This window comes from Streptomyces sp. NPDC058663 (assembly GCF_042716745.1).
Taxonomy (GTDB): domain Bacteria; phylum Actinomycetota; class Actinomycetes; order Streptomycetales; family Streptomycetaceae; genus Streptomyces.
The window spans coordinates 1-54,223 of record NZ_JBHXRV010000055.1 but is presented as its reverse complement, the minus strand read 5'-3'; the positions used below and the strand labels follow the sequence as shown (position 1 = coordinate 54,223).

Annotated in this window: 47 protein-coding genes; 22 read left to right on the top strand and 25 right to left on the bottom strand. The window is 71.4% G+C overall.

Going from position 1 to position 54,223, the window contains the following annotated elements; all coding sequences use genetic code 11:
• Positions 1–71: 71 nt before the first annotated feature.
• A complete protein-coding gene (locus tag ACFWVV_RS31650; RefSeq protein WP_384348465.1) occupies positions 72–1,919 on the bottom strand; it encodes a chitinase in 1,848 nt (615 codons plus the stop codon).
• 125 nt (positions 1,920–2,044) lie between these two features.
• Positions 2,045–2,872: a GntR family transcriptional regulator gene (locus tag ACFWVV_RS31645; RefSeq protein WP_384348462.1), complete on the bottom strand. Its 828-nt coding sequence runs from the start codon at positions 2,870–2,872 to the stop codon at positions 2,045–2,047.
• 192 nt (positions 2,873–3,064) lie between these two features.
• On the opposite strand from ACFWVV_RS31645, the gene ACFWVV_RS31640 reads away from it, so the two are divergent.
• The 6 genes from ACFWVV_RS31640 to ACFWVV_RS31615 all read left to right on the top strand — a co-directional run bounded on the left by ACFWVV_RS31640 (position 3,065) and on the right by ACFWVV_RS31615 (position 9,658).
• Positions 3,065–4,321, top strand: a complete 1,257-nt coding sequence (locus tag ACFWVV_RS31640) for an extracellular solute-binding protein (RefSeq protein WP_384348459.1) — start codon at positions 3,065–3,067, stop codon at positions 4,319–4,321.
• Between the two features lie 103 nt (positions 4,322–4,424).
• Complete coding sequence (locus ACFWVV_RS31635) at positions 4,425–5,420, top strand: carbohydrate ABC transporter permease (protein WP_384348457.1); 996 nt, start codon at positions 4,425–4,427, stop codon at positions 5,418–5,420.
• 56 nt (positions 5,421–5,476) lie between these two features.
• A complete protein-coding gene (locus ACFWVV_RS31630; RefSeq protein ID WP_384348454.1) occupies positions 5,477–6,322 on the top strand; it encodes a carbohydrate ABC transporter permease in 846 nt (281 codons plus the stop codon).
• Between the two features lie 8 nt (positions 6,323–6,330).
• The gene (locus ACFWVV_RS31625) at positions 6,331–7,845 is read left to right on the top strand and encodes a beta-N-acetylhexosaminidase (RefSeq protein ID WP_384348451.1); all 1,515 of its coding nucleotides are present in this window, start codon (positions 6,331–6,333) and stop codon (positions 7,843–7,845) included.
• A complete protein-coding gene (locus ACFWVV_RS31620) occupies positions 7,842–9,275 on the top strand; it encodes a cellulose binding domain-containing protein (protein ID WP_384348448.1) in 1,434 nt (477 codons plus the stop codon). Before ACFWVV_RS31625 ends, ACFWVV_RS31620 begins: the two co-directional genes overlap by 4 nt.
• Before the next feature lie 143 nt (positions 9,276–9,418).
• Positions 9,419–9,658, top strand: coding sequence for a DUF6479 family protein (locus tag ACFWVV_RS31615; RefSeq protein WP_384348446.1), 240 nt, complete (start codon positions 9,419–9,421; stop codon positions 9,656–9,658).
• 45 nt (positions 9,659–9,703) lie between these two features.
• Here the strand turns inward: ACFWVV_RS31615 and ACFWVV_RS31610 are convergent, their stop codons facing one another.
• Complete coding sequence (locus ACFWVV_RS31610) at positions 9,704–10,498, bottom strand: VOC family protein (RefSeq protein ID WP_384348443.1); 795 nt, start codon at positions 10,496–10,498, stop codon at positions 9,704–9,706.
• A 404-nt stretch (positions 10,499–10,902) separates the two neighbouring features.
• Between ACFWVV_RS31610 and ACFWVV_RS31605 the strand changes: the two genes are divergently transcribed.
• From ACFWVV_RS31605 to ACFWVV_RS31590, 4 genes are all read left to right on the top strand, one after another.
• The gene (locus ACFWVV_RS31605; protein ID WP_384348441.1) at positions 10,903–11,727 is read left to right on the top strand and encodes a PP2C family protein-serine/threonine phosphatase; all 825 of its coding nucleotides are present in this window, start codon (positions 10,903–10,905) and stop codon (positions 11,725–11,727) included.
• A gap of 85 nt (positions 11,728–11,812) precedes the next feature.
• Complete coding sequence (locus ACFWVV_RS31600; protein WP_384348438.1) at positions 11,813–12,889, top strand: MASE1 domain-containing protein; 1,077 nt, start codon at positions 11,813–11,815, stop codon at positions 12,887–12,889.
• A gap of 84 nt (positions 12,890–12,973) precedes the next feature.
• Positions 12,974–13,693 (top strand): GAP family protein, encoded by a 720-nt coding sequence (locus tag ACFWVV_RS31595; RefSeq protein WP_384348435.1) that lies wholly within the window; start codon positions 12,974–12,976, stop codon positions 13,691–13,693.
• Between the two features lie 192 nt (positions 13,694–13,885).
• Positions 13,886–15,460: a TIGR03086 family metal-binding protein gene (locus ACFWVV_RS31590; RefSeq protein WP_384348433.1), complete on the top strand. Its 1,575-nt coding sequence runs from the start codon at positions 13,886–13,888 to the stop codon at positions 15,458–15,460.
• On the opposite strand, the gene ACFWVV_RS31585 is transcribed toward ACFWVV_RS31590, so the two are convergent.
• Together ACFWVV_RS31585 and ACFWVV_RS31580 are read right to left on the bottom strand one after the other, a co-directional pair.
• Positions 15,436–17,016, bottom strand: a complete 1,581-nt coding sequence (locus ACFWVV_RS31585) for a PH domain-containing protein (protein ID WP_384348430.1) — start codon at positions 17,014–17,016, stop codon at positions 15,436–15,438. The genes ACFWVV_RS31590 and ACFWVV_RS31585 overlap by 25 nt on opposite strands.
• Complete coding sequence (locus tag ACFWVV_RS31580; RefSeq protein WP_384348427.1) at positions 17,013–17,480, bottom strand: PH domain-containing protein; 468 nt, start codon at positions 17,478–17,480, stop codon at positions 17,013–17,015. The genes ACFWVV_RS31585 and ACFWVV_RS31580 overlap by 4 nt, the downstream gene beginning before the upstream one ends.
• 340 nt (positions 17,481–17,820) lie before the next feature.
• Here ACFWVV_RS31580 and ACFWVV_RS31575 point away from each other — a divergent pair, with 340 nt between their 5' ends.
• From ACFWVV_RS31575 to ACFWVV_RS31565, 3 genes are read left to right on the top strand one after another with little or no spacing between them, the layout of a single operon-like run.
• Entirely contained in the window at positions 17,821–18,624 is an 804-nt protein-coding gene (locus tag ACFWVV_RS31575; protein WP_384348425.1) for an alpha/beta fold hydrolase, read from the top strand.
• A complete protein-coding gene (locus ACFWVV_RS31570; protein WP_384348422.1) occupies positions 18,624–19,928 on the top strand; it encodes a PP2C family protein-serine/threonine phosphatase in 1,305 nt (434 codons plus the stop codon). Before ACFWVV_RS31575 ends, ACFWVV_RS31570 begins: the two co-directional genes overlap by 1 nt.
• Positions 19,925–20,272, top strand: a complete 348-nt coding sequence (locus ACFWVV_RS31565) for an STAS domain-containing protein (RefSeq protein ID WP_384348419.1) — start codon at positions 19,925–19,927, stop codon at positions 20,270–20,272. Before ACFWVV_RS31570 ends, ACFWVV_RS31565 begins: the two co-directional genes overlap by 4 nt.
• Positions 20,273–20,404: 132 nt before the next feature.
• On the opposite strand, the gene ACFWVV_RS31560 is transcribed toward ACFWVV_RS31565, so the two are convergent.
• From ACFWVV_RS31560 to ACFWVV_RS31540, 5 genes are all read right to left on the bottom strand, one after another.
• Positions 20,405–22,753 (bottom strand): glycoside hydrolase family 3 N-terminal domain-containing protein, encoded by a 2,349-nt coding sequence (locus ACFWVV_RS31560; protein WP_384348416.1) that lies wholly within the window; start codon positions 22,751–22,753, stop codon positions 20,405–20,407.
• A gap of 88 nt (positions 22,754–22,841) precedes the next feature.
• Complete coding sequence (locus ACFWVV_RS31555) at positions 22,842–23,687, bottom strand: carbohydrate ABC transporter permease (protein ID WP_384348414.1); 846 nt, start codon at positions 23,685–23,687, stop codon at positions 22,842–22,844.
• On the bottom strand, positions 23,684–24,679 hold the full coding sequence (locus tag ACFWVV_RS31550) for a carbohydrate ABC transporter permease (RefSeq protein WP_384348411.1): 996 nt from the start codon (positions 24,677–24,679) through the stop codon (positions 23,684–23,686). The genes ACFWVV_RS31555 and ACFWVV_RS31550 overlap by 4 nt, the downstream gene beginning before the upstream one ends.
• Complete coding sequence (locus ACFWVV_RS31545) at positions 24,680–26,011, bottom strand: extracellular solute-binding protein (protein WP_384348409.1); 1,332 nt, start codon at positions 26,009–26,011, stop codon at positions 24,680–24,682.
• Positions 26,012–26,145: 134 nt separating this feature from the next.
• A complete protein-coding gene (locus ACFWVV_RS31540; protein ID WP_384348406.1) occupies positions 26,146–27,207 on the bottom strand; it encodes a LacI family DNA-binding transcriptional regulator in 1,062 nt (353 codons plus the stop codon).
• A 324-nt stretch (positions 27,208–27,531) separates the two neighbouring features.
• Between ACFWVV_RS31540 and ACFWVV_RS31535 the strand changes: the two genes are divergently transcribed.
• Positions 27,532–28,929 (top strand): DUF4241 domain-containing protein, encoded by a 1,398-nt coding sequence (locus ACFWVV_RS31535; RefSeq protein ID WP_384348403.1) that lies wholly within the window; start codon positions 27,532–27,534, stop codon positions 28,927–28,929.
• Positions 28,930–29,195: 266 nt separating this feature from the next.
• On the opposite strand, the gene ACFWVV_RS31530 is transcribed toward ACFWVV_RS31535, so the two are convergent.
• Positions 29,196–29,582 (bottom strand): winged helix-turn-helix transcriptional regulator, encoded by a 387-nt coding sequence (locus ACFWVV_RS31530; protein ID WP_384348400.1) that lies wholly within the window; start codon positions 29,580–29,582, stop codon positions 29,196–29,198.
• 35 nt (positions 29,583–29,617) lie between these two features.
• Here ACFWVV_RS31530 and ACFWVV_RS31525 point away from each other — a divergent pair, with 35 nt between their 5' ends.
• On the top strand, positions 29,618–30,334 hold the full coding sequence (locus ACFWVV_RS31525; protein ID WP_384348397.1) for an NADPH-dependent F420 reductase: 717 nt from the start codon (positions 29,618–29,620) through the stop codon (positions 30,332–30,334).
• Positions 30,335–30,499: 165 nt separating this feature from the next.
• On the opposite strand, the gene ACFWVV_RS31520 is transcribed toward ACFWVV_RS31525, so the two are convergent.
• Positions 30,500–31,426 (bottom strand): AraC family transcriptional regulator, encoded by a 927-nt coding sequence (locus tag ACFWVV_RS31520; RefSeq protein WP_384348394.1) that lies wholly within the window; start codon positions 31,424–31,426, stop codon positions 30,500–30,502.
• A gap of 100 nt (positions 31,427–31,526) precedes the next feature.
• Here ACFWVV_RS31520 and ACFWVV_RS31515 point away from each other — a divergent pair, with 100 nt between their 5' ends.
• Positions 31,527–32,501 (top strand): MBL fold metallo-hydrolase, encoded by a 975-nt coding sequence (locus ACFWVV_RS31515; protein WP_384348392.1) that lies wholly within the window; start codon positions 31,527–31,529, stop codon positions 32,499–32,501.
• Positions 32,502–32,533: 32 nt separating this feature from the next.
• Here the strand turns inward: ACFWVV_RS31515 and ACFWVV_RS31510 are convergent, their stop codons facing one another.
• Positions 32,534–33,229 (bottom strand): hypothetical protein, encoded by a 696-nt coding sequence (locus ACFWVV_RS31510; RefSeq protein WP_384348389.1) that lies wholly within the window; start codon positions 33,227–33,229, stop codon positions 32,534–32,536.
• A 118-nt stretch (positions 33,230–33,347) separates the two neighbouring features.
• On the bottom strand, positions 33,348–33,863 hold the full coding sequence (locus tag ACFWVV_RS31505) for a hypothetical protein (protein WP_384348386.1): 516 nt from the start codon (positions 33,861–33,863) through the stop codon (positions 33,348–33,350).
• A 225-nt stretch (positions 33,864–34,088) separates the two neighbouring features.
• Here ACFWVV_RS31505 and ACFWVV_RS31500 point away from each other — a divergent pair, with 225 nt between their 5' ends.
• Complete coding sequence (locus tag ACFWVV_RS31500) at positions 34,089–34,523, top strand: hypothetical protein (RefSeq protein WP_384348383.1); 435 nt, start codon at positions 34,089–34,091, stop codon at positions 34,521–34,523.
• A gap of 134 nt (positions 34,524–34,657) precedes the next feature.
• Here the strand turns inward: ACFWVV_RS31500 and ACFWVV_RS31495 are convergent, their stop codons facing one another.
• The 5 genes from ACFWVV_RS31495 to ACFWVV_RS31475 form a co-directional block, all read right to left on the bottom strand.
• Positions 34,658–36,040, bottom strand: a complete 1,383-nt coding sequence (locus tag ACFWVV_RS31495; protein ID WP_384348380.1) for an erythromycin esterase family protein — start codon at positions 36,038–36,040, stop codon at positions 34,658–34,660.
• Positions 36,041–36,208: 168 nt separating this feature from the next.
• Complete coding sequence (locus ACFWVV_RS31490; protein ID WP_384348377.1) at positions 36,209–37,339, bottom strand: serine hydrolase domain-containing protein; 1,131 nt, start codon at positions 37,337–37,339, stop codon at positions 36,209–36,211.
• Between the two features lie 142 nt (positions 37,340–37,481).
• A complete protein-coding gene (locus ACFWVV_RS31485) occupies positions 37,482–38,669 on the bottom strand; it encodes a DUF4185 domain-containing protein (protein WP_384348374.1) in 1,188 nt (395 codons plus the stop codon).
• A 209-nt stretch (positions 38,670–38,878) separates the two neighbouring features.
• A complete protein-coding gene (locus tag ACFWVV_RS31480) occupies positions 38,879–40,006 on the bottom strand; it encodes an alpha/beta hydrolase (protein WP_384348371.1) in 1,128 nt (375 codons plus the stop codon).
• Positions 40,007–40,203: 197 nt separating this feature from the next.
• Positions 40,204–42,912, bottom strand: coding sequence for a helix-turn-helix domain-containing protein (locus ACFWVV_RS31475; protein WP_384348369.1), 2,709 nt, complete (start codon positions 42,910–42,912; stop codon positions 40,204–40,206).
• A 155-nt stretch (positions 42,913–43,067) separates the two neighbouring features.
• On the opposite strand from ACFWVV_RS31475, the gene ACFWVV_RS31470 reads away from it, so the two are divergent.
• Positions 43,068–43,295, top strand: a complete 228-nt coding sequence (locus tag ACFWVV_RS31470; protein WP_384348366.1) for a hypothetical protein — start codon at positions 43,068–43,070, stop codon at positions 43,293–43,295.
• A gap of 116 nt (positions 43,296–43,411) precedes the next feature.
• A complete protein-coding gene (locus ACFWVV_RS31465; protein WP_384348363.1) occupies positions 43,412–44,125 on the top strand; it encodes a TetR/AcrR family transcriptional regulator in 714 nt (237 codons plus the stop codon).
• A 44-nt stretch (positions 44,126–44,169) separates the two neighbouring features.
• Here the strand turns inward: ACFWVV_RS31465 and ACFWVV_RS31460 are convergent, their stop codons facing one another.
• Positions 44,170–46,236, bottom strand: coding sequence for a discoidin domain-containing protein (locus ACFWVV_RS31460; protein ID WP_384348360.1), 2,067 nt, complete (start codon positions 46,234–46,236; stop codon positions 44,170–44,172).
• A gap of 82 nt (positions 46,237–46,318) precedes the next feature.
• Between ACFWVV_RS31460 and ACFWVV_RS31455 the strand changes: the two genes are divergently transcribed.
• Complete coding sequence (locus tag ACFWVV_RS31455) at positions 46,319–46,726, top strand: hypothetical protein (protein WP_384348357.1); 408 nt, start codon at positions 46,319–46,321, stop codon at positions 46,724–46,726.
• A 113-nt stretch (positions 46,727–46,839) separates the two neighbouring features.
• On the opposite strand, the gene ACFWVV_RS31450 is transcribed toward ACFWVV_RS31455, so the two are convergent.
• The 4 genes from ACFWVV_RS31450 to ACFWVV_RS31435 form a co-directional block, all read right to left on the bottom strand.
• Positions 46,840–47,100, bottom strand: a complete 261-nt coding sequence (locus ACFWVV_RS31450) for a hypothetical protein (protein WP_384348354.1) — start codon at positions 47,098–47,100, stop codon at positions 46,840–46,842.
• 112 nt (positions 47,101–47,212) lie between these two features.
• Entirely contained in the window at positions 47,213–48,676 is a 1,464-nt protein-coding gene (locus tag ACFWVV_RS31445) for a hypothetical protein (RefSeq protein ID WP_384348351.1), read from the bottom strand.
• Positions 48,677–48,780: 104 nt separating this feature from the next.
• Positions 48,781–49,527, bottom strand: a complete 747-nt coding sequence (locus tag ACFWVV_RS31440; RefSeq protein WP_384348348.1) for a DUF4239 domain-containing protein — start codon at positions 49,525–49,527, stop codon at positions 48,781–48,783.
• Positions 49,528–49,579: 52 nt separating this feature from the next.
• A complete protein-coding gene (locus ACFWVV_RS31435; RefSeq protein ID WP_384348346.1) occupies positions 49,580–51,100 on the bottom strand; it encodes a hypothetical protein in 1,521 nt (506 codons plus the stop codon).
• A 391-nt stretch (positions 51,101–51,491) separates the two neighbouring features.
• On the opposite strand from ACFWVV_RS31435, the gene ACFWVV_RS31430 reads away from it, so the two are divergent.
• Positions 51,492–52,460 (top strand): hypothetical protein, encoded by a 969-nt coding sequence (locus ACFWVV_RS31430; RefSeq protein WP_384348343.1) that lies wholly within the window; start codon positions 51,492–51,494, stop codon positions 52,458–52,460.
• A 61-nt stretch (positions 52,461–52,521) separates the two neighbouring features.
• Positions 52,522–53,103: a class F sortase gene (locus ACFWVV_RS31425; RefSeq protein WP_384348341.1), complete on the top strand. Its 582-nt coding sequence runs from the start codon at positions 52,522–52,524 to the stop codon at positions 53,101–53,103.
• Here the strand turns inward: ACFWVV_RS31425 and ACFWVV_RS31420 are convergent.
• Positions 53,096–54,103 carry a TauD/TfdA family dioxygenase gene (locus ACFWVV_RS31420; protein ID WP_384348338.1) on the bottom strand — a complete coding sequence of 336 codons (1,008 nt, stop codon included), beginning with the start codon at positions 54,101–54,103 and terminating at the stop codon, positions 53,096–53,098. The genes ACFWVV_RS31425 and ACFWVV_RS31420 overlap by 8 nt on opposite strands.
• Between the last annotated feature and the right edge of the window lie 120 nt (positions 54,104–54,223).

Here is a 54,223-nt window from a genome sequence, read left to right as displayed (position 1 = left end):
CCGCGGTGGGCGGTGGGCCGGCGCAGAATGTGCCGAGGGCCGGCCCGCCGCGGCAGCCGCCCCGGCGGGCCTCAGCTGCCGCCGAAGTAGGCGTCGAAGTTCTTGCTGAAGTCCTGGTTGTTGAAGCGGTCCCAGTTGATCGACCAGGTCATCAGACCGCGCAGGGACGGCCAGGTGCCGTGGGTCGGGTAGCTGCCGCAGTTCGTCTTCTTCGTCAGGCAGTCCAGTGCCTTGTTGACCTCGGCGGAGGACACCCAGCCGTTTCCCGCGTGGGTGGAGGCGGGCATCCCGATGGCGACCTGTCCGGGACGCAGCGGCGGGAAGACGTTGTTCGCGTCCCCCGCCACCGGGAAGCCGGTGAGCAGCATGTCGGTCATCGCGATGTGGAAGTCGGCGCCGCCCATCGAGTGGTACTGGTTGTCCAGGCCCATGATCGGACCCGAGTTGTAGTCCTGGACGTGCAGCAGGGTCAGGTCGTCCCGCAGTGCGTGGATGACCGGGAGGTAGGCGCCCGCGCGCGGGTCCTGGCCGCCCCACTTGCCCACGCCGTAGAACTGGTAGCCCAGCTGGACGAAGAAGGTCTCGGGCGCCATGGTCAGGACGAAGCCGCTGCCGTACTTGGCCTTGAGGGTCTTGAGCGCCGAGATCAGGTGGACGACGACCGGGGTGGTCGGGTTCTTGAAGTCGGTGTCGGCGGTGTCCAGGGAGAGCGAGTGGCCCTCGAAGTCGATGTCGAGGCCGTTCAGCCCGTACTCGTCGATGATCTTCGAGACGGAGGCGACGAACGCGTCACGGGCGGCGGGCGTGGTGAGCCGGACCTGCCCGTTCTGTCCGCCGATGGAGATCAGTACTTTCTTGCCCTGGGCCTGCTTGGCCTTGACGGCGGCTTTGAACTCGGCCTCCGACTCGACGTTCGGGCACTCGGCGACGGGGCAGAGCTCGAACCGGATGTCCCCACTGGTCACCGAGGTGGGCTCGCCGAAGGCGAGGTTGATGACGTCCCAGGAGGCGGGGACGTCGGCCATCCTGGTGTAGCCGGAGCCGTTGGCGAAGCTGGTGTGCAGATAGCCGATCAGGGCGTGGGCGGGCAGGTCACCACCGGGGCCGGGGTCGCCGCCGCCCGGCGGAGTGGTCACGGTGACGGCCGCGGACCTGGCCGACTCGCCGTCCGCGTTCAGGGCGGCCACCTGGACGCTGTAGGCGGTGGCGGGGGTGAGCCCGGTGAGCGTGGCGGAGGTGCCGGTCACGGTGGTGGCCCTGGTGCCGTCGCGGTAGACGGCGTACGAGGAGGCGCCGGTGGACGCGGTCCAGGTGAGAGCCGCGCTGGTCGGGGTGACGGTGCCCGCCTTCAGCCCGGCCGGCGGGGCGGGCGGCTGGGGCTGGTCGCTGTCGCCGGGACCGAACAGGCTCAGGTCGTCGGCGTAGTAGGCCGGGGTGCCGTACCAGCCGTGGGTGTATATCGAGACCTGGGTGGTGTTCGCCCCGGTCTTGAAGGTGGTGCTCAGCTGCTTGAAGGCGTCGGCCGACTGGGTCCAGGTCGACACGTCGGTGGTGCCTGTGCCGCTCGCGCCGAGGTAGACGTACGCGCCGCGCACCCAACCGCTCAGCGTGTAAGTCGAGTTGGGCTTGACCTTGACGGTCTGGGTGCACTTGGCGTGGTCGCTGCCCGTGGGGGTGGCCTTGAGGGCGGAGGTGCCGCTGCGGACGGGAGAGGTGACGGTGGCGCCCGCGGTGCAGTTCCAGCCGGTGAGCCCGGCTTCGAAGCCGCCGTTGCGGGCGAGTTCCGCATCGGCCGCGACCGCTGCCGGGGCGGCGGCGGTCAGGCCGGACGCGGCGAGCGCGAGAGCGGTGGCGAGGAGGCCGAAGGACGAGGCGGCACGACGGCCTCTGGGCGCGCGGGATCGGTGGGGACGGTCCACAACTGCCTCCGGAGCGGGGGGAGATGGGGGTTCGATGGCCGCCCAATGTGGTCCAGACCAATAACCTTGTCAAGGCTCCCGGCAGCGTTCGCCGATCCACTGCGGTTCTGCCGGTGCCCCGCCGGTCAGCGGGCGTCTCCCGTCGTCGACGACCTGATGATGTCCCCGTGCGCGAAGTCGCCGGGCGGGATGCCGGGGTGGTGGCTCCCGGGGCGGGCGTGCGGGGCGGTGACGCCCAGGGCGAGCCGGGAGACGATGCGGTAGCGGTCGCCCCGGTAGACCGAGTGGACGTACTCGACCGGCTGGCCTGCGGTGTCGGTGGTCAGGCGCTCGATCAGCAGGGCGGGGGAGAGGACCGGAACGTCGAGCACCCCGGCCTCGGCCTCGTTGACCACGGTCGGCTCGATGGACTGCACCGCCTGGTCGACGTGAACCTGGTGGTGCTCGCGCAGGTGGTCGTACAGGTCCCCCGCCTCCAGCTCCTGCGGAGTGAGGGAGGGTACCAGGTCGGCGGGGATGTGCAGGTGCTCGATGGCGATCGGCGTTCCGTCGACCAGTCGCAGGCGGGCGATGGAGATGACCCCGGCGGCCGGTGAGATGTGCAGCTTGCGGCCGATGCGGGCTCCCGCGCGGAGGGTGTCCAGCCGCAGCAGCCTGCTGGACCAGGCGCCCCCGGCCCGCGGCACGGCGAACGCCGCGTCGTCGGAGACGAGTTCCTGGGTGATCTTGGCGGGGGCGACGAACATGCCGCGGCCGTGTTCGCGTACCAGCTGCCCGGTGGCGACGAGTTCGTCGACGGCGGCGCGCAGGGTCGGGCGGGAGACGCCCAGTTCGGTGCTGAGCGTGCGTTCCGAGGGGATGGCGTCGCCGGGACTGCGTACCTCGATCAGACCGAGGAGGAACTCCCGGACCCGCTCCCGCTTGAGTACGGCACCTGAGGAGTTGCTCTCCATGACTCCGGCCTCTCTGCCTCGCTTCACCACAACTGGTCTGGTGGTAAAGGCCAGCTTAGGTGCTCCCCGTGAACCGTGCCAGCAAAAAGCCTTGTTTACCAAGGGGTTGACGCCCTCATTGGTCTATGCCACCTTCGAGCCACATCGTTGGCCAGTTGCCCAACTGGTCAACTCTTCCGCGAGGTGAATCCAGTGAAGATCCGCTTCATTCCCCCTGCCGCGGCACTCGCGGCCGCCTGTGTGCTCACCGCCTGCAGCAGCACCTCGTCCGGCTCAGGCCAGGCGGGCGGTCCCGAGACGCTGACCGTGTGGATCATGAAGGACAGCGTTTCCGACGCCTACCTCCAGCGGTTCGAGAAGGACTTCGAGCAGCAGCACAAGGACACCGTCCTTGACATCCAGATACAGGAGTGGGACGGCATCGGTGAGAAGATCACCGCCGCGCTCGCCAGCAAGGACGCCCCCGACGTCATCGAGGTGGGCAACACCCAGGTCGCGCAGTACGCGCAGAGCGGCGGCGTCCTCGACCTGAGCGACAAGGCCGGGGAACTGCGGGGGGCCGACTGGCTCCCCGGCCTCGCCGAGCCGGGCAAGGTCGACGGCAAGCAGTACGGCATCCCCTGGTACGCGGCCAACCGCGTCGTGATCTACCACAAGGACCTCTTCGCCAAGGCAGGCATCACCTCCCCGCCCAGGACCCGTGACGAGTGGCTGCGGATCACCGAGAAGCTGAACCGGGGCAAGACGCAGGGCATTTACCTCCCCGGGCAGAACTGGTACACCCTCGCCGGCTTCATCTGGGAGGAGGGCGGAGAACTCGCCGAGAAGCAGGGCGAGAAGTGGAAGGGGGCGCTCGACAGCCCGGAGGCTCTGCGGGGCATGGACTTCTACCAGCGGCTCCAGGCGCTGGGCAAGGGGCCCAAGGACGCCGACGAGGCCAAGCCCCCGCAGGCGGACGTCTTCGCCAAGGGGGACGTCGCCCAGATCATCGCCGTTCCCGGCGGCGCCAGAATCGTGGAACAGGCCAACCCCGCCCTCGCGGGCAAGCTCGGCTTCTTCCCGATCCCCGGCCGTACCGCGGGCACCCCGGGAGCCACCTTCACCGGCGGGTCCGACCTGATCGTTCCGGCCGCGTCCGCCCACCCCGACGCCGCCTACCAAGTGGTCAAGTCACTCGCCGGGGAGAAGTGGCAGCGGGACCTCGCGAAGACCATGAGCTACGTACCCAACAGGACCTCGCTCGCCGACGCCCTCCAGGACGACGAGGGCACCGCCGCCATGGCCGCGGCGGCGGCACAAGGGCGCGCCACGCCCAACTCCCCGCAGTGGGCCGCCGTGGAGGCGACCAACCCGATCAAGGAGTACATGACCGCGGTACTGACCGGAAGCGACCGGCAGAAGGCCGCGAAGGACGCCTCCGACGCCCTCAGCAAGACGCTCAACTCATGAGGCGACTCGTGAGCGGGGCCCGGCCGGTCACGGCTCGGCTCGTGAGCGGGGCCCGGCCGGTCACGACTCCGCTCATGAGTGGGGCCCGGCCGGGGACGCGGGCATGACGCGCCCGGCCACCCGCCCCGGCGCGGCGGCCGGACCGGTCGCCGTGGAGACGGGCCCCGTCCCCCCATCCGCCCCGGCACCACCGCCCGCACGCGGGCGCCGCGTTCCCGGCTCTCTGTGGCCGTACCTGCTCATCGCCCCCACGGTCCTCGGTATCGCCGTCCTGCTCGCCTACCCCCTCGCCCGCAACCTGCTCATATCCCTCCAGCACTACGGCATGGCCGAACTCATTCGAGGCGGCGCGGAGTTCGCCGGCCTGGAGAACTACCGGGAGATCCTGGGTGACGCCGAGTTCTGGCAGGTCACCCGGCGCACCCTGGTGTGGACCGCGATCAACGTCGTCCTCATCATGGTGATCGGCACAGCCGTCGCGCTGATGCTCCAGCGGCTGGGCAGGAGGATGCGGACGCTGGTCCTGAGCGGCCTCGTGCTCGCCTGGGCCAGTCCCGTCATCGCCACGACCACGGTCTTCCAGTGGCTCTTCTCCTCCCGGCTGGGAGTGGTCAACTGGCTGCTGGTGCGGCTGGGGTTCGACTCCTTCCAGGACTACTCGTGGCTGGCGCACGGGCCGGCGGCCTTCACCGTCCTGGTGCTGCTCGTCGTCTGGCAGTCGGTGCCGTTCGTCGCCATCACCCTGCACTCCGCGCTGACCACCGTCCCCACCGAGCTCTTCGAGTCGGCGCGGATCGACGGCGCGGGCGGCTGGCGGATCTTCCGCTCGATCACGCTGCCCCTGCTCCGACCGATCTTCGGGCTCGTACTGAGCCTGGAAGTCATCTGGGTCTTCCGCTGCTTCGCCCAGATCTGGGCCGTCACCGGGGGCGGGCCCGGCGGAGCCACCACCACCCTGCCGGTCTACGCCTACCAGGTGGCCCGCTCCCTGCACCGCTACGACCTCGGGGCCGCCGCGGCGACGCTCACCGTACTCATCCTGATCGGTGCGCTGATCCTCTACTTCCGTCAGATGTTCCGGCAGGAGGCCGAACTGTGAGCCCCGCTCCCGTGAGCCCCGTCCCCGTGAGCCCCGCCCCCGCAAGCCCCGTCCCCGTGAGCCCCGCCTCCGCGTCCCGCGTGCTGCGGCGGCTGCCCCTGCACGCGGGCGCCCTGCTCACCTTCGTGGCATGCGTCTTCCCGGTGTACTGGATGGTCCTCACCGCCTTCAAACCCACCCCCGACATCCAGGCCGAGACGCCCCTCTTCCTGCCCACCTCGCTGACCCTGGAGCACTTCTCCGCAGCGGTGAACGCCGACGGATTCTGGTCGTTCTGGCGCAACAGCCTCCTCGTCACGGCCGGTTCCGTCCTGCTGGCCCTCGCCATCGCCCTCGGCTCTGCCTTCGCGGTGGCGCGGCTGCGCTGGAAGGGCCGCCGCGGCTTCGTCCTGATGGTCTTCCTCGCACAGGTCGCCCCCTGGGAAGCGCTCCTCATCCCCATGTACGTCATCGCCCGCGACACCGACATGCTCGACCGGCTCCCCACCCTCACCCTCGTCTACTTCATGATCACCCTGCCGTTCACGATCATCACCCTGCGGAGCTTCCTCACCGGAATACCCAAGGAACTGGAGGAAGCCGCCCAGGTCGACGGCTGCACCCGCGCGGCCGCGTTCCGCAGGGTCACCCTCCCGCTGCTCGCCCCCGGCCTGCTCGCCACCTCGCTCTTCGGATTCATCACCGCCTGGAACGAGTTCGCCTTCGCCAACATGCTGATCATCAAGAACCAGGACGACCGCACCCTCCCGGTCTGGCTCTCCTCGTTCTCCAACGTCTTCGGCACCGACTGGGGCGCCACCATGGCTGCCTCCACCCTCTTCGCGCTGCCCGTCCTCATCCTCTTCCTGGTGCTCCAGCGCCGGGTCGCCACCGGCCTGGCCGGCGGCGCGGTCAAGGGCTAGGAGGCCCCGTGTTACGACCGTCCACAGACCCCGGACTCGTCCCGGTCCCCTCAAGGATCAGCCGGTCCTCAGGGACCTTCACCCTCGACGAAACCACCGCCGTCCGCGCCACTGCGGGGGCCGAGCCGGCCGCCGCCCTGCTGCGCACCCTGCTCGCCCCCGCGACCGGCCTGCCCCTGCCCCTCGCCCCCGACGGGCGGATCGTCCTCGTCCTCGAACCGGGCCTCACCGGCCTCGGTGCGGAGGGCTACGGCCTGACCGTCAGCGCCGAGACGGTACTGCTCCGCGCCGCGGGCGCCGCCGGCCTGCGGCACGGCGTACAGACCCTCCGGCAGCTCCTGCCCGCCGCCGCACTCCGGCCGGAACCGGTCCGGGGGGTGCGGTGGGCCCTCCCCGGCATCGAGATCACGGACGTGCCCCGGTACGCCTGGCGCGGCGCGATGCTCGACGTGGCCCGCCACTTCCAGCCCGTCTCCTTCCTCCGGCGCTTCACCGATCTGCTCGCCCTGCACAAACTCAACGTGCTGCACCTGCACCTGACGGACGACCAGGGCTGGCGGATGCCGGTCGAGGCGTACCCCCGGCTCACCGAGGCCGCGGGCGTGCCGCACGGCGGCGCGTACGGCCGCGAGGAGTTGCGCGAGCTGGTGGCGTACGCCGCCGAGCGGGGCGTCACCGTCGTACCGGAGATCGAGATGCCGGGCCACGCGCGAGCCGCGCTGGCCGCCTACCCGAACCTCGGCAACTTCCCCGGCCGGCGCCTGGAGGTCTGGCAGAGCTGGGGAGTGTGCGACACCGTCCTCGGCGTCACCGACGACGTCCTCGACTTCTGCCGCACCGTGCTGGACGAGGTCATGGACGTCTTCCCCTCGCCCTACGTCCACGTCGGCGGCGACGAGTGCCCGACCACCGAATGGCACCGCTCCCCCGACGCCCTGCGGCGCGTGGCCGAGGAAGGGCTGGAGGGCCCCGACGCGCTCCACGGCTGGTTCATGGAGCAGATCGGGAGCTTTCTGACCGGGCGCGGGCGACGGCCGCTCGGATGGACCGAGACCGGGCGCGACCTGCCCGACTCCTTCACCGCCCTGGCCTGGCGCGACGCGGATCACGGGCTGACGGCGGCCTGCCGCGGCCAGCCCGTCATCATGGCGCCGCACCGCTCCACGTACCTCGACTACCCGCAGTCCGCGCACCCCGCCGAACCCCCCGGCCAGTCGGGCGACCCGGTCGACCTGCACGCCGTGTACGGCACCGATCCCGCCCCCGCCCACTGGGAGAGTGCGGCCGCCGCACAGGTGCTCGGCACCCAGGCCCAGCTGTGGACCGAGTACGTCGCCACCCCGGCGCACGCCGAGTACCTCGCCTTCCCCCGGCTGTGCGCACTGGCCGACACCGCCTGGTCCGGCGGCCGCGACTGGCCCGGCTTCCAGGCCCGGCTGCACCACCACAGAACCCGGCTCGACGCCCTCGGAGTGCCGAGCCGTCCCTCCGCGATCCTTCGTCCCGAGAGGACCACCACGTGAGCGCCATCAGCACGAACAAGAGCACGCGCACCACCAGGATCCGCGCGGCCCTGGCCGCCGCCCTCGTGGCCGGACTCGGCTGCGCCGCCCTGTCCGCGACCCCCGCGGCCGCCGCGGGCGAGGCACTGACGGTCCAGTACCGGCAGAGCGCCGCGGGCAGCGACCAGGCCGAACCCTGGTTCAAGGCCGTCAACACCGGCACCGCCCCTCTCGCCCTCAGCCAGGTCAAGATCCGCTACTACTTCAAGGCCGACGCGGGCGCCTCGTACACCTTTGCCTGCTCCTGGGCCGTCAAGGGCTGCGGGAACATCACCGGCACTTTCGGCACCCTCGCCAGGCCGACCGCCACCGCCGACCGCTACCTGGAGATCGGCTTCACCGCCGGCGCAGGCACCCTCGCGCCCGGCGCGGACACCGGCGACATGCAACTGCGCTTCCACCGCTCCAACTGGCAGCCGCTGAACCAGAACGACGACTACTCCTTCGGACCCGCCCAGACCTCGTACGCCAACTGGTCGAAGGTCACCGCGAGCGTCGGCGGTACGCAGGTGTGGGGCACGGCCCCCGAGGGCAGCGGCCCGGGCCCCGACCCGGACCCGACCGATCCGCCGCCCACCGGCGCCACGCTCTTCGACGACTTCAACTACACCTCGCACACCGACCCGGCGATCGGCGCCCACGGCTGGAGCGTACGGTCCAACGCGGGCGGCCCCGGAGTGCCGGGCGCCACCTGGGCCGCCCAGAACGTCACCTTTGCCAAGGAGGGGACCAACTCGATCATGAACCTGGAGACCTCGACGGCCGGCACGCCCGAGTCCACGAAACACACGGAAGTCCTCACCCAGGCGACGAAGTTCAAGAACGGGACCTACGCGGCCCGGGTCCGGTTCTCCGACGCGCCGAAGGCAGGGGGACCCGACGGTGACCGCGTCGTGCAGACGTTCTTCACCATCAACGACCTCAAGGCCCCGATGGCGGACGACTACGCCGAGTACGACTTCGAGTACCTGCCCAACGGCGGCTGGGGCGAGCCCGCCAACATCCTCTACGCCACGTCGTGGGAGACCTACCGGCCCGACCCCTGGGAGGCCGTCAACCAGCACACCGAGGCGCGCACCAGCTACGCAGGCTGGCACGACCTGGTCGTCACCATCAACGACAGCAACATCGTCTACTACGTCGACGGCCAGGAGTTCGGCCGCCACGACGCCCGGTACCTGCCGGAACGCCCGATGTCCATCAACTTCAACCAGTGGCTCATCGATCTCGCGGGCCAGACCGGCACCACTCCGCGCGCCTACGACCAGAAGGTCGACTACGTGCTGCACGTCAAGGACCAGGTGCTGACTCCGGCCCAGGTCGCCTCCAAGATCGCCGCCTACCGGGCGGCCGGCAAGACCTTCGAGGACACGGTGCCCGCCGGCCAGTGACGCGAGGGGCCGGTGGGCGGACAGGCGTCCGCCCACCGGCCGCGAGGCGCGTGGGCGGGCCGCCGCGCCCGCCGTTCCCCCCTGGTACGCGTGTGGCCGCCGATAACACTGCTATGTGGGGAGATCGGGGGTATGCAGGGAGTATGAATACTTTCACGTACCTGGCGGCCGAAGGCGGCCCCCCGCTCCTGCTCATCGTGGTCGGAGTCGTGCTGGTCCTGCTCCTCCTCGGGGCTTTCGTCTACGGCAGCCGCCGCGCGAGGCGCAAGCCGCAGACCAACCGCATCGACCCCGACGTCGAATTCGGGGACGGCGGGAGGCAGCGGGGGAAGACCTGGCAGACGATCGACGACGACCCCGACCAGGGCAGCCCGCACCGGTAGAGCGAGGGGCCCGGGCCGGCCCACCGAGGCTCGTGGGGCGACACCTCAGGGGCGCGCACTCACGGTGAAGCGCGCCCCGTCGGGGTCGCTCAGGAGCGCCCGCGCCGCGTCCGGGTCCCTTCGCAGGACTCGCCCGCCGTGGGTGCGTGCCGCGTCGACGCAGGCGTTCACGTCCGCGACGTGGAAGTGGATCTGCCAGTGGGGCCGGACCGCGGGATCGGGTGCGGCCTCCGCCGCTCCGGAACGGATACGGGCCACGATGCCGCCTCCGCTGCGAAGCACCACGCTCTCGTCCTCGTAGCTGACGTCGCAGCTCCCGGGGGCGGCGGAGTCCCAGCCGAGGACTCCCGAGTAGAAGATCGCGGCATCGAAGGCGTTACGGGTGTGGAGTTCCACGAAGGCCGGGGCCGTGCGGCGCCATTGTTCCCAGCCGGACACCAGCTCTCCCTCCCACACCCCGAAGACCGCGCCGTCGCGGTCCGCCATCAATGCGGCCCGCCCCGGGGGGAGGGAGAGGGGCCCCACCGCCGTGGTTCCGCCGCGCTCCCGGCCCAGCGCCACGGACTCGTCCGCGTCGGCGGTGGCGAAGAACGGAGTCCAGGCGACAGCCGTCTGCCCCATGCTGCCCACGGGCGACACCCCCGCCACCGGTACCCCGTCCACATCGGCGAACTTGTACCGGCCGCCCAGTTTCCCGGTGCGCCATTCCCAGCCCAGTACGGCGCGGTAGAACTCCTCGGTGGCTTCGAGGCTGCGGGTGGCGAGGCTCACCCAGCAGGGGGTGCCGAACACCGAGCTGCTGGTCGTGTTCCCGGGCGTGGCTGCCTGGCGGCCGTTCATCTCTTCACCGTTCTGACGTCGGGCAACGGTGTCGCGGTCAGCCGCCTCCGGTGGCGGCCGCCGGCCGGCGGACACCGCGACGGCGACGGAACTGGGGATCGTCCCGTGCGCGTCCACCGTCGCGGTAACCGGACCGCCCCCATCATCGCGCCGTCTGCCCTGCCGGGCCATCCGGTCCGCGGCTCTCGACCGAGCAGGCAAGCGCACGCACACCAGGGCAGGTCCTCGTGCGGGCGCCCCGCGTCACGCGGCAGCACGTGGCCGTCGGCATGGTGAATACCCACGGCCCCAGAGCGACGGGGTGCGCGTGCGGTCTTCCCCGGGCACAGTGGGTGGCGAGGTCGTGCCACCTGGCGAAAGGCCGCAGACCGACCTGAGGTGCTCTCGCGGAACCGGGGCGATCAATGTTTCGTACACAGGCCGCCGACGACGGGGACGAGCTGCTGGCCAGGCTCGCAGCGCTCACCGCCCAGGCCAGGGAACTGGCGAAGATGCAGCGTTCCCGGGTCGAGCTGGCAGTGGCCCTGCAGCGCGGCATGCTGCCGCAGGACCTGCCGAGCCCGCCCGGCGTGCGGCTCGCCGCCGGCTACATGCCCGCCCATCACGGGCTCAATGTCGGAGGGGACTGGTACGACGCCTTCACCATGCCGGACGGGCGTATCGGCCTGTCCATCGGCGACGTACAGGGCCACAACATCGAGGCCGCCGCCTTCATGGGGCAGGTCCGGGTGGGCCTGCGTGCACTGGCCCACGTGACGAACGACCCCGGCGAACTGCTTGCGCGCACCAACGACCTCCTGGTGTCGCTGGGCGCGGACCTCTTTGCCACATGCACCTTTCTCCGGCTCGATCCGGCCACCGGCGTCCTGGAATGCGCCAGGGCCGGCCACATCCCGCACATCTGGGCCACGGCCGACGGCCGGTCGGGTGTCGACGAGGGAGAGTGCGGTCCCCCGCTCGGCGTACTCGAAGGCGCCGAGTATCCCGTGGTCTGCCACCGGCTCACCATGGGCGGTGTGGTCGTGCTGCTGACCGACGGAGTGGTGGAAGGGCCGTCGCTGAGTCTCGACGAAGGCCTGAGCCGGGTGATGCGGCTCGCCGAGATCACCGCGGCCGCCGGCCTGGGCATCAACGCTCTCGCGAACGGGGTCATGCGGCTGGCGGACACCGTGGGGCATGAGGACGACGCCGCTGTTCTCATCGTCGGACACGAGGGCGGGGCACTGTAGCGGTGCCCGCACGCGGACGCGCGCCACGCGGAAGATCGCACGCCGGCCGTGGCTCGCGTGGCCGAAACGGCCGCGGCGGTGTCTGATGGCTGCTGTGTTGGTGACCCGGCGATTCCGCCTGTCCTGGGAGCGATTCCGCCTGTCCTGGGAGGCAGTCCTCAAAACGCTGGCCGTTGCCCTCCTCTACTACGCGGCCGGGCGCCTGGGCCTGCTCGGCGGGCTCACCGTCGAAAGTGCGACCGTCACCCCCATCTGGCCGCCCACCGGCGTCGCCGTCGCCGCGCTGCTCGTCTACGGCATGTCGGTCTGGCCCGGCATCGCCCTCGGGTCCTTCCTCGTCATCGCCTCCCTCACCACGCCCCAGCCCACCACGCTCATCACCGTGGCCGGCAACACCATCGCCCCGGTCTGCGCCTGTCTGATGCTGCGCGCCGTCGGATTCCGGCTCGGCATCTCACGCGTGCGCGACGGTCTCGCACTGGTGTTCCTGGGCGGGCTCGGCGCGATGCTGATCAGTGCGACGACAGGGGTGGGCCTGCAGGTGGTGACCGGTGGGCTGGGGACAGGGGAGTTCTGGTCCGTGTGGCTGGCCTGGTGGGTGGGCGATGCGATGGGCGTCCTGCTCGTCACTCCACTTCTGCTCGTGCTGGCGGGGGCGGCCGGACCACTGAAGCTGAGCCGCTGGAAGGAGATGCTGTGCCTGGGCCTCGCGGCCGTGATCATCGTGCCCGTGGCGGCGCGCGGGGAAATGAGTCTGCTCTTTCTCGTCTTTCCGCTGCTCATGTGGGCGGCACTGCGTTTCCAGCTGGCCGGGAGCATGGTGTGCGCGCTGTTCGCGTCCGTACTCACCACCTTCGAAGCGAAGACGCAACAGGGCGCCTTCCTCGGCCTGTCCGCCGTCGAGGTGATGGTCAAACTCCAGGCGTTCAACGGTGCTGCCGCCCTGACCGCACTCATGCTGTCCGCGATGGTCGCCGAACAGCGCGCCACCCGGCGCTCGGTGCGAAGCGCCTGCCGGGAACTCGCCGAGGTGCTGGAGCATCTGGCGGCGGGGGAGTCCCCGCCCGATCAGTCCGCCAGGCACGCTCTCGCCTCGCGCGCCGACGACACCGCGCCGGGGACAGGGCCTGGGGCGGGGACGGACAGACCTCCCGGCGGATGACCGGTCACGCGTAGGGTGTTGCGCCCCCGTGCACCCGGCACGGATCGAGCCCCTGACCGGGCCCTGTCCGCAAGGAAAAAATACGTGAATTCCGGATTACTGCTGTCCCTGACAGGTCTCGCCCTGCTGGACAGCGTCAGCATCGGGACCTTGTTCGTCCCGGTATGGCTGATGCTCTCCCCGGCGCGGGTGGGTACGAGCAGAATTGTCGTCTACCTCGGAAGCATCGCAGCCTTCTACCTAGGTGTGGGCCTGCTTGTCGTGCTCGGCGCGGACGCGGTGTTCTCCGCCGCCAGTGAGGTTTTGGAGAGCCGCACCGCGCTGTGGATCCAACTGGTCGCCGGTGTCGCGCTGTTCTTGCTGAGTTTTCGCTTCGCCCCCAGGAAGGGTGAGGCGAAAAGTGCGCAGAAGGACGCGGCAGGCCGCTGGCACGCGCGTACCGAGGCCAGGTCGTCGTCGGTGCTGTGGATCGTCGGCCTCGCGCTGCTGGCCGCGCTCATGGAGGTGGCGACGATGCTTCCGTATCTGGGAGCCATCGGGCTGCTGACCACGTCCGGGCTCGCCGGGGCTTCCGTCGTCGCGCTGTTGGCGGGCTACTGCCTGATCATGGTGCTGCCGGCCACGCTCCTGCTCCTCGCGTGGACCGTGGCCAGGGACAGGACGCGGCCGCTCCTGGACCGTCTGGGCGCCTGGCTTTCCCAGCGGGCCGACGGTGCCCTGGGATGGGTGCTGGGCATCGTGGGATTCCTGGTCGCCCGGGATGCCGCAGCCCGCCTGTGGTACCCGGAGATGTTCGGACACTGAGGCCCGCGGGGCAGCCGCGAGGAGGGCGCGCTCACGGCCCCGAGTACGGCCGGAGCGGTGCGCACTCGCGGACCCGAGTACGGCCGGAGCGGTGCGCACCGACGGCCCTCCGCCGCCACGGCGGGAATCTGTGCCCAGGGCCCGTTCGGGCGCCTTGACTCTCCCCCCGTGGGAGACCCGAGAGTGGCACGCATGAACGTCGAGAACGCCGAGTCCTGGAGCATCGGAGAGGTCGCGCGGAAAACCGGGCTGACCGTGAAGCTCATCCGGCACTGGTCCGACACCGGAGTGGTGCACCCTGCCTCGCGGACGCCGGCCGGCTACCGGGTCTACGACTCCGAGGCTGTGGCCCGTCTGGAGCTGGCACGGACCCTGCGGGACCTGGGGCTGGGTCTGGCGGCGGTTCGTGACGTGCTGGAGCGCGAGCACACCTTGGCCGAGGTGGCCGCGGCCCACGTCGACGCACTGGAAGTGCGGATTCGCACGCTGCGTTCGCAGCAGGCGGTCCTGCGCTCCGTCACCCGCCGCAACACCACCACCGAGGGGCTTCCCGCCATGACCGCACTCGCACGCATGTCCGCCGTCGAACGCCGCGCGCTCATCCAGGACTTCGTCACGGAAACACTCGGGGAGCTGGATGTTCCCACGTACCGCCGCGGGCTGCTGGCGGCCACCCCCGATCTGCCCGCCGACCCCACGGATGAGCAGGTCGACGCGTGGATCGAGCTGAGCGAACTGGTGGCGGACCCCGCGCTCCGCGACGGGATGCGCCGGATGGCGCGGTACGCCGCTGAACACGCCCCTGGCGAACACGACGAGGGCACCCTCCGGGACGTGCGGCGGGTGACGGACGACTGGCTGCGGCGTGTCAACGCGGCGATGGCCGAGGGCGTCGCCCCGGACTCACCGGCGGCCGAGCCCGTCGTCGCGGAAACCGTCGCGGCCTGGATCCCCACGCAAGCGTCCCTGCCCGGTGCGCCGCACACGGACGACGCGCAAGCCAGGAGCCTCTTGCTGGAGCAGCTCGAGGTCGCCTCCGACGTACGTGTCGAGCGGTACTGGCAGTTGCTGTGCGTCCTCAACGACCGACCGGTCCCACCGGGCATGGCGGCGGCCGGGGAATGGCTGGTGACGGCGTTGCGGACCAACCCCAAGCCCGGTGCACGTGCCGCGGAACTCGGCGAGCTGTACGACACCGGGGCCGACGTATGGGCACCCGCGGGCGTGCTGAACGCCTGCCGCGCCGTCCTGGACGCGGTGGGCGAGGTCGTGGCTGCCGTGGAGCCGGGCCAGCTCGACGGGGCGACGCCCTGCGCCGACTGGGATGTGCGTGCCCTGCTCAACCACCTGGTCCACGAGAACCTGCTGTGGGCGGGCCTGGCCGACGGGGCCCCTCGCTCCGGCCTGCCCTCCGACCACCTCGAAGGGAATCACGTCGAGGCGTTCCGCGGCGCATCGAGCGCCGCGCTGACCGCCTTCGGCCGGCCCGGCATGCTCGACAGGCGCTACGGTCCTGCGCCGGGGTGGCGGCTGGTCGAGCAGCTGGTGATCGAGATGCTGGTCCATGGATGGGACCTCGCCAAGGCCACCGGGCAGCCACGCGACCTCGTCCCCGACATCGCCGAGTCGGCTTTGCCCGTCGTACGGGAGATCGTCGGCGGGCTGCCCCGCACCGCTTCCGGCTCCTTCGCCCCGGCGCAGCCGGCACCCGCCGGCGCGAGTGCTCTCGACCGCCTGGCCGCCTATCTGGGCCGCGCCGTGGCCTGAGGGGCGCCTGGCACTCGCCGTCGGCCCGGGGAGCGCACAGGCGGCACCGCGGCCGGGTGGTCGGCCGGCCCGTTCGTGGTCGCCTCGATGAACCGGTCCAGCAGGGCCGGGCCGCTCACCGGCACCCACAGCCGGACGGCGCGCGAGTCGTACATCCCCAGGCAGACCGCCCCGACCGACCGCCGGCCGGGCAGGGGCAGCTGGTAGGAGTGAGCGAAGTAGACGGAGTCCCACGGTACGACGTAGTGGGTGACCCAGAGGAAACCGCGGCGGAAGTGGAGTACGGCGTTCTCCGGGTCGACCGCCGCCGTCGCCCAGCAGTAGTTGCTCGCGGCCAGCAGCACGACGGCCACAGCGGCCGTCACGGCGACCGCCCTCGCCGGGGGCATGGCATGCGCCGCCCACGCCGTCAGGGTGAGCGCTGCCGCGGCCGTCCCGCCCAGGCCCCATCGCAGAGTGCGGCTGGTGCCGGGGGTGTGCTCCGCCGCAGCGGCACAGTCCGGAAAGTGGTTCCGGACGCAGTCCCGCACGTGTGCGAGGCGCGCCACCGGCAGGACGATGTTCGCGCCGAGCCTCTCACCGGACTGCCGGGACACGAGGGCCAGCCGCGCGTACCCGGTGACCCGCATCAGAGGATTCCGCTGGATCCTGACCCCGCCGGCCTGCTCGGCGGGCAGCTGCCGCGTTTCCGCGGAGACGAGGCCGCCGGACATGGCGAACACCCCTTCCCTGAGCCGGACTTCGAACGACCGGTAGCGCAACCAGGCGACGAGCATCCCGAATGCCATCGCCGCCACCCCGAGCACCACCCCGGCGGCCACCACTTGTGCCCACCACGGCCCTGGGAGGTCCGAGACCGCCGGTAGGACCGGGGGAAGCGGGAAGAGGGCGGTGGCGTTGTTGTAGAGCTCCATGAGGAAGGGAAGCAGCAGCACGAACTGCCCGTAGGTGAGGGAGATCAGGAGATGGTCGCGGAGGCGGATCCGGTGAATCAGGTCACCCGTGTCCGTGGTGCGGGCGTGGTGGGCCGGGTCGTCGGTGTCCGTCGCAGGGTTGACCGTACGACTGTCAGTACTGGGTACCTGCGTGTCGCGGGCTGTACGGACCCGGCCGGCTGCGAAGTAGCCCTCGATCTCGGCAGCGACGGCTTGCGGGACCGCCTCGATCACCAAGGTGGCCCTGGCCTCCGTGCCGATGCCGATCAGTACGCGCGAGGAGCCCAGGAACCGTGCCACCACCGACCGGGAGACCTGGACGGATACCACCTCCGACCAGCCGAGCGAGGTGGAACGCCGCACCAGCAGACCTTTGTCGTAGCGGATGCCGCCGCTGTCCACGCAGAACCGGGTCGTCCACCAGTCCACGATCATGCCGAGCACGACGACACCGCCCACCAGCCCGAAGACCGCGGCCACCGGGATGCCGAACAGGACCGGCCACTTGGCACAGATCGACAGCCCCGCCATGACGGTGGGGACGACCGTCGTCGCGTGTTCCGCCGCACGGATCGCGAAGACGGCCGGGCTGTTGCGGCGCTTCCGGGGCGTCCGGGTCATGACGCGTGCTCGCGGACGAACTGCTCGAACCGAGTGGCCTCGGCCTGCGACAGGGGCCCGATCGACCGTGATTCGACGATCGTCGCCGTCCTGACGGTGAAGAGACGGAACCACCGCAGAATCGGACCCTGACGGGTCTCGCAGTACAGGACGCGGGACAGCGGGTACACCTCGCGTCGCCTCCACAGGCGCCCCCGCTCCACGATCACGCAGTCCGCCGTCAGCGTGTACCGGGAGTGCCGGTAACGGAGCGGAATCAGTACGAGGGCGTCGAACAACGCGAAGGCCAGCGCAGCCGCCGCCAGCGAGAAGATCCATCCGTGCCATTCCGGCGGGAGCGGCGAAAACTGGGTCAGGACGGCGGCGAGGACGAGCACCAGGGCGATTCCGGCCGCGTTTTCCACCTGCCAGAAGAACACGGACCGCTTGTCCAGTTGCCGCGCGGCGGCATCCGGTTCCTCCATGGCCAAGGCTTCCTTCTCGGGCTCGGGCTCAGCCGGCGTCCTGGGCGCACTGCGTCGGACGAGGCTCAACTTCGCTTGCGCAGAACCGGGTTACGGTCCTGCTCAGGGGTGTGTCTGAACCCAGATGATGCCCTACGCCACCCGCGCCCCGTCGAGAGCCGGTGCGGCCCGCCACCCAGGACGGACAGGAACGGAAATAGTCGGACAGCAGGGGCCGGGCGGGTCCCGGAACCGGTGGCGGCGGCGGGAGCACGCGGCCGGATCCGGCTGCGGGACCACACGTCGAGCCGGGGGCGGGTCCCTGAGTCCCCTGGTGGGAGGGTGGTGGGACACTGATGGAATGGATGTTCGCCGCAGGAACAACGTCACTGTCACCGGCCGTACGGACGGGCCGGTGCTGCTGCTGGCGCACGGCTTCGGATGTGACCAGAACATGTGGCGCCTGGTGGTCCCCGCGCTCGCCCGGGAGTACCGGGTGGTGCTCTTCGACTACGTGGGATCCGGCCGGGCGGATCCGTCGGCGTGGGACGAGCAGCGCTACAGCTCCCTGGAGGGGTACGCCCAGGACGTGCTGGAGGTGTGCGAGGAGCTGGACCTGCGGGACGTGGTCTTCGTGGGGCACTCGGTCAGTGCCATGGTCGGGGTGCTCGCCGCACAGCGCGCGCCGGAGCGCATCTCCCGGCTGGTGATGGTGGCCCCTTCGCCCTGCTACATCGACGAGGACGACTACCGGGGCGGCTTCAGCCGGGACGACATCGACGAACTGCTGGAGTCGCTGGAGTCGAACTACCTGGGCTGGTCGGCGGCGATGGCCCCGGTGATCATGGGGAACGAGGACCGGCCCGAGCTCGGCGAGGAACTCACGAACTCGTTCTGCGCGACCGACCCGGACCACGCCCGGGTCTTCGCCCGTACGACGTTCCTGACCGACAGCCGCAAGGACCTCCAAGCCGTCGTCGTACCGACGCTGGTACTGGAGTGCAGGCAGGACGCGATCGCCCCGCGCGAGGTCGGCGCCTACGTCCACACCTCGATCTCCGGCAGCCGGCTCGTCACCCTTGAGGCGACGGGGCACTGCCCGCAGCTGAGTGCCCCGCAGGCCACCGCTCGGGCGATCACCGACTTCGTCGGAGCGGCCCTGTGATGTGCCGCACCGACCAGGGGCCCGATCCTGGTGAGGGGCAGGACGTCGAGGCGACCGACGCGGCGTTCATCTCGCTGCTGGAGGACAGTGCCGAGGACCTCTACGAGCAGGCCCCGTGCGGCTATCTGTCGACCCTGATGGACGGCACGATCGCGAAGATCAACACGACGTTGCTGGACTGGCTGGGCCTGCCCCGGTCCCTGGTCGTGGGCCGGATGCGATTCTCCGACCTCCTCACGGTCGGCGGCAGGCTCTACCACGAGACGCACTTCGCCCCGACGCTCCAGATGGAGGGCGAGGTCAGCGGGGTCGCTCTGGAGATCAGGGCCGCGGGCAAGGTTCGGATGCCGGTGCTGGTGACTTCGAAGGTGAAGACGAGCAGCGAGGGCGAACCGCTGCTGATCCGCACCACGGTCTTCGACGCCCGCGACCGGCGCACGTACGAAACGGAACTGCTGCGCCGCCGCCAGGAGGCGGAGGAGGCACGCAGGCAGGCGGAGGAAGCACGCCGGCAGGCGGAGGCCCACCGCGCCCGGCTCCAGGAAGCCCTCGCGGTCCTGCAGCAGAGCCTGCTCCCCGCCGAGCTGCCCACGGTTCCCGGTCTTGAGGCCGGTTCGTACTACCACACGGCCTCGCCGGACCTTCTCGGCGGCGACTTCTACGACCTCCTCCCGCTCGACACCGGCCGGTGGGCGTTCTTTCTCGGCGACGTGTGCGGCAAGGGGCCCAAGGCCGCGGCGGTCACGTCGCTGGCCCGCTACACCCTGCGGGCCGCAGCCATGCACGACCCGGACCCCATCACCGTGCTGAGCACGCTGAACACCGTGCTGCACCAGCGGTTCTCCAGCGGAGACACCCGCTTCTGCACCGCCGTCTTCGGGGTCCTGGAACCCGGAGAGGGACACGTCGATGTGCACCTGGCGTCCGGTGGCCACCCCTACGCCCTCATCCAGCGCGCCGGCGGCGGCGCCGACTACCTGCCCACCCCGGGCGGGGTACTGCTCGGTGTCCTGCCCGGGGCCGAGTTCGTCGCGGCCCGCACCCGGCTGCTGCCGGGCGACACCATGCTGCTCTACACGGACGGTCTGACCGAGGCCCGCACCGGGCCCCAGCGCGACCTCTACGGCGAGGACGCTCTGCGCGCCTTCGCCGCGTCCCGGCCCGCGGCGGGCCCGCAGGCGCTGATCACCGCCCTGAGCGAGCTCCTCGACGGTTTCGGCGACGGCCTCGACGACGACACCGCACTCCTTGCCCTCGGCGTACCCCTCCCGCCCTCCACCCCTGCGAGCGAAGAACTGACATGAGCCCGCTGTCGATCACCACCCGGGAGGCCGCCACCGGCCTCGTACTGGAGGTATCAGGTGACCTCGATCACGAAACCGTGCCCGACTTCCGCAGGGCCCTGGACGGCCTCACCCTGAGGCCCGGGCAACTTCTCGTCCTGGATCTGGGCGGGATGGAGTTCTGTGACTCCAGCGGCATCAACGTCATGCTGGTCGCACGCAACCTGGCCACCGAGCAGGGCGCCCGAATCGCCCTGGCGTCGGTGCCGGCCAACACGGCTCGGATCCTGCGCCTGGTCGGACTGGACCGCGTCTTCCCCCTCCACCCCGACGCTTCCACGGTCACGGCTACCGGGGCAGGCTGAGCGGCGGGGCGCGCGGAGGGGTGCGGAGGGGCGCGGTACACGGTGACGACCGTGGGCGGGGCCGCCTTCCGTGACACGCACCCGTGGGCGCGCCCGCCTTCCGTGACGTGCACCGTGTGTGCCCCCCCGGTCCTACGTGACGCGCATCCCGCACCGCATCCGGCGGCGGTGTCCGACCTCCCGCACCGGACCCGTCAGGGTGAGCGGGACGGTGTGGTGGACGTGTGCGCTGGAGGCGGCGATCCGCAGTTCGAGCGCGCCCGGCTCGACCGTGCGGCGGCCGTCGGCGCCGGTGTACGCGGCGAGGTCCGCCGGGAACGTGGCGTGGACCTCGGCCGAGCCGCCCGGATTCAGCGGGACGCGGGCATAGCCGACGAGACGGACCTCGGGGCGGGCGACGCTGCCGACCGGGTCGTGCAGATAGAGCTGCACGACCTCGGTGCCGGGCCGGTCGCCGGTGTTGCGGAGGGTCAGGCGCACGGTGGTCTCCCCATCGGTGGGCAGCTCGGGGGCGTCGCACTGCGGGACACCCCAGGCGAACGTGGTGGTGGCCAGACCGTGCCCGAACGGGTACAGCGGTGTCGGGTCCACGGTGCTGGGGAAGCCGTGCCGGCCGAGCGGCGGGGCGAGGTACGGGGCGGGCTGGCCGCCTGGGTGGCGGGGCACAGCGACGGGCAGGCGGCCGGACGGGGCGACCCGGCCGGACAGCACCCCCGCGACGGCGCCGCCGCCCTCCTGCCCGGGGAAGAACGCCTGGACGACGGCCGCGGCCCGGTCGGACCAGCGGCCGAGCGCATAGGGCCGTCCGCTGAGTACGACGATGACGGTGGGCGTCCCGGAGTCCAGGGCGGAATCCAGCAACTCGCCCTGATTGTAAGGTAGTTCGAGGTCCATGGCGTCGCATCCCTCTCCCGAGGAGCCGCGCCCGAACAGGCCGGACCTGTCCCCGACCACGGCCAGACACACATCGCCGTCGGCCGGGTCGTCGACGAACACGGCATCCGGCAGTTCGGCGTGCAGCGCCTCGGCGAGCGTCGGCACCTCGATTCCGGTCGGCAGACCGGGGTGGTGGACGCCGACGTGCCGGGGGAACGTGTAGCAGCCGAGCATGGCGGCCTCCTCGTGGGCGAGCGGGCCGAGGACCGCGACGCGCAGCCTGCCGCCCGGGCGCACCGGTGACACCAGCGGCACCGCGCCGGCGTCGTTGGCGAGCAGGACCACGGACTCCTCGGCCACCTGCCGCGCCAGCTCCCGCATGTGCGGGGGGTTCAGATCCACGGGAGTGGCCGGCCGCGGGGACGTGCCCGGCGCCGCCACCGTGTCCGGCCCCGGTGACATGTCCGACCCCACGGGCCCCCCCGGCCCCGCCACCGTGTCCGGGGCGCCCGGAACACCCTCCCGCGCGGGCTCCCGCTCGGAGTCCAGCAGCCCCAGTTCGCACTTCTGCAGCAGAACCCGCAGTGCGGCCCGGTCGAGCAGGTGCTCGGGGAGCGGGTCGGCGGGGCTGAAGCAGCGCGCCGCCGGCAGCTCCACGTCGACCCCGGCCGCGAGGGCCAGCCGGGCGGCACCGCCCTCCCCGTCGGCGACCCGGTGCGCTTCCTCCAGCAGGGAGATGCCGTAGTAGTCCGAGACCACGGTCCCGGTGAACTCCCACCTCTCGCGCAGGTGTTGGGTGAGCAGCTCGGTGTGGGAGTGGGCGGGCAGGCCGTCGATGTCGTTGTAGGCCGGCATCACGGAGCGGGCGCCACCGTCGCGCAGTGCCATCTCGAACGGCGGCAGGATCACGTCGGCAAGTTCGCGCGGACCGAGCGGGGCGGGTGCGTGGTTGCGGGCGGCGCGGGAGGCGGAGTACCCGGCGAAGTGCTTGAGGGTGGCGACGATGCCGGCGGCCTCCAGACCGCACACGTATGCGGTGCCGATGGTTCCCACCAGGTAGGGGTCCTCGCCGATGGCCTCCTCGGTGCGGCCCCAGCGGGCGTCCCGTACGACGTCCAGCACCGGGGCGAGACCCTGGTGGATGCCGACCGCGCGCATCGACCCGCCGATGGCCCGGGCCATCTCCTCCACCAGGTCGGGGTCGAAGGTGGCACCCCAGGCCAGCGGTGTCGGGAAGACGGTGGCCTGCCAGGCGGTGAACCCCGTCAGGCATTCCTCGTGGGCGATCGCCGGCACCCCGAAACGGTTGCCCGCGCGGATGGTGCGCTGCAGTGCGGCGAGCCGGGCGGCGCCCTCGGCGGGATCGACCGGGACGGTGCCGAAGGGGCGGGTGAGGTGGCCGAGACCGTACGGGAGGAGCGCGTCGAGCGCGGCGCTGCGGGCCGCGTACGTGTGCTGGCCCGGGGCGACGTCTGCGCCCTCGGTGTCCGCGCCGATCCACACGCTGGAGAGCTGGGCGGTCTTTTCCTCCCTGGTCATCCGGGCGAGCAGGTCCGCCGCCCGGACGGCGGCGGGCAGGGCGGTGTCCTGCCAGGGCTTGACCATGGAACTCCTCAAGTGCGGTGATGAAAAGGGGTGTTCGCTTGCAATGGGCGCAGTCGGGCGCAGGTGGTCGCAGTCGGGCGTCGCGGGCTCAGCCCTTGGTAGCGCCCGCCGAGAGGCCGCCGATCAGCTGGCGTTCGGCCACCGCGTAGAAGGCGAGGGCCGGAACCATGGCGAGGACGAGGTACGCGAAGACGCGGGCGATGTCGGCGGCGTACTGCCCCTGGAACTGCTGGACGCCGACGGGGATCGTCCACCAGTCGGGTTCGCTGAACACGAGCAGCGGGAGCAGGAAGTTGTTCCAGCTGCCGACGACGGCGAGGACGGAGACGGTGCCGAGCGCGGGCCTGGCCATCGGCAGCAGGATCCGCCAGAAGAAGCCGAACCGGGAGCAGCCGTCGAGGGTGGCCGCCTCCTCCAGTTCGCCGGGGATCTCCCGGAAGAACCCGCGCAGGATGACGAGGGTCATGGGCAGGCCGAACGCGGCCTGCGGCAGGATGACGCCCCACGGGTTGTCGAGCAGCCCGAAGGTGCGCAGCAGGATGAACAGCGGCAGGATCGCCACAGCGAACGGGAACATCAGCCCCATCGTGAACAGAGTGAAGAGCAACTCCCTTCCACGGAAAGCGAATCGCGCGAGGGCGAATGCGGCGAGCGCTGCCGTGCCGACGGTGAGGACGGTGGTGCCCACGGCGATCAGGGTGGAGGAGCCGAGCATGCGCCAGAACGAACCCGAGGCCAGGATGTCCGTGTAGTGGGACACCACCCAGGGCGAGGGCAGGCCGAAGGCGTTCCGCGACAACTGGTCCGTGGTCTTGAAGCCGGACACCACCGCGTACAGCAGCGGGGTGACCATGACGACGCCGATCAGCCACACGACGACGTACAGCGGTGTCGAGCGCAGATGGCGGCGTGCGCGGTATGCCGGACCGTTCATCGGGCGCCTCGCATGTTCGTGATGGCTCCTTCGGTGTCGCGGCGCAGCACGTAGCGCTGGTAGAGCAGGGCGAAGACGAGGCTGATGAGGAACATCGCGATGCTGATCGCGCCGGCGTATCCGATCTGGTAGCGCTTGAAGCCGAACTGGAACAGCGTGACGGCCATGGTCTCGGAGTGGTGGTCGGGACCGCCCTGGGTCACCACCCACACCAGGTCGAAGAGCTGGATGGCGCCGATCACGGACAGGAACACACTGATGCGGATCGTCGGCCCGAGCAACGGCAGGGTGACGTGGCGGAATCGCTGCCAGGGCCCCGCGCCGTCGATGCGGGCCGCCTCGTGCAGCTCCGCGGGGACGCTCTGCAGGCCGGCCAGGTAGAGCATCATGTGGAAGCCGAAGTACTTCCACATCATGACGAGGAACAGCGTGGGCAGGACCCAGTCCTGGTCGGCGAACCAGAGACCGCCCAGGCCGTCGAGGCCGATCGCGCCGAGTGCTTTGTCGGCGAGCCCGTCGTCCGGCGAGAAGATCATGGAGAACAGCACGCCGGTGATCACCTCGGACAGCACGTACGGGGCGAAGAACAGCATCCGGTAGAAGGCGCGGCCGCGCAGTTTCTGGTTGAGCAGGACGGCCATGGCGAGCGCGAACGGCAGCTGGAGCCCGACGGACATCAGGACGAGCAGCAGGCCGCGCCACAGGTCGCCGAGAAAGACCGGGTCGCCGAGGAGGCGGGCGTAGTTGTCCGTGCCGACGAAGTCCGAAGGCGCTCCGAATCCGCCCCAGTTGAAGAAACTGACGTACAGCGCGTAGAGGATCGGCAGGAGCACGAGCGAACCGAACAGGACCAGGGCGGGCACCGTGAAGGCGAACGCGCCGCACCAGTCGCGGACCCGCCGCGCCCGGGGCCGGCGATTCTCGGCGGACAGCGACGGTTCTTTGGCGGGGGAGGGGACCCGCTCGCTCATCGGGGTCGAAGTCGTCTTCATCTACTGGCTCTTGGCGACCAGGGTGACAGAACGTACGACCTGCTCGGGCGACTTGGCCCCGGCGATGAGACCGGCGACGGAGTCGTTGACCTCCTGCCCGACGGCCGGCGGGTAGGCCTGGTCGAGATAGAGCTGGAAGCCGGTTGCCTTGCCGAGGGCGTCGGCGACGAGCCGGAGATTGGGGTCCGTCAGGGAGCCGGCGGCTTCCTTGACGACAGGCATCATCGCGGCCTTCGACACGAGGATCCGGTCGGACTCGGGGGTCATGAGGAACTTCAGGAAGTCGGCGGCCGCCTTCGGCGCCCCTTTGCGCACGGCGTATCCGCCGCCGCCTCCGAACAGGTCGGTTCGGGCGCCCCTGCCGCCCTCGACGGTGGGGAAGGGGAAGAAACCGAGGTCCTTGCCGATGCCCTTGCCCGAGTCGGCCTGCACCACGGGTGCCCACTGGCCCATCAGCTCCATCGCGGCCCTGCCGTTGCCCATGAGGGCGGCCTCGCCGCCCGGGGTGGAGTACGCGGCGCCGAGGAACCCCTTCTGGAAGGGCTGGAGGGCGACGAGTTCCTCGAGGTGTTCACCGGCCTTGACGAAATCCGCGCCGGTGAAGTCCTTGGCGTCGGCGGCCTTCTGCATGCCGTCGACACCGGCGATCCGCATCGCCAGGTACGCCCAGTAGTACATGCCGGGCCACTTCTCCTTGCCGGCGAGGGCGATGGGCGTGATGCCGGCGGCCTTGAGTTTCCCGACGGCGTCGAGGTAGGCGGCCCAGGTGGCGGGCGGGGTCGTGATGCCGGCCTTCGCGAAGAGCGCCTTGTTGTACCAGAAGCCGACGGCGCCGAGGTCAAAGGGCATCGCGTACGACTTGCCGTCGAACTCGTAGGGCTTCATGGAAACCCCCACGAGGGTCTCGGCGAGAGGTTTCACGGTGCCGGAGAGATCCTCGACGAGGCCCGCGTCGATCTGCTGCCGGAGGACGCCGCCACCCCAGGTGTGGTAGATGTCCGGAAGCTTTCCGGAACTGGTCAGGGCGGTCATCTTCGCCTTGTACGCGTCGTTCTCCAGCGTCACGAGTTTGACGCGCACCTCCGGATGGGTCGCCTCGAACGCCTTGGCCCGCTCGGGCCAGACCGACTTCGACGGCTCCGTGGTCTGGATGTTCCACCATTCCAGGACGGTGCGGCCCTCGCTGTCGGTGGTGCCCGAGCCGGAGTCCGAGCAGGCGGACAGGCCGGCCGCCCCCAGCCCGGCCGCCGAGGCGGCCCCCAGGAAGCGGCGGCGGGAGAGGGCCGAGGCGACGGCGGACGTGGACACGGCTGCTCGGTCGAACACTGGCATGGCACACCTTCCGGAAGGAATCCGAAAACTATCGGTAGATGGCCACGGAAGTTACGGACATGCGAAGGGGGTGTCAACAGCCCTGTCGGAAAAGGCCGTTGACACCCCCGGGAGCGGTGCCTTCCGTACCGCCCCTACTCCTCGCGCGGCGCCCCGGTGCTCGACCTGACGACGAGTTCCGTCGCCAGCTCGATCCGCAGGGAGGCGGGCTCCACGGACCGGGCCAGTTCGAGGACCGTGCGGGCTGCCAACTTGCCCATGTCGGACAGCGGTTGGCGTACCGTGGTGAGCGGCGGCGCGGACCAGCGCACCTCGGGCAGGTCGTCGAAGCCGACGATGCTCATGTCCTCGGGCACCCGCAGGCCGCGGCGACGCAGCGCCTCGATCGCGCCGAGCGCCATCTGGTCGCTGGACGCGAAGACCGCGGTGGGCGGCCGCCCGAGGTCCAGCAGCCGGTTGCAGCCGGTGAATCCGGACTCGTGGTAGAAATCGCCGCGCACGATCAGCTCCTTCTCGACCGGTACGCCCGCGGCGTCGAGCGCCGCCCGGTACCCGTCGAGGCGGGCCCGCGAGCACAGCAGCCGGGGCGGGCCCTCGATGAAACCGATCCGCCGGTGACCGAGGGCCAGCAGGTGCTCGGTCGCGGCCATCCCGCCCGCCCAGTTGGTGGCGCCCACGGTCGGCGCCTCGGTGGCGGGCGACCCGTCCGGGTCGATCACCACCAACGGCACTCCCAGGAGCCGCAGTTCGTCGTGGAGACCCGGCTCCAGGGCCGAGGTCACCAGGATCACACCGTCCGAGGCGCGGGCGCGCAGATTGGTCATCCACTGCCGTGCGGCACCCGCCCGGCCGTGGATCGCGGAGACCACGGTGCCCACGTCGGACTCGTGCGCGACCTCCTCGACGCCCCGGATGATCTCCACGGCCCAGGGGCTGTCCAGGTCGTTGAACACCAGGTCCAGCAGGGCCGCCGGAGCCCTGAGCGCGGCGGGCTTGCGCTGGTAGCCGTGCCGGTGCAGGAGGTCCTTGACCCGGGCCCGGGTGGCGGGCGAGACGTCGGAGCGCCCGTTGACGACCCGTGAGACGGTCGGCACGGACACCCCGGCCTCCCGCGCGATCTCGGTGATCGTCACCTTGGCCGGCCCGTCCGGGCTCCGCATGGCTCTGTTGCGCTGAACGCCTTCCCCGGCCACCATCCCCACCTCCGTAGCAGTACGCCCGGAGAGTATCCGGGTGCCTTCCGGAAACCGTAGGACATGCCACCGGCCCTCCGGCGGTCGGCCCGCGATCCCGTCCGGTGCCCCGAACATACAGCGCGGCACGTCACACACTGTCAGCCCGCACACCCTCCGCCCGCCGGGCCGTTCCGCTCGCCCGCCCGTCCCGCCCGTCCCGCCCGTCCCGCCCGTCCCGCCTGGCCCGCCTGGCCCGCCAGGTCCGCCAGGTCCGCCTGGCCCGCCAGGTCCGCACCGACGGTTGCCGTGACGCCTGCTGAGTGTGCGTTGTCGGAGGTGACGGATATGTTGCTGCTCGTTGCGCACACGAGCGGGGGAGCGGCGATGGTGGTCGAGGTGGGGTACGCGCTGGCGTGGGACCTGGAGTCCCGTGTCCCCTGGCGGCCGATATCCGTGGAGGAGGCCCGCGAGCGGGATGCCGCCGGGCTTCCGTACGTGGTGGTGTACCGGGTGGCGGGCCGGGAGGCTCCGCTGGAGGTTCGACTCGTTTCCTGGCGGGATCACTATGCCGGGCTGTGGGTCTACGACGCTCAGGGCCGTCGTACCTACGACCTGGACATGCGGCTGCTGGACGACCCGACGCGGCTGCTGCGCCGGTACGCCGTCCGCTGGGACTACACCGGCCCGGAGATGGCGGAGTTCGACGACGCGTGCCCCCGCACCACCATGGACCTCTTCCCGGACGGGAGGGGACAGCGGACGGAACAGTCCCGGGGCGCACGAGGGAGCAGGCTCGTCACCGTGCCCGACCTCCGCGACGAGGAGCGCTGGGCGGACCGTCCTGCGTTCGGGGAGTGGCCGCTCCTGTCGGCCGGGTCTATCGGGATCACGGAGCCGCCGGTCTTCGCGGTCACCTCACCGACCGCAGCAGCGGACACCGGCGCCGGCCCTGCGCGCGCTGCGGCAGCGGACAACGGCGCCGTGCCCGCTGCCGCAGCGGATGACGGTACGGGGTCCGCGCCCGCCACCTGCTGGCGCCCGCCGCGCCCCGCGCAGCCCGGAGCGATCGGTGAACTCTTTCGGCCCGGGGTGCGCGTGACGGACGGCTACCACCCCGAGATGACCGTCCTGGAGCCACGCCGCACGGGCACGCTGCGGGTACCCAGCGGGCTGCTCGCGGTCTCCGGCCCGGACATCGACAGCGGAGACGGCCCGCACCTCACCGTCCCCGTTCCACCGGGGGAGTACGTACTGCAGGAGGCGCAGGCCAGGCACACCTACCACTGCGAGTGGTCCAACGGCCCGGTCACCCGCACGGACACCACGGCCGTCCGCCTGCTCGTCGGCGAGGCCCCGGCCACGACCTGGGAGATGGCGCTCGGCCCCGACGACGACCCCCGGCTGTTCATTGAGAACGGGATCTCCGGGTTCGACACCGACGGTGCCACCGGCTGCTTCGCCGATGCCGCAGCCTGGGAACCCCTCCTCGCACACTTCAGGAAAGGGCTGATCCAGGGCGACCCGAATCCTGACGCCTACGAGGACATCAGCGACTCCATGTACATGGTGCGCACCCGCGACCGGACCTCCGGCGGAGAACTGGCGGCCTTCGCGACGACAGGGGACGGCACCTATCCCGTCTGGGTCGGCCGCTGCGACGAGGGTGCGGTGGTCGGGATAGTGGTGCTGGTGGACGGGATGCCCGAACTGCTCCCGGACGGCGCAACCACGGCAGCCGCCTGACGCGGCACACCCGGTCCGGGGCCTGCCGCCGCTCTCGCTCTGCACTCCGAACACCGCCCGGCCCCTCGCGCGACGGACAGGTGCAGATACACCGTCACCTGTCCCTCACGGATGCCGCACCTCGGTCACGAATTGCTCCCGCTCGACCGTCAGCCCGGCAAAGGGGGTCGGTCAAGCGTCCCGGCGCCTCCTCCGCGTGCCGCGCCCGCACCGGCTCGGCCCCGCACCGAAACCCGCCGCCACGGGCACCCCGTACCGGCGCGGGTTCAGCGGTTCTCGTACCGGTCCTGCGCGTCGAGTACGTCGTCCGCGTAACGCGCGGCCCACGCGCCCATCGCACGCATCGGCGTGAGCAGCGCCGTACCTGCCTCGGTCAGGGCGTAGTCGACGCGCGGCGGTGCCTCGGCGTACGCGTGGCGTTCCACGAGGCCGTTGTACTCCAGCCGTCGCAGCGCCTCGTTCAGGACCTTCGGGCTGATTCCGCCGATCCGCGCGACCAGCGCGCGGGGCCGCATCGGGCCGGTCACGCCGAGCGTGAAGACCACGACGCTGTCCCAGCGGTTCGCCAGCACCTCGAAGGCGACGCGCGCCCGGCAGTCCGCCGTGTACGTGAGGTCCGGCAGGCCCGCGGCCGGATCGGTCAAGTTCTCCATGCCGCCATCCTGCCTGCGCCGATGGACACCGGACGGTGTGCGTCGGCGTTCGTAGCGTCAGCCCATCGAACGGAAGACGCCGGACGAGACACGACGAGAGGAACACGACGATGCGCATAGGCGTACTGGGTACGGGGGACATGGCGGCGGCGCTGGGCGGCGCGTGGGTACGGGCCGGGCACGAGGTGTTCGTCGGGGGACGGGACGGCGACGCAGCCCGAGCGCTCGCCGGTCGGATCGGCGCGGCCGGTTACGGGACGCCCGCGCAGGCGGCGGAGTACGGAGAGGTGGTGCTGCTGGCCGTACCGGCCGGGGCGGCGCCGGCACTGGCCAGTGAGCATGCCGACGCACTGGCCGGACGGACGGTCGTGGACTGCACGAACCCGTTGGATCCCGGGCCCAGCGGGGTCATGCTGACGACCGGCGCGGGGGAGAGCGTGGCCGGACTGATCGGCGCGGCGGCGCCCGGCGCACACGTGGTGAAGGCCTTCAACCTGGCCCACGCGAGCATGTGGGACCACCCGGCGGGCGCCCTCGGCACGATCCCGCCCGCGGTGCCGTTCTGCGCGGACGACCCGGGGGCCGCCGGGCACGTCACGGAGCTGATCACAGGGATGGGGTGGGCCCCGATGCCGGCGGGCGGGCTGGACCGGGCCGCGTACGTGGAGGCCACGGCCGCGTTCGTGATCGGCGTGTGGTGGGCGGGCGGTTCGCCGGCCCTGGCATTCCCGGAGGCCCCGCGGGCCGCCTGAGGCCCCGCGGGCCGCCTGAGGCCGCGCGAGCTGCCTGAGGCCTCGCGGAGCTGCCTGAGGCCGCGCGGGCCCGGGGAGGGACGAGCCCGGTCAGGGCGATCCCGGGTTCGCGGGTCCGGGCAGCGCGGATCCGCCGGCCCGCGCGACCCGGACCGTGAGGAACTCTCACGCGGCCCCGGATCGTCCCGCCGCGGCCCGGTACTGCCCCGGGGTGGTACCGAATTCCCGGCTGAAGGCGTGGGAGAAGGCGTACGGGGTGCCGTAGCCGACACGGCGGGCGATGGTGGCCAGCGGATCCAGGGTGTCGCGGAGCAGGGTGGCGGCGAACGTCAGGCGCCACCAGGTGAGGTACGCCATCGGCGGGCGGCCGACCAGAGCGGTGAAGCGGCGGGCCAGGGTGGCGCGGGACACGCCCGCCTCGGCGGCCAGGCGGTCGTTGCTCCATGGGGCGGCCGGGTCCGAGTGCAGCGCCCGTAGAGCAGCGGCCGCCACCGGGTCGCCCAGTACGGCCGGCCAGGTGCCGCTCGTGTCCTGGGCGGCCCAGGAGCGGATCATGTAGACGAGGAGCAGGTCGAGCAGGCTGGGCACCGCGAGGCATGAACCGGGCCCCTGCGTACTCAGCTCGTGTCCCAACAGGTCGACGGCGGCGCGCAGTTCGGGATGGGCGCCCACTCTGTTCGGCAGGTGGACCACCTCCGGCAGTTCTGCCATGAGCGGGTGGACGCGACGGCGGTCGAGCCGGTACTTGCCGCACAGCATCTGCACCCCGCCGGAGGAGCCTGGGCGGAGCAGCGGTTCCTCGCCGTCGGGCCACCGCTCGAACGGCACCGCCTGCTCCACGGCCGCCGCATCGGCGGGGGCGTCGGCGATCACATGTCCCGTGCCGTGCGGCAGCAGCACCACGTCACCCACGCCGAGCGGGAGCGGTGAGCCGCCGTCGGCCAGCAGCCAGCAGCTGCCCTCCAGCACCACGTGGAAACCCGCGCCGTCGTACGGGGCGAGCCGCGTGCACCAGCTTCCGCTCACCCGCACCCGGTTCGAGGACGGACGCCCGATGCGTACTGCCGAGACCGCGTCACTCACTACATCCATCGGGTGAGAGTACCTTTCGTGTCAACGATGAGACGGATGCGTATTCGACTGAGCAGCACAGGCATTGAGAAGCTCACCTGCCCTTCCTAGCGTCGGAGGCATGGAGAGCCAGAGCAGTCAGAGCAGCCGGAGCAATCAGACCAGTCGGAGCGGCGAGAGCGGCGAGAGCGGCGACCGCATCGTGCTCGGTGACGTCGAGGTCATTCGAGTCGTCGAGTGGCAAGGGGCGTTCGCGCCCGCGCGCGGCCTCGTTCCCGGGTCCGGGGGCGAGATGTGGAAGGGCAACGAGGACTGGCTGGCGCCGGATCACTGGGAACCGGAAGGTGACAGCGCGGTGGCGGCGTTGCAGACCTGGGTGCTGCGCAGCGGCGGACGGACCGTCCTGGTCGACACCGGAGTGGGGAACGGGCGCGAACGGCCGGGGTCACCGCAGTTCCACCACTGGCAGGGCGACTTCCTGGGTGGGCTGGCGCGCGCCGGAGTGCGGCCCGAGGATGTCGACGTCGTCGTCAACACCCACATCCACGGTGACCACGTCGGCTGGAACACCACCGCTGTCGACGGAGGGTGGGAGCCGACGTTCCCCCGTGCCCAGTACCTCGTCCCGGCCGCGGACGACTTCCACTTCGGCCCGGACAACGGGTACGGGAACGGCCGGCAGGGGGATGACCGGCTGATCTACGAGGACAGCATCGCGCCCGTCCACCGGGCCGGGCAGACCGTCCTGTGGGACGGCACCCACCGCATCGACGAACACCTCACGCTGGAGTCGGCGCCCGGCCACACGCCGGGCTCCTCGGTCCTGCGCCTCGCATCCGGGAACGACCGCGCGGTCTTCGTCGGCGATCTGCTGCACAGCCCGGTGCAGATCCTCGCCCCCTCCTGCAACAGCTGCTTCTGCCTGGACGCGGACCGGGCGGTGGCCAGCCGCCATCGGATCCTTGAACGGGCGGCAGAGATGCGGGAGTTGGTCGTTCCGGCGCACTTCGGCGGCGCGGGTGCCCTGCAGGTCCGGCAGGAGGGCGCCGGATTCACCCTCGGACCGTGGGCCGCCTTCGGTACGAAGAAGGAGTAGCTCCCGTCGGCCAGGCGGTACGGACGCGTGGGTCACTTCTTCGACGAGTCCCACGCGCCGGAGTGGAAGCTGCGCAGGAGGGCGATCAGCGCGGCCCCGAGCCGCCAGTCCACGCCAGGGGCGTGCAGGTACAGCTTGTCGCCCTTGGACCTGAACTCCAGCGGGACCTGCCCGTTCGCGCGCCACCGGATGCGCCGGGGTGCCCGGGCGAAGCCGCTCTCGTTGCCGGGGACGCCGTCGATGACGGTGGACACGAGGGTCGCCAGCATCAGGGGCAGCAGGAGCCACCACATCCACCACCAGACGATCCTCCCCTTGAAGCCGACCGCTTCGGGGCCGCCGGACTGGTGCACGGTCCAGCGGGTGCGCAGGCCCCTGCCGCGGAGCGCCTTCTCCCGCTTGAGCGTGCCGATGACCTCGCCGTGGGCGCCGAGCACCTGGAACGTCGCGACGCCGCCGCCGGCCGACAGGGTCACCACGGAGGCCACCCGCTGCCGGCGCTGATCGTCGGCCCACAGGGCGAAGGAACGGGCCCCGCTGCCCCGGGCCGCAAGGTAGGCGGTTATGCCTCCCTGCGGCAGATCGCGCTCCACGTACACGGCCGACGGCGCAGGCCCCGACCCGTCGGAGAAGCTGACCATGTCCGCCACCTTCGCCGGACCCTCACCGGGGCTCTGGTCCTTTGCCCGTCTCGGACCGCTGTACAGGGTCAGTTCGTTGCTGCTCATCCGTCTTGCTCCAAGTGGTGATGCTGCGGGGCCGGTTCAGCGGGACCGGTAGGGGGGACCGGTTCAGCGGGACCGGTAGAGGGGACCGGTTCAGCGGGACCGGTAGAGGGGGACCGGCTCAGAGGGTGAAGTTCTGGCCGAAGCGGTAGACGTCCAGGCAGTAGGTGAAGCCGGACTCGCCGAAGAGGTCCGTGTCCTCACGGCGGCAGTACTCCGCCAGGCCGTCGGACACGTGCCAGCGCGTGCCGTCGTACCAGAAGACACCACCCGCGTAGTGGATCGTCCGGCCCGTCGCGGGGTCCGTGAGGTTCAGCGACTCGTAGTTCTCGGGGCGGTCCCGGACCAGGGCGACGAGGGATTCGGGAACGCCCTTGTAGAAGGACTCCTGGAGGGCGAAGTCCTGCTCGGCGTACAGATTCAGCGTCGACTCGTGGTCGAACGTCAGCAGCAGCACGCGGCCGTCCTCCGCGAAGTACCAGACCGCGGACTGGCCGCCGCCGTCGTTCCAGGCCAGTCGGCGCGCGCCGGGCACCGTCACCGGCTCGACCCCGGTCAGACCGTCCACGACGGCCGCGCGGCGCCGCACTTCGGGGAGGGGTGTCGCCGACAGGGCGTCCCACATCGCGTTGCTCATCCCCGCAGGGTAGCCACCGCCCACGACAGGCCTGTCACCCGCTACCCCTGGCACGACCGACCGGGGGTCACCCACCGGCCGTCACGCACGAGGCGCGGGGCGCGACAAACCAGGGCAGTGCGGGCCTCACCCGAATGGCCCTGTTCCGCTGTCCCTGCCCACGGTCGCGACGGACGGTGAGGAGTACGTCGGCTACCGGCGTACCGCTCGACGAAGGAGATCACCATGGCGCACTCGGCGGCTTCCGCCCCCACTCCCGGCCGCCCCGAAAGCGGCGGCACCGCCTGGGCAGCCGGTGGAACGGTGTTCGCCGGCGTACTCCTGCTGGTGGACGGCATCCTGGACATCATCAAGGGCATCGTGGGAATCGCGAAGGACGACGTCTACACACGCCTGGGCGAGTACGTCTTCAAGTTCGACGTGACCGCCTGGGGCTGGATCCATCTCGTACTGGGCATCGTGCTCGCCGTGGTCGGATGGGGTCTCCTGAAGAACGCCCTGTGGGCCAGGGCGACGGGCGTGATGCTCGCCGCGGTGAGCATCGTCGTCAACTTCCTCTGGCTGCCGTACGTGCCGGTGTGGGCGCTCATCTCCATCGGAATCGGAGTCTTCGTGATCTGGGCGCTCTGCACCACCCGCCCCAACGCCCCGGCCGTCTGAACAGCTCGTGCCGCCGACGCCCCGGTTCAGTCCCGCCAGTGGAACATCAGCCGGCCGACTGTGCCGGGGCGCCAGTAGCGCACCTGCTTCCGCTCGACTTCGCCGAGTGATCACCCGTGGGGCGGCCGGGGGCGTCAGACAGGAACGGCCTCGCGGACCCGGTGGAGGTGGACCAGCACGTCGTAGGCCTCTCTGACGGCGAGCACGGGGAGCGGGTCGCTCTTGAAGGACGAGCCGGCGTCGTACACGGGACGCGGTGTGGCGAGCCAGTCGGCGGCCGCGGCCGGCAGCGTGCGCAGGTCCACGTAGTAGTCGCGGTGGTGCACCCGGTCCAGGGTGTGCTCCTGCATGTCGGCGGTGGCGGCCGGGACGGTGACCTTGTTCCACGGGCTGCCGAGCGTGGTGGCGGTCAGGAACGACCCCTGGTGGAAGGTGAATCCGAGGGAGACGTAACGGCCGGCGCCCAGGGTGTCGCGCAGGTACACCCCCTGCGTCGTGGGGTACATCGCCGGGTCGGTGGACAGGTAGCCCACATGTCCGTTGTGCGCGGAGAGCAGCATCCTGTCACCGGTACGACGGTGCCACCACGCGGTGTTCGCGGCCATGGCCCTGTCGCGGAAGTGCTCCGCCTCGGAGACGGACTTGGGGTCGCTCAGGTCGAGCGACGCGAACGCGAAGGTCTGGTGGATGTTGCGGGCGTGCTGCTGGGCCCACTCGTGGGCGTCATCGCCCGCCCCCTTGCCCGCGACGACGAGGTCCAGCGCCTGCTGGGCGGTGGCGGCGTTGCGGCGCCGTTCGGCGACGGGCCTGCCCAGGTAGCCGAAGACGTCGTCGAGCGGAGGCAGCTCGCGGTAGAGCGCTTCGAGGCGGGCGAGGTCCTGACGGCGGTGCGCGCGGACGTACGAGAGAACCCGCTCGAAGATACCGCTGCCGAGCCTGGGCGCCCCCACGTCATTGCCCATGAAGTGGACGCGGCGCCCGGGGTGCCGGTCGTTGTGCCCGCGCATCCAGGCGAGGAGGCTGACGAACTCCTCGCGCTCCCAGGGAGATCCGGCGAGAGCCTCCTTGGCGACCTGCCGGGCGGAGCCGGGCCCGCCCTGGAGGTACTCGTCGATCCGCAGCCCCGCCGTCCAGCTCATCTCCAGGGCGAAGGTGGTGAAGCGCTTCTCCTCGACCAGGTACCGGAAGACCCGCTCCTTCATGGTGAAGAACTCGTGCGAACCGTGGGTGGCTTCGCCCAGGCCCACGATCTCGGCGTCCCCGATCATCGCGCCCAGCGCCCGCAGGTCGGTGGTGCGCCCGCCGGGGTCCGTCGACCTCAGGGAATGGGCGGCGCGCTCCAGCGCACGGACCGCGGCGGCCCGGCCGTTCTTCGCGGGCCCGCCGGTGGGCGCGGGACGGGCAGGCGCCCGGATGGGTGCCGCGTGGGCGGCCGGGGCCAGTAGGGCGGTGGCGGCGGCTCCGGCCGTCACGGCCAGCAGCGTCCTTCGGCCCATCGCCTGCCTGCGCACGGTCATCCTGATCTCTCCTCGCTTCGGTGGTGGTCCGCCGGGGCGGTGGAACGATCATGGCTGGGGCGGGGCGCGGAGCGCAGGGGGCCTGTCAGCCCGAACCGCCCGGGGGAAAACCCCCGGGCGTGGGCGGACAGGCCCCGGCCGGCCCGGTGCCGACAGCAGGATGAGGCGCTACGCCCGGTCCTCGCACAGCGCCGTGTCCAGCACCGCGCCCAGCTTGCCGCCGCCGGGGTTGCTGGCGAGGTAGGCGTTGGTCATCACGGAGGCGTGGCGCCCGTCCTCGGTGACCAGGGTCTGGGTGAAGTAGCCGGGGACGGCGCCGTTGTGGCCCCAGGCAGCGCCGCCGCAGGAGAGGCTCACCTTCTGGATTCCGAGGCCGTATCCGGCGCCACCGACGTCCCGTACCTTTTCCATCTCGGCCAGCGCGGCCGGGGAGACGACCTTGCCCGCGGTCAGGGCACCGTAGAAGGTGCTGAGGTCCGTCAGCGTGGAGACCATCGCCCCGGCAGCGCTGAAGACCGACGGGTCGTAGGAGATGACGGCGCTCCAGAAGTAGAACGACCCGACCCGTACACCGTGGTAGCCGGGCACGGACGGGGCGGGCAGCGCGCGCTTCCCGGGGGCGGGGAAGACGGTGCGGGTCAGCCCGAGAGGCTCGACGATCCGTTGCGTGACGGCTTCGTGGACCGGCAGGCCCGTCACCTTCTCGATGAGCATGCCGAGGACGAGGTAGTTCGTGTTCGAGTAGGCGAAGCCGGCGCCCGGCGCGGAGACCGGCGCGTTCTTGAGCCCTTCCTTGACGAGTCTGGCCGTCTTGAAGGTGCCGTCGGGCTCGGCCAGGGCCAGGGAGTTCAGGGGCTCGTACCGCGCGATGCCGCTGGTGTGCTGGAGCAGGTGGCGCACGGTGATGCGGGTGCCGTCGTACCCGTTGCCGGTGACCGTTCCCGGCAGGTAGGTGTCTATGTACGCGTCGAGGGAGACCTTTCCCTCGTCGACGAGCTGCAGGACGGTCGCCGCGGTGAAGGTTTTGGTCTGGCTGCCGATACGGAAGTGCTCGTCGGCCTGGACCGGCTTCGTGGTGTTGACCGTGCCGGTCCCGGCGGAGAGCGTCCAGGAACCGGCGGCGTCACCCGCGTGGACCGCGGCTCCGGGGCCCGCGACGGACTGGAACGCCTTGAGAGCCGCCAGGGTGGCGGGATGGTCGTCGACCGGGGCGGCCTGTGCCGTGGCCGTCGACAGCATGACGATCGCCGAGGTCGCCGCGCCGACGAAGGCCGCGCACCTGTTTCTCTTGAGCTTCATGGAGTTCTCCTCGGTCAGGTGGGAAGGGGGACGGGTTGGTGGGAGTGCGCGTTCTGGTGGGACTGGTTGGTGGGAGGGCGCGTTCTGGTGGCACGGGGGTGCCGCTGTCGCCAGGTCGAAGACTCGGGCACTCAGCGGCCCGTCAAGGTTTGATGCCGTCGAACTGAAGGACCCGGTAAGGCGGTTGGTGGTCGACGCCCGGCCACTGGGAGACGATGAGTGTCAGCGAGCCGGCGCTCGCGCTGCCCGGATGGATGTAGCCGCCGTACAGGGTGGTCACCTGCGGTTTGCCCCAGTGGCTGGCCGGCCAGCGGTTGTCGCCGACGATCTGCGGGGTGGGCGCGGACCACACGGCGTCCGGCCTGGAGGCGGTGCGGGTGCAGATCGAGTAGTCCGTGACGTCGAAGTAGCTCATGCAGTACCGGCCCCCGATCCGCTTGACCGAGAACTCCCCGATGTTGTTGCCGGTCAGGATGGGCGTGGGCGACGCGTGGGTGGTCCACTGCCACCGCCCGTCCAGGTGGGCCCAGTTCTGCTGGGCGCCGAAGTTGCCGGCTCTGAACTCCTCGGGCCGGATCCGGAAGAGCTGGATCAGCCCGCCGTCGGCGGTGTTGCGGTGGCTGCCGTTCCAGCGCTTGGAGAAGATGTACAGCCAGCCGTCGGGGTCGATGCCCGCGAATGACCACATCCCGTACGGGGACTGGTTCACGCCCTGGATGTCACCCGGCCAGTGGTACGGGTAGTCGCGCCAGGTGACGCCGTGGTCGTCGGAGTAGGCGACGCCGGACATGAGGGAACCGTCGTACCCGGGGGGCGGGGTCCAGGTGCCGACGGAGGTGTACTGGATGTAGGTGCGGCCCCCGAACTCGATGCAGTCGTTGGGTATACGGGTCACCTCGTGGCCGAACCCGTTGTCCGCACGCCAGTTGTAGTCGAAGAGCTGCCGTGCTTGGCCGCCGGTGGGCATGGCCCAGGTGAAGGAGATCGGCGTCGCGCCCGAGGCGTCGAAACCCGACTGGCAGAGCATGAGCGGCGAGCCCAGGTACTCCCCATACTGCTGCATCCCGGTCCAGCTGTCGCCGAACACGTAGCCGTACGTGCCGTCGTGCTCGCGGTAGTACGGGATGCCCAGGTCGCTGGAGCCCACCCCCTGGGCGGCGGCCGAGTCACCGGGTTCGTCGCAGAGCGGGGTGCCGCGCTGGAGGGCCGAGGCGGGGGTCGCCGGGGCGAAGACGGCTATACCCGCTCCGAGGGCGGCGCTGCCGCCGGCCTTGAGGGCGGTGCGGCGCGAGAAGGGGCTGCGGGAGGCGCGGGGGGACGGTTCGGGCATGGTGGCTCCTGGGGGAGAGGCGGGAGCGCGCCGGGCGCGCGGGTGCGGGCACGGGGTGCGGGCTCTTGCTGCGGACTCGGAGTGCGCTCACCGGGTGCGGACTTCGGGTGCGGACCTTGGGCTCGGGCACCGGGTGCGGACTTCGGGTACGGGGCCTGGTGCAGCCCTCGGGAACGGGCACCGGGTGCGGTCCGGTGCCCTGTCGGGGGTCAGCCGGCCGCGGCGAAGGCGGCTTCGAGGCGCGGCACGTAGTCGGCGAAGGCCGGGGCCCAGCAGCCGTAGTTGTGGCCCCCGTTGCAGGTGGGGGACAGCGAGGCACCGTTTCCGTAGTCGACGAGACGGCTGGGGATCTTGAGCTGGTCCAGGCGGGACTTGACGTTCTTGGAGGCCACCGCGGTCCGGGCGTCGAACACGTCGTTGTTGCCGGTGTAGATCGTGACGCCGGTGTCGGCCAGCTTGGCGAGGTTCGCCGGGGCGGCCGGATCGACCGCCTTCCACACGCGGTCGGCGTTGAAGACCGGGTAGGGAGAGCCGAAGATCGCGTCACTGTCCACGTAGGGGCCGTGGTCGGGGCAGCCGAGCGAGCTGCTGGACCCGCAGATGGCGTTCGCCAGGCTGAGTTCGGTGGCGACGACGACCCCGCGCATCTCCGCAAGGCCGAGATCGACGGCGCCCGACAGCGCGGCCACGTGCCCGAACAGGTCGGGGCGGGCCTGGGCGTAGTGCAGGGAGCCGAAGCCGCCCATGGACAGGCCGACGACGGCGCGGTGGGCCCGGTCGGCGCGGGTGCGGAGGTTGGCGTCGATGAACGGGACGACCTGCGTGAGGTGGAAGGTCTCCCAGTTCGCGGCCCCCATGGCGGTGTTCTGCATGACCCAGTCGGCGTACCAGCTCTTCAGGCCTCCGTCCGGCACCACGGTGATCATCGAGTTCGAGCGCAGGGCCGGGGCTGCGACGACGTCGTTCACGTTTCCGGCGGCACCGTGCAGGAAGTAGGTGACCGGCCAGCGCCGGGCGGGTTCGGCGGCGTACCCGGTGGGCAGGAGGATGCGGATCTTGTGCTGCCCGGAGAGCTGCTTGGTGGTGACGGTGAGGGTGAAGTCGGTGGGGCCGTGCACCTGGGTGGCACCCGGGACCACGGTCAGACCGTGCACGTTGCTGAAGTCGGGGAGGTCCGCGGCGGAAGCAGAAGTGGAAGCGGAAGCGGAAGCGGGGGCCGCGGCGGGGGCGGACGGCGCGGTGGCAGGCGCTCCTGCCTGAGCCGCGCCGGTGCTGGTGAGGGCGGCGAGTGCGAGGGCCGCGCCCACCACGGTGAGGCGCCGGGGATACGGAGTCATCGGGGGAACCCTTCGTCGGGGAGGCTCGCGCCGCGGCGGACCGCTGCGAGCCGGACACGCCGAATGCTGCTGTTCCCGCCGCCCGGCCGACAGGCCATGCCACCGGCCATCGGTGACCGGCCGCCCGGCGGCCCCGGATCACCGCGCTGGCGGCGCCCCGGGCCACCGCCGTGGCAAGGCCCTGTCACCCCCTGCGGTCACGGGCCGTCGGGCGGCGGGAGCGGGAAGGTGGCCGGTGCGAAGTCCGGGTGCCGGTGGCGGAACGCGGTGCCGAGGTGGTGCCGCAACCGGACGTGGCGGAACTGGTACACCGCACCGGTCCGGCGCAGCACCCCTCGCCGGTAGGCGTCGTCCAGGAAGGCGGCGGGGTTCCAGGGAAGCCGGCCGGTCAGGGGCAGCAGGAGGCGGGCGAACAGGAGCCACTGACCCCAGGCGGTGAAGGCGAGCAGGTAGGCGGCCGCACCGCCGAGGCCTCCGACCGCTCCGATGAACAGGCCGTCCTCCAGTTCCCAGTGGAGGGGGCCCAGCGAACCTTGCAGGAGCAGGACGACGAGCTGTCCGCCGAAGGCGATGGCCAGGGCGAAGGTGGGGGCCAGGATCAGGAACTGCCGGACCACCGTCGTGCGGTTGGCGAACAGCAGGCCGTCAGGGGTGGCCGCCGCGGTGACGTCCACGGGCGCTTCGAGCATGGCGACGAGGCCGAAGACGAGGCCGGCGGCCGTGCCGAAGATCAGCGCGAAGACCACCGTGTTGATCAGGGTGCCTTCCACGAGCCGCGGATCGAGGAACGTGCCCCCTGCCGCCAGCGTCCTTCCGGCGGTGAGCGCGCAGGCACAGCCGACCCCCATGACGGCCCCGCCCACCAGCCCGTGCCCGAACCGCACGGCGAAGGTACGCAGGGGCCGGCGGGCGAATCCGTCCCGCGAGGCGCTCAGTGTCAGCCGGACCCGGGCCGGTTCGGAGCCCGCACCTCCCAAGGCCCGGTCCGTGAGCGCGTAGACGGATCCGAAGGCGAGCCCGCCGGCGGGGCCCAGGAGGGAGCCCTGCAGGAGGAGTTCGACCGGGTCGAGCGGCATGAGCAGCAGCCCGACCAGCCAGTCGGCCAGCGTGACGCTCAACGCGGTGGCCAGGACGACGGCCAGGGTCCGCCGCGAACGGGACAGCGAGTCGCCGAGCTGCCACCACGCGAGGTCCTGCCGTTCGCGGTCGAACCGGACCAGGTGGTGGGCGAGGTGTCCCAGCCAGCGCTCCGCCTGTGCGGGGTCCGCGTACGGTGTTCTCGGCTGCCTCCCGGCGGTGTCGCGTTCCGGGGCGCGCCGCCGGTAGACGGCGGGCACGAAGCCGGCCAGCAGGTGTTCCTCCAGGCTCCGTACGGAGGGGAACCGGGAGGCGTCGAGAAGTTCGGCGGGACACCGCCCCGGTGTCTCGCTGTACAGGGTGCGCGCGAGGATGACCATGAGCGGGGTGGTCAGTACCTCGGCGAGACCGTTGTCCTCCCCTGTGCTCCGTGTGCGCAGCTCCTCCAGGACCGCGTCCCAGCCGGCCCCGGCCGTGCCGGAGTCGTCCCCGCTTCCGCCGGGCGGCACGGTGCGGGTGGTGCGGGGCAGGTAGTCGGCGAGGTCGTCGAGGGTGAGGTCGCTCAGCTCGACGCCCCCGGCCCAGACGAGCGGTGCGTGCGCCGCCCGGACCGCTTCGGCGTACTCGTCGCGACGGCTGGTCAGCACGAGCGGCCCGGAGGTCGCGTTGAGGGCGTCCAGGGCGTCGCGCCGCAGGCCTTCGGCGATCTCGTCGAACCCGTCCAGGACCGGGAGTACCAGGTCGGCGTCGACCAGCGCGGCGGCCAGGGTCGCACCCCGGGAACCGCGCCGGGCCAGATGGGGGTGGTCGCGCAGCAGCAGCCCGATGAGCCAGTCCCGCAGTGCCGTGGTCGACGGGTCCCAGGAACCGATGCTGAAGATGACCGGTACGCGCCCGTCCGCGGCCGGTGCCTCCAGGAGGTCCAGGGTGAGCCTGATGGTGAGGATGGACTTCCCCGACCCCGCCCGGCCGAGAATGGCCAGCCGGCCGGAGGGGATCCGGCGGTAGACCTCGGCCACGCTGCGCAGGTCGCCGTCGAGATCCACGTCGGCCGGCGTCTCTCCCGGCCCGAGCCGCTGGATGTTCTCCTCGCGGTCGGTCAGGCCGGCGGGCGCCGGCCGCCATCGGACCGGCAGGGGGAACGGGTCGTGCACCCGGCGCTGCGCTTCCTCGCGGCGCCAGCGGCGCCGGACCTCCGTCGCCAACTCCCCGGCGGCGTCGGCGAGTGCCTCGGGCACGGGCACCGCACCGGCCCCGGCTGCCGGAGGTCTCCGTACCTCCCGGGCAGTGGCTGCCGGGAGCCTCCAAGCCTCCCGGGCACCGCCCGCCGCGGGACTCCGTACCTCGCGGCCCGGGTGCCGGACACCTTCGCCCGGGGCCACGGAACCGGGTCCGTGCTCCGGCTCCGGCTCGGGTCCGGGGTTCGGTCCGGGTCCGGGGTTCGGCTTTGGTCCGGGGTTCGGTCCGGGCTCGGGCTCGGGGTCCGGTCCTGGCTCGTGCTCCGGGTCCAGGTCCGGGTCCGATGCCGGACCTGCTCCGACCCGGGCCGCCGGCCCCCGCCCGGCGGGCGGTCCCGCGGTCCCGGGCCCGGCGGGCGGCGCACCGCGCGCCCCGGCGAGAGTGGCCGCCAGCCGCCGGCGGTCCTCCTCACCGAGAGCGAGCGCGTCGGCGAGCAGGTTCACCGTCCCCATCCGGTGGTTGGTGGACCCGCCGCTCTCCAGCCGGCGGATGGTGCGCACGCTGACCCCGGACCGCTCGGCCACCTGTTCCTGCGTCAGGTGCGCGCTGTCGCGCAACTCCCGTAACAACGTGCCGAGATCGTCTGCCACCGAACGTCTCCCCTACTCGTCAGTACGGACGGCGGTGAGCCTACCCGGGGCCACCGGCCACGGATGGCCGGTTCCCTGGCCTGTGCAGCTGACATGACCAAGGTCACCGTCGGGGTCGGTGTCCCGCCCGCACCGAGGCACAGCGAGGAGTCGACGTGGTCAACCGCTACTGGTGCGGCGAGTGCACCTTCAAAACGCCCTGGCTCGCCGAGTCCGAGGGACTGCGTCGGCAGATCGAGCACTACGCCGCCAAACACCCCGGGACCCCTCCGGGCGGCCAGGTCGAGATCCGCCGCGGAAATCTGCCCCGGGTGCACGGGCGCCTCCTGCTCGTGGCCGTCCTGCTCGCCCTGCTGGCCGTCGTCGCGACGTGCCGCCACTGACCCGTGGGCTTCGCCGGCCGGCGAAGCCGTACCGCGGCAGCTGACCCAGAGTCGTCAGACCCCTTGAAACATGCGCTCTCCTCATATTCCAGGGGATCCGATGGGATGATGGAGACGTGAACCCAGACCGCACTGCCGGGACGCCGCGCAGAAGGCCGGTCCAGAAGCGCAGCATCGAACGCTTCGAACGGTTGCTGGACGCCTGCGCCGAACTCCTCGACGAGGCGGGCTATGCCGCGCTGACCACCAAGGAAGTGGCACGCAGGGCCGGGGTGCCCATCGGCACGCTCTACCAGTTCTTCTCCGACAGACAGGGGCTGACCGGCGCGCTCGCCGCCCGCAATCTGGAGTCCTATCTGGAGCGGGTCGCCGACCGGCTGGAGCGCGAGGCGCCCGGCGGCGTCGCGGGCCTCGTGGAAGTGGCCGTCGACGAGTTCGTCGCCATGCGCAGGACGGTCACCGGATTCGGCGTGGTCGACTTCGGCGCGGCAGGACAGGACCACCTGCTGGAGCCGGACCGGGACAACAACACCGCGGTCGCGGGCCGGCTGCGGGCCCTGACCGCCTCCTTGACCGGTGTCCAGGACGACGCCGACCTGGAGATCGCCGTACGGGTGGCACTGGAATGCGCGGACGGCGTGCTGCGACTGGCCTTCCGGACCGACCCCGAGGGCGACCCGCAACTGATCGCCGAGTGCAAGCGCGTTCTCGACAGCTATCTGACCGCGCGCATCCCCTACTTGACGGGCCGTCAGCTAAAGCGCCGGGGTGCGGACCCGGCCCTCCGGCCCCGTACCGCACCGGGCACGGACGTGGCCGCGGAAGGGTGAGTTGCGGCTCCGCGCCCCCGCACATCGCTCGGTCCCTCGCTGCCTCAGCCGGAGTGGACACCGACCTCGCGCAGCGAGTAGCCCCACTGTGTTCCGCGCTCAAGTCCCTTCACCCGTACGTAGCGCGCCGGGGTGGCGGCGAAGCGCGCCGTGTCCAGGCCGCCGTTCCCGGCGGCGGTGGACCACGCCGTCGTCCAGTTCGCGCCGTCCTGCGACAGCTCGACGCGGTACGACTTCGCGTACGCCCGCTCCCAGTCGACGGTGACGCGCGCGACCGGCTTCGCGGATCCGAGGTCGATCCGCAGCCACTGGTCGGCGGTCCACTCGCTGGCCCAGCGGGTGCCCGGATCGCCGTCCACCGCCCGGTCCGGCCTGTAGCCGGCGGCCGGGTTCCACCACTCCCACGAGGACGCCGTCGCGGCCGTGCCCCGGGCGAGGTTCGTTGCGGGCTCGTACTTCTCGGTGTTCCCCCAGGTGCGGAGGTAGGACTCGGCCCCCGAGAAGAGGTCGTCGACCACGCCCTGACCGCCGACGGCCCTGATGTCCTCGATCCAGTCCGGGACCAGGCCGTGGTGCGAGGCGCCGTCCGTGTTGAGGTCCCAGGTGCGTGCGCCGGTGGTCTGCCGGTCGATCACCGAGCCGCCGTCCGTGCTGCGGAAGGGGTACTTGACCGGGTTGGGGGAGTTCGCACCCCGCGGGCCCGGCCAGCCCCCGACACCGTTCATGTCGGTGCCGTAGCCGTAGCCGACCCGGTACTTCTCCCGCAGCGCGTCCGTACGGGCCGCCTCCGCGGTAAAGGCCTCGGAGCCGTTCATGTACTGGGCGGCGAACCCGCCGAGCTTGTAGAGGCGTTCGGTCCAGCCCAGGTCCATCCAGCTGTGCGAGGAGAGGACGCCGGGGTACGACTCGGATTCGAGGAGGTCGAAGGCCTGGTCCGCGGCCTTGACGCTCATGTGGTCGATCTCCAGCATCATGTTGCGTTTCATCATCCCGCGTACCGCGTACGCGCCGAGATCGCTCAGCCCGCGGGTGTTGCACTGCGCGCCCGAGGCGTACGAGGGGACGCTCACGCCCTTCGGAAGCCGCTGCTGCGCCTCCGGCGCCGCCGCGTTGCCGATGGGGTTGTCGTGCTGCGGGCCCCGGCAGGTCTCCGTCTTCCAGAACGTGCCCGTGGACAGGAACTGGCCCACGTTGATGGCCGTGCCGAGTGTGCCGGAGTCGAAGCGCACCCCGCACAGGGCGTTGTCGAACTTGTGGCACAGGAACATGCTGCTGACGCCCAGCTGCCGCAGCTCGTCCAGGCCCCGGTCGATGTCGTCCTTGCCGCACTGCGCGATGTCCAGGATCTGTTTGCAGCCGAACGGCTCCGAGGTCTCGACCCCCAGGACGACGGCCAGCTTGCCCTGCTCGACGACCTTCCGGGCCTGTGCGCTGTCCGTCACGATCCGGAACCAGCCCTTGCCCGCCCCGCCGTACATCCGGTCGACGAAGGCCTGCATGTCGTACGTCTTCTTCGCCTGCAGCCGGATGGAGGTCATCTCGTCGCAGCCGCGGTCCTTGAAGAAGTAGACCGAGCAGATCACCCCGTTGGTGACCAGGTCGTTGACCAGCACCCGCTGCCCGCCGCGCCACGCGCGCTCGACCCAGGCGTAGTAGTTCTGCTGGTGGGTCAGCGAGTCATGGGCGGGCCAGTCCTTGAAGGTGGGCCACCCGGCGGGGTCGTGCTTGCCGTCGCCGCCCTTGGTGATCATGTCGAAGACGGCGAGCGAGCCGTCGGGGTAGTGCTCGGGGCAGTCCTTGAGCGCGTCGGCTATGCCCTGCTCCGAGAAGGCCTTGCCGCAGATCAGGCGGCCACCGAAGGCCTCGTTGGACATGAGGTGGTTGTGTGCGTCGACGAAGCCCCGGACGCGGCCCTGGGCGTCGGTGCCCTTGAAGGGCTCACCCGTGACGTTGATCTGCGAGTCGGGTGCGGGTCGCGCGGTGGGCTCCCACCAGCCGGCCTCCGCCGCGGAGCTCGGCACGGGCCCGAGCAGCAGGGCCGCCAGGGCGAGGAACAGCGACATCACGGCGAGGGATCTGAGTCTGTGGCGCGAAGGTTGAGCGATGACCATCACGTAGATCCTTAAGGTGAGCCGGGCTCATATTCCGCTTCCACGGTAGGGACGCGGTACCCCTGCGCCAACCCCTGCGACGGTGTCAACATCCGGCCGGACAGGCCATGGTGACCCCCAGTACCGCAAGGCGGCACCCGGGCGGACCACCGGCGGTGGCGTCCACTGGCGCCAGGTCGGCAGGCTGGCGATCGCCGACGGCAACGGCAACGGCAACGGCAACGGCAAGGGCAACGGCAACGGCAGCGGCAGCGGCAGCGGAGCGGTCGTGGTCGACGCCCGACGCGCCGACCGCTGGTGGTACGCCGTCAACACGGCGGGCGCCCCCGCGCGCTGGTCGACGGCACGCGGATGGTCAGCATGGACGACGGCCGGACCTCCGCACGGCCGACACGGGCCCGCACGCTCCGCGTCGGCACGGTCGACGGCGGGGTGCACCGCCTGGAACTGCGCCGCTGACCCACCGCGTGTCAGGCGCACGCACTCGTGAAACCCGAAGGGTCATGCCCCCGTGAAAAGCGAAGCCTCACACACCCGTGAAAACCCGAAGGCTCACGCACCGCGGTGAACGCGGAGCGTGAGCCTTCGTGCTACGAGCAGCGATCAGTGGCTGTAGGCCGAGGAGCGCGAGAGGTCGAAGCCCTCGGCGCTCGTACGGGACGCGCCGCCCTCCTCGGAGGTGAGGCCGAGGGGACCACCGATGTTGTAACGCTCGTAGCCGTGCGTGCGCTCGTTCTCGTAGCGCGCGCCGGAGGCCTCGGCCGTGTGCGCACCGAGGCCGTCGTTGTCATCGGCGACTGCCGGGGTGATGGCCAGGAATCCGGCAGCGGTGACACCGGCGAGGACGAAGGCAATGCGTCGCATGCTTTTTCTCCTGTGAGAGGGGGTGACGAACAACCCCATCCCATCGCACAAACGTCGGCTTTCCGTGGCATTGCTCCGTCCGTCGGCGCGGTCGTCGTCCGCCCCGGGGCGACTACGGCTTCCACAGCGCATCACGGGCGGCGTCGATTCCGAGGGCCAGATCCGCGTGGCAGGTCTGGTGACCGTCGAAGTCGCGGGTCATGTCGACGTAGTAGCCGTCGGGCAGCGTCGACTCGGCCCGGGAGAGGTCGGAGGCCAGGTCGGTGAGCTGGCCGAGCATCCGATGGGTGTCGGCGAGGGAGTGTGTGAGGGCGTCGGCGAGCGGCCCCTGATGCGCACGGCCATCGCTCGTCGCACGCAAGGCCCACCGCACTGCCGCACGCCGGAATTCGGCCAGTGCGAGCGACGCCTCGATGCCGTCGTGGGCGACCTCGTTCGAGTAGGGATCGTCGTGCGCGAGACCCGTCGCCAGGAATCCGATGCGACGTGCGACGCCGAGCTCCTTCACGGCGTCGAACATCGGTGCGGCGAGCGTGGCATCCTGCGCCAGCGCGACCGCGAACGTCCGGGCGTCCTCCGCAGGGAACTCCTCCCGTACGTTCCGGAACCCCGACCTCTCGGCCTCCCGCCGGAACCTCTCCACCTGGAGGGCGAACACCGCACCGAGCCGAACGGCCGCCAGCTCTGCCACCGGAAACCGGCCGCGCTCCGCCTCCCGGCCCCGAGCATCCCGCTGGGCGAGGCCCGCCGCGTAGGCCCGGACGCCGCAGGCAGCGGGTTCGGCGAACGAGTGCAGTACGGGCGCCCCGTACGGCGGTACCGGGAGCGCCGGGTCCAGGCTCCACAGCGGAGGCCCGAGGTCCGCGGGGGACACGGGTGCGCCGGTGCCGTTGCTCACCTCGTCCAGCCCGGCGTCCAGATCGAGTACGGGATCCAGTGCGGCCACCAACTCGCGCAGCAGGTCGGCGAACCGGATGCCCGTCTCCCCGGCTTCGGCGGTTTTACTGGTTCCCCCGGTTCCCCCGGTTTCGCCGGTTTCCCCGGGTGACCAGGACTCATGGTGCGCGCCGAGCAGCTTGTCGACGTAACGCAGGGTCCGGTGCACCTTGGGCATCGAAAGCCCCAGCTCGTATCCGATCGCCCCGGGCGCGCAACCGGCCAACCGGTAGGTGAGTATCTGGAGTTGCCGTTCATTCAGGTCACGCAGCGGCGTCAGGGTGATGATCACCCGGGCCCGTACCAGGGCGTCGGCGCTGCCCTTCCCCAGGAGTGCGGGCACCGCCCCGGGTGCCGCGGGGAGCACTCCGCAGCCCCCGCCGACGGCCATGCGGCAGGTCCACGTCCGTAACGCCTGCGCGCCGGTCCAGGGGCTCCCGCTCCCCTCGGCGGTTCCCCCGGCGAGCAGGCCCGTCCACCGCAGGGCGACGGCCATCGCGTCCTGGGCGAGGCGTGCGGCCTCCACCAGGTCTGCGCCCCGCACCAACGACACCGCCACGAGGGGCCCGGTGTGCGCCCTGTAGTACTCCGCGAACCCGGACTCGCCGGTGGATACGGCACCCGTCACCTCATCGGTCATCGCCTCAACCCCCTTGCGGAAAAGCCTACTTGTCGGCCGACGGTGCAGGCGGGGCACACGTGCGCGTCACACGTGAGGGTCACACATGCGGTCACACGTGAGGGTCACACATGCGGAAAGTAGCGGCCGAAGGCACTGACGTCGACGGCCATCAGGCCGGTGAACGGCTGATTGAGCTGGTAGATGAGGACGATGGTCAGGGTGATGAGTCCGGTCAGGCCCATCACCATCACCAGATGGGTGGCACTCCGCCTGATCCCGAACAGGAACATGAAGGCGATGGTCAGCGCGCCGCCGACGAGAAGGCCGAACCACAGGACCGGGGACAGGCTGTTGCGTGCATCGGACTCCCGGCCCCGGCGGGCATCATCCAGAACGCTGAGCTGGGCCAGTACCTCCTGCACGGCAGCGGTCTGTACCGCGTCGGAACCGGCGGGCGCCCGATTGGCCGCGCGCACCCGGTGCAGGTGCTGCCAGCCTTCCTCTCCCAGCGCACGGCCTTCTGCCAGGGCGGGCAGTTCGACGCGCGCCGTGTGCCGGACGTACCGGGACACGCTCTCGCGCAGGCGCGCGCCGTCCGCCGGGGGCAGGTCCCCCGCCAGCTGGTAGATCTCGTGGGCCGCGCTGGCCTCGATCTGCACGTGCTCCGTGGCACTGGACCTGGCCTCCCACACGAACACCATGGACAACCCGAGCAACAGGGCGTACAGGACGCCGACCATCATCGCGATGTACTCGGCCACGTCCTCCCTGGCTTCGCCTTCGGGGCTTGGCCAGAAGCGGTGACGCACCAGAACGGCCCCGGCCGCGGCCAGAGCCACGGCCGTCACCAGAGCGATCGTCGTGATCATTGGGATCCCTGTTCTGTCTTCGGGGCTGCCTTCGGGCCGGCCGGGCGGCCGGTCATCGGCGCCTGCTGCCCAGCAGCGCGGCGGCCGCCGCGGCGGGAATGACGAGGAGCATGAGCACGGTGAGCAGGCCGAGTCCGGTGTGTCCTCGTCCCGGCCGGTAGAGAGAGCGCATGCGCACGTCTGCGCGGGCGTCCCCGCGCTGTGCCTCCCGGCGCTGTGCTTCTCTGCGCTGTGCCTCCTGGCGCTGTGCCGCTTCGGCAGCGGCGTCGGGAGACGGTCCTGATGTCGCGGCCGGGCGTGTGCCGACCGGTGGCCGGCCCGCTCCGGGGCCCGCGTCCTCGGGTACTGCTCCGTCCGGCGTGTCCGGCGTGTCCGGCGCGTCCGGCGCATCCAGTGCATTCGGCGCGTCCGCCGCGGGAGGCGGCACCAGCCCGCCCGGCGGCACCCCTGGGGGGAGGAACCCCGGCATCCCTGGGGGGAGGAAACCCGGTGGCACCAAGGGGAGCAGGTATCCGGGCAGCCCGAGCGGCGGAAGGAAGCCCGACGGCCCGAGCGGGGGAAGGAAGAAGGGCACCGCAGGTACGGGCCCCGGCACGGGCCCCGGTACGGCCCCTGGTACGGCCCCTGGTACGGCCCCCGGTACAGCCCCCGGCACGGCCCCCGGCACGGCCCCTGGTACAGCCCCCGGCACGGCCCCCGGTACGCCTGTCGTTCCGGAGGTGCGGGCCGCGGGCGGGGCCGGAGCGGGCCGCGGCGCACCGGTGGCGGACGGAGGGCGGGCGTTGGGGGAGGGGCGTACCGGCGGGGCCGACAGCGCGAAACGGGTGGTGGCGTGCGCCCGCAGACGCGGAGGAGCAACCGGCCTCCCGCCGGGCCCCCAGGTGCGGAGCCGGTCGGTGCCAAGGGCGAGACCACGGGCGCGATAGGTGCCGGGGGTGCCGCCGGCGGTCGCACGACAGATCGCTGTGCGCCCGGGGAGCAGCCGGGGGACCACGGCGGTCGCTCCCCGGCAACGGATGGCTCCCGTCCGGGGGAGGGCCTCACTGAGGTGGACGTCGTACGCCGGTTCGGTGCCGCTGTTGGTGACGGTGTAGCTGAGGGAAGCGCGCCGGTGGCCGACGACGGCGGAGGTCTGGGCCAGCCTCAGGGCGGCCCCCACGCCCCGGTAACCGGCGCGCGCCGAGGCGCGGGAGGTCAGCCCGAGGGAGGGGATGCGCCCCGCGGCGGTGACCGTGGCGGTCCGGGCACCCGGCAGTGCCCGGATCTCGGCGGAGCAGGAGGCGGAGCTCAGTCCCCGCAGCATGCGCACCTTCTGCCGTCCCGCGCAGGAGGGGACGGTGCCGCGCGGCAGCAGCGGGTCCTTCACCCCCACCTCGTACAGGTCCGTTCCCGTGAGGTTGATGAGGCGGTAGTGGATGCGCACCCGGTCACCGGTGCGGACACCGGGGCGGAGCGCGCTCAGACCGGGTCGGGCGTTGACGCTCACCTCCAGTCCGAGGCCGCGGTTGCCCGCCCCGTCGGCCGTCGCCGGCCGCTGACCGGAGAGGGCCGACGCGCACAACAGGAGGATCACGGCAGTCAGCCGTAGCGACCGCCAGGGGCACCCGGCCGAGGTGATCGTATGACTCCGCATATCCATGGATGCTGAACGACGGGCCGACCCGGAACCGGCAGGGCGGGCCCCCGCCCGCGCCCGGCCCCGGATTTTCATCCGAACGGCTCCTGGCCCGGGCTCCGTACGGTGCTCGGAGCCCGGAGGGCCGAGCCGAGCGAGGCTGTCCGACCCCGGTCACCCGCATTCCGTCCACCTTGAGGGTGGCGCCGTGCTCTTGGCCCTGGCACTGGGGCCCGGTGCCGGTACTCCGTCGCCCGGCAGGAAATCCGGGCGCGGAGAGGGCAAGATGAAGTGCGAAATGCTGAGGAAAGCCGCATTCAGGCCATGTTGGTCCCCGGGAGGTCCGCTCATGCGCAAGCCCGTCTCCGTCCCCGCCATAGTCGTGGCCGCCGCCCTGACCGTGGCAGCTCCGGCCACCGCGTTCGCCACCGACGTGAGTCCGGCCCGCGGCGCGCACGCCCTTGCCCTCCCCGCGGACCCGTCGGACCCCGCTTCCCCCTCGGACGACGCCTCGGACGCCGCGACGGCGACAGTCCGGCTCGTGCTCTCGGAACCGAGTCAGGACACCGGCTTCCGCCCTGGTGAGGAGGTGACGCTCACCGCGACGACGAACGCGCCGGCCCAGGGAGTGAAGGTCTCATCCGACGCCTTCGGGACGGTCCAGCTGGCCGGTTCCGGGACGACCTGGTCCGGTACGGCGACCATCGCCGACGACGTCAAGATCGGCACTTACGACGTCACCAGCACGGCCGACTTCGGCGACACCGGTGCGCAGTCCACCGCGACCCTCACCACCTGGAACGACAGCAAGCCCACTCCCACCCCCACACCTCCCCCGTCCCCGGTCGGCACGCCGACCTTCACCATGTCGACCGACGGCGGCAAGCCCGGCGACAAGGTGGGCCTGAAGATCAAGGGCACCGGTGAACTCAAGGACGGCGTGTACGTCCAGTCCGACGCCTTCGGAGGCAAGGTCACCCTGTCCCCGGTCCGGGGCGTCAACGGCGCCTGGCACGGCACCGCCACCGTGGCGAAGAACACCAAGGCCGGCTACTACGCGGTGACCGGATACGCGGGCGACCAGAAGGTCGACACCCTCAAGTTCGGAGTCGCCGCGGGCGATGCGGGCGTCCACAACAACACGGTCAAACCACTGCATCCGAACGAGCACAGGATCCCCAGGGGCTCCGTCCAGACGGGCACTGCTCCCGCCGCCCACGACAGCGGTGCGGACATCGCCCTCGTCGGCGGCCTCGGCGCCCTGGGCGTCGCATCCGTCGCCGTCGTCACCGTGATCCGGCGCCGCAGCCATGGCTGAGGCACCGCGCGGGCCCCGCCGACGCGGCCGTACCCGGTACGCGGCCGCCGCTGTGGGGGTCGTGGCCCTCATCGCAGGCCTGACGGCCGGCTGTTCGACTCCCGCCGACGGCAGCGCGGCACAATCCACCGCTCCACGCCCCCTCGCCCACGTCACCGGGGCCAAGGCGTCCGCCCTGGTCCCCTCGGTGCCCGACCGCATCACCGTCCCGGCCATCGGCCTCGACGCGGGCCTTGACACCGTCGGCCTGGCGGCGGACGGCACCATGCAGACACCTTCGTACGACAAACCCATGCGAGCCGCCTGGTACCGGCAGGGCCCCACCCCCGGCGAGAAGGGGGCCGCGGTCATCGTCGGCCACCTGGACACCCCCAAGGTGCCCAAGGCCGTCTTCCACAACCTGAAGAAGCTCAAGAAGAACGAGCAGATCCAGGTCCGCCGCCAGGACGGCTCCGTCGCCGTCTTCGCCGTGGACTCGGTCGACACGTTCAAGAAGTCCCAGTTCCCGACCAAGAAGGTGTACGGCAGGACGAACGGGGCGCAGCTGCGCCTCATCACCTGCGGCGGGGCACTCAACGACGCACGTCACTGGGACTCCAACGTCATCGTCTTCGCCCACCTGACGGGCGCCGCCGCTACCTGACGAGGACGTGGCCGTCGTCGGGGCGGTGGTCGCGGGAGCGGCGCAGGTCGGCGCTGACGTAGGTGCGTTGCAGCCAGCGGTCCGCTCCGTCGTAGCGGGGGCGGAAGGCGGTGCGGCCGTGGACGGTGACGCGGTTGTCGATGACGACCAGATCGCCGGGTGACAGCCGCAGTGTGCGGGCGGTCGTCTCGCAGGCGCGGCCGAACGCGGCCAGCGCCGCGGTGGCCCGGGGCGTGAGGGGCGTGGTGACGAGCTGGGCCATGCGGATGTCGGGGTCCTCGACCGACCCGGACAGCACCGGCCGGGGCTCGACCGCCGCACCACCGGCCGCCGCCGCAGTGCCGAAGGAGGGGGGTGGAGTGGTGAGGAACTCCGGCGTGAACAGCGTCTGCCGTTCCGCCGGCGTGAGCAGCGGCAGTGCCCGGCGGATGCCGGCCACCCGCATCCCGGCGGTGCGGTCGTGGTCGGCGCGCAGACACAGGAAGACGACGTAGTCGGGTGGGTGGGGGTGGAAGCCGTTCTCCGTGTGGAAGGACAGCTGCACCGATCCCGCGTTGCCGTGGAACGTCTCCTGACCGGGCACGGGCACGACGTCCTGCACGAGCGCGCCGGACTTCTCCGCCCGGTAGGCGAGCGGCTCACCGAGGCCGCAGGCCACCATGGTGAGCACCGCGGCGGGGACAGCGGCCCGGCGCTGCACCGAGCCGGGTACGGCCGGAGTCGGCGGCAGGTCCGCCCCGCCCACGGGCAGGCCGCCGACCACCAGGGTGCCGTGCGGGCCGGAATGCCTGCGGAACCGGCGGACCTCGCGGCGCAGCAGGAGCGGGAGCTCCTCCCAGGCGTCGCGGGCCCGTGCCACCCACTCGGGGCTGTCGACCTGGTCGTGGCCCCCGGTGCACAGGGTGCGGGCCAGGCGCTCGCACTCGGTGGTGTCGGCCGGATCGAGTTCCCGGTCGGCGTACGTGGCCGGAAGGGCGGCGTCGGACGTGGTCCCGGTCATCGGAGTCTCCTGCCAGAGATGGGGCGGGGGGGTGTCTCTATGTCCTTCGTCAAGGACGTGGTGCCGGGTGTGGGGGCTGTTTGAGGTGGTTATGCGGCGAGGGTGATGGTGGGTGTTCTG

Coding starts and splice junctions, on each gene's coding strand:
- ACFWVV_RS31645 (WP_384348462.1), bottom strand. CDS start 2,872: ATGGAGAGCAACTCCTCAGGTGCCGTACTCAAGCGGGAGCGGGTCCGG.
- ACFWVV_RS31635 (WP_384348457.1), top strand. CDS start 4,425: ATGACGCGCCCGGCCACCCGCCCCGGCGCGGCGGCCGGACCGGTCGCC.
- ACFWVV_RS31615 (WP_384348446.1), top strand. CDS start 9,419: ATGAATACTTTCACGTACCTGGCGGCCGAAGGCGGCCCCCCGCTCCTG.
- ACFWVV_RS31610 (WP_384348443.1), bottom strand. CDS start 10,498: ATGAACGGCCGCCAGGCAGCCACGCCCGGGAACACGACCAGCAGCTCG.
- ACFWVV_RS31605 (WP_384348441.1), top strand. CDS start 10,903: ATGTTTCGTACACAGGCCGCCGACGACGGGGACGAGCTGCTGGCCAGG.
- ACFWVV_RS31600 (WP_384348438.1), top strand. CDS start 11,813: ATGGCTGCTGTGTTGGTGACCCGGCGATTCCGCCTGTCCTGGGAGCGA.
- ACFWVV_RS31590 (WP_384348433.1), top strand. CDS start 13,886: ATGAACGTCGAGAACGCCGAGTCCTGGAGCATCGGAGAGGTCGCGCGG.
- ACFWVV_RS31585 (WP_384348430.1), bottom strand. CDS start 17,016: ATGACCCGGACGCCCCGGAAGCGCCGCAACAGCCCGGCCGTCTTCGCG.
- ACFWVV_RS31580 (WP_384348427.1), bottom strand. CDS start 17,480: ATGGAGGAACCGGATGCCGCCGCGCGGCAACTGGACAAGCGGTCCGTG.
- ACFWVV_RS31575 (WP_384348425.1), top strand. CDS start 17,821: ATGGATGTTCGCCGCAGGAACAACGTCACTGTCACCGGCCGTACGGAC.
- ACFWVV_RS31570 (WP_384348422.1), top strand. CDS start 18,624: ATGTGCCGCACCGACCAGGGGCCCGATCCTGGTGAGGGGCAGGACGTC.
- ACFWVV_RS31565 (WP_384348419.1), top strand. CDS start 19,925: ATGAGCCCGCTGTCGATCACCACCCGGGAGGCCGCCACCGGCCTCGTA.
- ACFWVV_RS31560 (WP_384348416.1), bottom strand. CDS start 22,753: ATGGTCAAGCCCTGGCAGGACACCGCCCTGCCCGCCGCCGTCCGGGCG.
- ACFWVV_RS31555 (WP_384348414.1), bottom strand. CDS start 23,687: ATGAACGGTCCGGCATACCGCGCACGCCGCCATCTGCGCTCGACACCG.
- ACFWVV_RS31550 (WP_384348411.1), bottom strand. CDS start 24,679: ATGAAGACGACTTCGACCCCGATGAGCGAGCGGGTCCCCTCCCCCGCC.
- ACFWVV_RS31545 (WP_384348409.1), bottom strand. CDS start 26,011: ATGCCAGTGTTCGACCGAGCAGCCGTGTCCACGTCCGCCGTCGCCTCG.
- ACFWVV_RS31540 (WP_384348406.1), bottom strand. CDS start 27,207: ATGGTGGCCGGGGAAGGCGTTCAGCGCAACAGAGCCATGCGGAGCCCG.
- ACFWVV_RS31535 (WP_384348403.1), top strand. CDS start 27,532: ATGTTGCTGCTCGTTGCGCACACGAGCGGGGGAGCGGCGATGGTGGTC.
- ACFWVV_RS31530 (WP_384348400.1), bottom strand. CDS start 29,582: ATGGAGAACTTGACCGATCCGGCCGCGGGCCTGCCGGACCTCACGTAC.
- ACFWVV_RS31520 (WP_384348394.1), bottom strand. CDS start 31,426: ATGGATGTAGTGAGTGACGCGGTCTCGGCAGTACGCATCGGGCGTCCG.
- ACFWVV_RS31515 (WP_384348392.1), top strand. CDS start 31,527: ATGGAGAGCCAGAGCAGTCAGAGCAGCCGGAGCAATCAGACCAGTCGG.
- ACFWVV_RS31510 (WP_384348389.1), bottom strand. CDS start 33,229: ATGAGCAGCAACGAACTGACCCTGTACAGCGGTCCGAGACGGGCAAAG.
- ACFWVV_RS31505 (WP_384348386.1), bottom strand. CDS start 33,863: ATGAGCAACGCGATGTGGGACGCCCTGTCGGCGACACCCCTCCCCGAA.
- ACFWVV_RS31500 (WP_384348383.1), top strand. CDS start 34,089: ATGGCGCACTCGGCGGCTTCCGCCCCCACTCCCGGCCGCCCCGAAAGC.
- ACFWVV_RS31495 (WP_384348380.1), bottom strand. CDS start 36,040: ATGACCGTGCGCAGGCAGGCGATGGGCCGAAGGACGCTGCTGGCCGTG.
- ACFWVV_RS31490 (WP_384348377.1), bottom strand. CDS start 37,339: ATGAAGCTCAAGAGAAACAGGTGCGCGGCCTTCGTCGGCGCGGCGACC.
- ACFWVV_RS31485 (WP_384348374.1), bottom strand. CDS start 38,669: ATGCCCGAACCGTCCCCCCGCGCCTCCCGCAGCCCCTTCTCGCGCCGC.
- ACFWVV_RS31480 (WP_384348371.1), bottom strand. CDS start 40,006: ATGACTCCGTATCCCCGGCGCCTCACCGTGGTGGGCGCGGCCCTCGCA.
- ACFWVV_RS31460 (WP_384348360.1), bottom strand. CDS start 46,236: ATGGTCATCGCTCAACCTTCGCGCCACAGACTCAGATCCCTCGCCGTG.
- ACFWVV_RS31450 (WP_384348354.1), bottom strand. CDS start 47,100: ATGCGACGCATTGCCTTCGTCCTCGCCGGTGTCACCGCTGCCGGATTC.
- ACFWVV_RS31445 (WP_384348351.1), bottom strand. CDS start 48,676: ATGACCGATGAGGTGACGGGTGCCGTATCCACCGGCGAGTCCGGGTTC.
- ACFWVV_RS31440 (WP_384348348.1), bottom strand. CDS start 49,527: ATGATCACGACGATCGCTCTGGTGACGGCCGTGGCTCTGGCCGCGGCC.
- ACFWVV_RS31430 (WP_384348343.1), top strand. CDS start 51,492: ATGCGCAAGCCCGTCTCCGTCCCCGCCATAGTCGTGGCCGCCGCCCTG.
- ACFWVV_RS31420 (WP_384348338.1), bottom strand. CDS start 54,103: ATGACCGGGACCACGTCCGACGCCGCCCTTCCGGCCACGTACGCCGAC.